This is a genomic window from Novosphingobium sp. IK01 (assembly GCF_033242265.1).
GTDB lineage: Bacteria > Pseudomonadota > Alphaproteobacteria > Sphingomonadales > Sphingomonadaceae > Novosphingobium > Novosphingobium pituita.
This window is the reverse complement of the sequence record NZ_BTFW01000001.1, coordinates 1,355,544-1,411,573: the sequence shown is the minus strand read 5'-3', so window position 1 is coordinate 1,411,573 and position 56,030 is coordinate 1,355,544. Positions and strand designations below refer to the sequence as shown.

The following is a 56,030-nucleotide window of genomic DNA, read 5'->3' as shown; positions in this document are numbered from 1 at the left end:
AGGGGGAAGCGGGGATGGGCATCGAGGGGTGGTGTCGCGGGACAGGAAGGGGCGGTCAAGGCGGATTGGGGCCTTGAACGAGGCATCTCCATGTGGCTGGCCGATCACAGCCGACAGGCATTACACAGACAAATGGCGCGCCCGCTTGACACGGCTCGCATGTGAATACTATTTATCCGATAAATAAGATTTCACAGCGTCCGGGAGGGGCTCAAAATGTATTCCGCAGTTCGATGTGCCGTGCGTGTTTCGTGCGTTTCGAGTGTCTTGGCACTGGCCGCAGGCGCGCAAGGCGCCCTTGCGCAGGGCGTTACGCCGCAAGCCTCGCAGGACGTTGCAGGGCTGCCCGATTCGCAGGTCAGCGAACCGGCGATTATCGTGACCGGCCTGCGCGCTTCGCTGCGCGATGCGATCAATGCCAAGCGCAACACCGCCGTCGTCGCCGAGACGATCAGTTCCAAGGACATCGGCGCGCTGCCCGATGTGACCATTGCCGACGAACTCGCGCGCCTGCCCGGCGTGACCGCCACGCGCGACCGTGGCAATGCCAGCCAGGCCGCCGTGCGCGGTCTGGGGCCGCGCCTCGTGCTCGGCCTCATCAACGGGCGCGAGGTGGCCTCCTCGGAGCCTGATCGCAATGTCCGCTGGGAAATCTACCCGTCCGAAATCGTTTCCGGGGTCACCGTCTACAAGGCCCAGAGCGCCGACTTCATCGCGGGCGGCGTGGCCGCCACGATCGACATCCAGACGATCAAGCCGCTCGAATATCACGGGCCTTCGTTCATCGTGCGCGGCGGCGCGCTCTACAACGACGGCGGGCGCGACATTCCGGGCTATTCGGGTCTGGGCGCCCGTGCCAGCGCGCAATATGTCGGCAAGATCACCGACAATCTCGGCGTGGTGGTGAGCGGCACGTTCCAGCGCCAGAAGAACGGCTTCGAAAGCTTCCAGGGCTGGGGCTACAACACCATCGACACCGGTTCCCCGCCGACCGACGCGCAGGGCAACAGGATCAACACCCCGTGGGGCGCACAGGCCGAAGTCAAGGGCCTGGCCGAGACCCGCTGGAGCACCAGCGGCGCGCTGCAATGGAAGCCGGGCACCAACTGGGACGTGACGCTCGACGGGCTCTATTCCAAGATCAAGATCGACGAGAACCAGGTCCAGCAGTGGTATGGCCGCAGCAATGGCTGGGGCGACTGGAACGGGCAGTTCGGCGCGCCGGGCGACATCTACCAGCCGGGGTCCTATACCCTTGCGGGCCACACCGTGACCGGGGCGAGCCTCAACAACTTTTCCTCGCTCACCAATGTCTTTGGCAAGTATGTCGAGGACAAGACGCTGTTTGTCTCGGGCCTCAACACGAAATATGACGACGGCACCTGGTCGATGAAGGCGGACATCGCCTATTCGAGTGCGCGCCGCAACAATGCCTATGCTTCGGTGGCGAGCGAATTCTATCCTTCGACCACCACGTTCGCGACCGGCGCAGGGGCGGTGCCCTCGATCGCGGTCAGCGGCGCCGATTTCAGCAACACCGCCGCGCAGACCGTGCAGAGCTACTATCCGGGCCTTTACGATGGTCCGCAGCGGCTGGCCGACGATCTCGGGGCGGGCCAGCTCGACGTGCACCGGGTGGTCAATGCCGGGTGGCTCAGCGGGATCGGCGTGGGCCTGCGCTATTCCAACCGCGTCAAGAGCTTCACCGCCGCGACCGGCACGGTTGCCACCAACAATGGCGGCAATGTCCTGCTCAATCAGGCCGACCTGACTGCCTTCAACGTGCATGATTTCACCGTGCCGACGATGGTCTGGGGCAAGTATGACACGATTGCCGCCCAGTCGGTGACGGTCACCCCCGGCCTCAACGATCCCACGCGCGGCTGGCGCGTGCGCGAGGACGACATGGAAGGCTATATCAAGGCCGACCTCTCGGGCCGGGGTTTCTCGGGCAATCTGGGCGTGCGCTTCATCGACGTGGTGACGCACAGCTATTCGGCCGGGTCGAGCGTCCGCTGGGATCCTGCGGCCAATGGCGGCGCGGGCGCCAATGTCACCACCACGTTCCCGGTTCAGGGCACCAACCACTATTTCCGCGCGCTGCCCAGCATCAACCTCAACTTCGAGCTGACCGATACGCTCAAGCTGCGTCTGGCTGCCGCGCGGGTGATCTCGCGTCCGCCGCTCGACGAATTGCGCGCGAGCCAGAACCTGTCGGTCTATCCCCCGCAACTGACCGGCACGGCGGGCAACCCCTATCTCAAGCCGTTCATGGCGACCCAGGGCGACATTTCGGCCGAGTGGTACTTCCACAAGGATTCGATGATCGCGGTTGCCGGCTACTACAAGGACGTGGGCACCAATATCGGCTATGCCCAGACCGAGCGGGTCATCAACGGCGACAGCTACGTGATCACCGGCCCCGCCAACGGCAAGGGCGGCTATATCGCGGGCCTCGAAACCACGGTGCAGACGCCGTTCTACTTCATCCCCGGCCTCGACAAGTTCGGCATCTATGCCAATGCGGCCTTCGTGAAGTCGAACCTCAAGGAGCTTTCGCCCGCGACCAATCCGTTCCCGGCGGTGGGGCTGGCTGATTTCACCGGCGAGGTCGATCTCTGGTATTCCGACCATGGCATCGACGCGCGTCTTGCGCTCAAGCATCACAGTCCGTTCACGGTGATCTATGGCTGGGATGCGTCCAAGCTCACCCGTCTGGAAAGCGAGACGACGCTGGGCGCGAGCGTGGGCTACACGATCAACAAGCGCATCTCGATCCGTCTTCAGGCCAACAACCTGACCAATCAGGTCGCGCGGTTCTACTGGAACAACGATTCCAACCAGATCGCCCGCTATGAAAAGTATGGCCGCAGCTATCTGGCCGACGTGACGTTCAAATATTGAGGAGCCACCCGGTCCGGGAACCTTAAAGGGCGCCGCAGCGATGCGGCGCCCTTCTTTTTTTGGCGGTGATGGGGGCGGCGAGGGCAGTGCAGGGGGCCCGATCCGGTGCCGGACCCGCGATCTTCCGGCCTATTTTGCCCTGGGGGTATAAGCCTTGCCCAGCCAGTCGAAGGCGGGCAGTGCATTGTGGTGGGCCTCGTCGAACAGGGCGGCGTTTTCCCAGCTCGATCCGGTGCCCCAGCGTGTCTCGCACTTCGTCGAGACCCAGTCGGGCGCCCAGTAGACGACCCCGTTGCCGCCATTGTCGACCACGGTCTGCGTCAGGTCTTCGAGGAATTTGAGCTGGCCTTTTGGGCTCACCGGATAGCCGGGCAGCGCACTGTCCGAGCCGAGCAGGTTGGTGCTGTCGTCGGCATGGTCGTCGGTGAAGGCATAGGCGGTTTCCACCACCCAGACTTGCGCGCCATAGCGGCGGTGGGCGGTGTCGATCACCTTGCCCAGCCCGGCAAGATCGTAGCGTGACCACTTCGAATAATAGCTGATCCCGATCACGTCGTAATCGAGCACGCCGGCCGCCGTCGCATCGTCGAACCAGGGGATCACGTTTTCGGGCTGGGCGATGTGCAGCATGACCGAAATCGGCTTGTCATGGGCCTTGCTCGCCTCGCGCACGGCGGAAATCCCGGCGTTGAGGAGCGTTGCATTGCGCGCCCAGTCGATCGGCTGGCCCTTGGCGCCACCCAGCAGCGCCGGGTTGGTCTCGTTGCCGACCTGAACCACTTCGGGAAGCTGGCCTGCGGCGGCCAGCTTGTCGAGCACGCTGCGGGTATAGTCGTGAAGGGCCCTGGCCTGGCCTGCGGTGTCCATCAAGGCCCAGGCGGCGGGCGGGGTCTGCTTCTCGCCATCGACCCAGTCGTCGGCATAGTGAAAGTCGAGCAGCACCTGAAGCCCGGCGGCATGGGCGCGGGTGATCGTGCGCAGCACGTCGTCATAGGTGCTGTAGCGCGTCCAGCTCGGATCGTTCCACAGCCGCACGCGCATCAGGTTTCCGCCATGCTGCTTGAGCACGACGAACGGATCGGCGGGCTTGCCATGGTCGAGGAACTTCGCGCCGCAAGCCTCCATCTCGTTGGTGAACGAGAGGTCGGCACCCAGATAGAGGGGAGGAGCGGCGGCCAGCGCCGGAGCGCTGGCGGAAAGCATCAGGGCGCAAGGCAGCAGCCCGCGGGCAGGGAGGGGGAGGCGCATAGAGGAAGTCCGGTCAGGCGTGGAAGAAAAGGTCGAGGCTGGCGGATGTGAGGCCCGGCGCGCTGGCGGTCAGGCGGCTGGCGCCCGGTGTTCCCGCGCTCTGGACCAGCGCCTGGGCCAGACCGTTGAAGGCGCGGCGCTGCGTGCCCTTGTCCGGCTCGGTCGAGGTCGGATTGCCGTTGCCAAGGCCGATCAGGCGGGCCGGGCCTGCCAGCGCGAAGCTGATCGGCGTATCGGCGGTGGGCACCACGATGCCATGCGCGTCGAGGACTTCGACGCGAACCGGCGCGGTGTCGGCTCCATCGGCGGACAGGCGCTTGCGGTCGGCCACGAGGCGCAGCGCGGCGGGCTTTCCGGCGGTCACGCGGCGGTCCTGCGCGGCAAGCTTGCCCGCGTTGAACCCGCGCGCTTCCAGCGTGCCGGGGGCATAGGGCACCTGCCAGACCAGATGGCCGTTTTCAGCCATGGCCTTGCGCCCGAGCGAGCGGCCATTGAGCAGCAGTTCGACCTCGCCGCAATTGCCATGGACCCAGACTTCGACCGGCTTGCCTTCTCCTCCTTCCCAGTTCCAGTGGGGCAGCAGGTGGACCAGCGGCTCGTTCCGGCGCCACCATGCGCGGTAGTAGAAGTAATTGTCCTTGGGAAAGCCGCACAGATCCATCGCCCCGAAATAGCTCGAAACGCTCGGGAGGGTCGGATAGGGCGTGGGCTCGCCGCGATAGTCGAACCCGGTCCAGATGAAGCCGCCCGCGATCGAGGGATCCCTGGCCACGATGCTCCACCAAGCCTCGGCCGTGCTGGCCCAGCGCGGATATTCGGTATCGTAGGCGCGCACGACGTGGGCGGACGCATCGTTGACGTAGGCCCCGCGGGTATAGACGGTGCTGCCGGTCTCGGTGCCGATGACGGGCTTGCCGGGGTGGCGGGTGTGCCAGTCGGCGATCTTTTCGGAGTGGTAGTTGAAGCCGACCACATCGACGGCATCGCCCGCGTTGACCGGTTCGTTCCAGCCCCGGTCCATGGCCTGCGTGGTCAGGCGGGTGGGGTCGAGTTCTTTGCAACGCGCCACGAGCCGGGTCGAAATGTGCCGCCCGCGCTCGCTGGCCTGATGGCCTTCCTCGTTGCCGACCGACCACAGGATGATCGAGGGATGGTTGCGCGAGGAGCGGATCAGGCGGTCGAGCTCGTCAAAGGCCTCGGGGTTGGTGGTGTTGAGGCGGTTTTCGGCGATCATCATCAGGCCCGTGGCGTCGGCGATGTCGAGCAGGGCCTGCGAGACGGGATTGTGCGCGCTGCGCCAGGCGTTGGCGCCCATCGACTGCGTCTGTGCCACGCGCCAGGCGTGGAGCGCATCGGGAATGGCCGTGCCCACCCCGGCGTGGTCCTGATGGTTGCACACGCCGAGCAACTTGACCGGCTCGCCATTGACGAAAAAGCCGCGATGGCCGTCAAAAGTCAGGGTGCGGATGCCAAAGCGCGTCGCCACGCGGTCGACCACCTGGCCCTCGACCAGCACTTCGGTTTCGAGGGTGTAGAGCACCGGGGTTTTGGGGGACCACAGATGCGGGGCGGTGACCCTCAGGCTTTCGTCCTGGCTGGCCTCGCCCAGCGCGGCGAGCGCAAGGGGGCGCGGCCCGGTTTGGGCTGCGATGCTGCCGTCCGGGGCGATCACGCGATGGCGCACCGCGCCTGTGGCGGCCTGTTCGCCGATATTGGCGAAGCGGGTTTCGATGGCGAGGCTGGCGCCCGTGGCATCGGGCGTGCTGCGCACCCATGTCCCCCATTGCGGAACATGGAGCGGGGCCGCGCTTACCAGATCGACATGGCGATAGATGCCGGCGCCTTCATAGAACCAGCCTTCGCCAAGGCTGGCGTCGACGCGCAGGGCAAGCTGGTTGGGCCCGCCATCGGTGTCGAGGAAGTCGGTGATGTCCACACGGAACGGCGCATAGCCCGAGGCACTGCCCCCCGCTTCGTAGCCGTTGACGAAGACCTTGCAGTTGCGGAACACCCCGTCGAATTCGAGCCAGACCGCGCGGCCCTTGTCGGCCTTGCTGATCCCCGCTTCGGAGATCGGCAGGGCGAGGCGATACCAGCCCACGCTGTTTTCGGGATAGTCGCGGCCAATCGCCCGAAAGCCGTGGGCTGCGGCGGAATCTTCCTCATCCTTGGGCACGGGCCCGATGGGGGCGGCATAGGGCAGTTCGACCGCCCAGTCGTGTGGCACGCGCACCGGCGTCCAGTCGCGGTCGTCGAACGTGGCGAGCGTGGCGGGCGATCCGTCGAGGCCGGGCTTGGCATATGTCCGCTGCCACTGGCCATAGTCGAAGTCCTTGGCCATGTCGGCGGCGTGGCCAAGGTGAAAGCGCCAGCCTTCGGCAAGGCGCACGCGGCGGCGGGGCGAGGCGCCTGCATCCGGGCCCGCGTTCTTCCCTTCTTTCCCGCCGCCGCGCGCGGCCGTGGCCGCCAGCGCCGGATGGGTGGCCGCGAGGCCCGCCGTGGTCAGGCCCATGGCCAGCGCGGCGCGGCGGTTCGCCGTCCACGGGGCGCCCTGCCGGATCGGATCATGTGACATTTCAAGCTCCTCTGCCGGAGCCAGCTTGGGCCCCTTTACATTTATCATATATATATGGTTAGAGAGGTCAAGCAGAGGGGGCGGGGCGTGAAGAACCGGAACGGGAAGGACCGGAGCAGGCAGGACCGGAGCAGGCTGGGTCGGAACGGCCATCAAGGGTGCTCAGCCCAGCGCTTCCTCGTTGCGGCGGATGGCTTCGAGGGCTTCCTCGATGATCACGCGCATGCGGGTCTGGGCGGTCTGCCCGTCGCGTGCGAGGATCGCGTTCATCACCGATTCGTGCGCGCCCAGATCGGCGCTGCGTCCGCTGATGCGGTTGGTGTAGCGGATCGAGGTCTTGAGCGCGGTGGAGACCACATCGCGGAACTGGCCGAAGAACGGATTGCCCGAAGCCTTGAGGATGGCGACATGAAACGCGACATCGGCCTCCAGTACGTCGTCGTGCCCGGCATCGGCGGCTTCCATCCGGGCGAACCCGGCGCGGATCGTGGCCATGCCCTCTTCGGTTGCCTCGCGCGCGGCCAGTGCGGCGGCAGCCGGTTCGATCGCCACGCGCAACTGCCCGAAATGGGTGAGCAGGTCGATCGAGAAGCGCCGTTCGAACATCCAGCGCAGCACGTCGGGATCGAACAGGTTCCACTGGCTGTCGGGCTGGATGATCGTGCCCTGGCGCGGGCGGGCGCTGACCAAGCCCTTGGCGGTCAGCATCTTGACCGCCTCGCGCGTGACCGAGCGGCTGACCCCGTGCGCTTCGGACAGTTCGGCCTCGGTCGGAAAACGCTGCTCGTCGTAGGCGCCGCCCACGATCAGCAACCCGAGCCGGTCGAGCAGGCCGTATGTCAGGTTGCGCCCCAGGGCATCGCGCGCTTCGAGGGGCTGGGTGGTCATGGTCGGTCCTTTGCGCGAGTGAAGTGTTTTAATAATATAAATAGACATCGGAGGGGCGTGGCAAGTCGAAACATGCTCCGGTTTGGGCCCTGGCACGGGCAGATGCTTTCTGCCGCGTCGCGTGGCCCTGTTTTCTTCAAGGTGGTGATCTGAACATGGACGACCGTTTCATTGCCGTGGATTGGGGCACGACCAATCGCCGCTGCTATCTGCTCGATGGCGCGGGCACCGTCATCGAGACCTTCCGCGACGACCGCGGGGTACTGGCTGTCGGCCAGCAGGGCGGGGGACCAGAGGCCTTTGCCGCCGAAGTGGCCGCGATCCGCGCGCGGCTGGGCGATTGGCCGCTGGTGGCCGCCGGGATGGTCGGCTCGCAGCGGGGCTGGGCGCTGGTGCCCTATCTGTCCTGCCCGGCCAGCGGCGGGCAGGTGGCGGGCGCGCTCCATGCCATCGATGCGCGCACATGGATCGTGCCGGGTCTGTCCGATCCGCGCGGCGATGTGATGCGCGGCGAGGAAGTCCAGCTTCTGGGCGCGGTCGCGGCGGGCCTCGCGCCGCCGGACGCGCTGCTGTGCCAGCCGGGCACCCATTGCAAGTGGGCCCGGATGGAGGGCGGCGCGGTCGCCAGCTTCTTTACCAGCATGACCGGCGAGATGTTCGCGCTCCTGCGCGGACACAGCCTTCTGGCCGAATTTTTGAACGGGCCGGTGGCCGATGGCCCGGCTTTTCGTGCCGGGGTCGATGCCAGTGCCGACGGGGCCTTGCTCAAGGCGCTGTTCGGCGTGCGGGCAAGTGCGCTGCTGGGCCTGCGCGCGGTCGGGGACAGCGCCGCCTATGCCTCGGGCCTGCTGATCGGCAGCGATGTGCGCGGGGCCGGGGTGGGCGCGGGCCGCGAGGTCCATCTGCTGGCCGACCCCGTTTTGGGCGCGCTTTACACGGCGGCCATCGCCCAATGCGGTGGTCGTTCTCATCTCATTGATAGTCATGCCGCTTTTGTGGCAGGCATTGTCCAGATACGGACTCAGATATGGAGCCTTGCTCGTGACTGCTGACCTCCCCCCTCTTCATCATCCCGCCGTCGACCGCCTGTCGCGGGCCATGCATCATTGCCCGCTGGTGGCGATCCTTCGCGGGGTGACGCCCGACGAGATCGAGGGTGTCGCCGACGTGCTGGTCCAGACCGGGTTCTCGATGATCGAGGTTCCGCTCAATTCGCCCGATCCGCTGGTCTCCATCGGCAAGATCGCCCGCCGGTATGGCGATACGGTGCTGGTGGGGGCTGGCACGGTGCTGAGCGTCGCCGAGGTCGAGGCGGTGCGCGACGCAGGCGGCGGGCTGATCGTCTCGCCCAATGTCAATCCGGCGGTCATTGCCCACACGGCGCAGCTCGGGCTGGTCTCGCTGCCCGGCTATGCCACTCCGACCGAGGCGTTTGCCGCCCTTGAGGCCGGGGCCCATGGCCTCAAGCTGTTCCCGGCCGAAGCGGCGAGCCCCGCCGTGCTCAAGGGCCAGCTTGCGGTGATCCCCCGCAACATTCCGGTGTTCGCCGTGGGCGGGGTGACGCCGCAAACCCTGGGCGACTGGATGGCCGCCGGGGCGGCGGGGGCCGGGCTCGGCTCGGCGCTCTACAAGGCGGGGGCGAGCGTGCAGGACGTGGAATATGCGGCCAGGGACTTCATGTCCGAAGTCCACCGCCTGCTCGACTGATCGAAAAGGGCGCACCTTCCCGTCTGCGGGCGGGAAGGTGCTTCGCGGCGGCGCTTTCGCCAGATGCAAAAGGATCGCCAGACGCAAAAAAGGGCAGCGAAGGCTGCCCTTTTGAATACCCCATGGGTATTGGTACCATTGGTCGGGACGAGAGGATTCGAACCTCCGACCCCCACACCCCCAGTGTGATGCGCTACCAGGCTGCGCTACGTCCCGACCGGTGAGGGGCGCTCTAGGCGGGTCGTCTGGCGATGGCAAGCCCCCCGTTGCGCATCTTTTTCCGTTTCCGGGCATTTGCCTGTGGATTGTATGGTCGAAAACTGGCCCAAGAAGGCCGTTTTCCGGGCTCTGATTGCCTTGTCCGGCCCAAACTGCTAGCAGCCCGGCCCAATTGCAACAATCGGTGGCTGGCCCGGCGAATGCCGGGTCTGGGGCTTGCAAAGGCCGGCCACTGCTCCCACGAACGGTCCTGTCATGATCAGCCTTCTTTCCGCTGCCGCCGCCAGTGCGGCCTCGCCGCCCGCCTACCTCCAGTTCCTGCCGCTGGTGGCCATGGCCGTTATTTTCTATTTCCTGATCCTGCGCCCGCAGATGAAGCGCCAGAAGGAACACCAGCAGCGCCTGTCCGGCCTCCAGAAGGGCGATCAGGTGGTGACCGCCGGTGGCATCGTGGCCAAGATCGTGCGCCTCGACGATCACTATGTCGATCTCGAACTGGCGCCGGGCGTGCGCGTGAAGGCCGTTCGCTCGACGCTGGGCGATGTCGTGCCGCAGGGTTCGGCAGCCGCCAACGACTGATCGTTCCGGCTCGTTCCGGCCAGTTTCCCTATCAAGCCTCTCCCGTAATCGGAAAGCCCGATCATGCTCGATTTCCCGCGCTGGAAGGTGCTGACGTTGTGGGCGGTGACGATCCTCGTCTCGCTCGCCTCGCTCCCTTCGCTGTTCTCGGTTTCAGGCCTTGCCTGGCCTTCCGCGCTGCCTTCGCCCAAAATCAACCTGGGGCTCGACCTTGCCGGTGGCAGCCACATCCAGCTTGAGGCCGATCCCTCGCAAGTGCGCCAGCAGCGGCTGGACGGCATGGACGAATCGGTTCGCAACAAGCTGCGGCAGGCCGATGCCTCGATCCGCATCAGCGACATTTCCAACCGCGATGGCAGCCTGACCTTCCTGGTCAACGATGCCTCCAAGGTCGATGCCGTGCGCGAGGCGATCCTGCCGCTCACCTCGGGCGCGGGGCTGACCGGCCAGCGCGACTGGAACATCGAGGTCGTCGACGGCAACCGCTTCGTGCTGACCCCGACTCAGGAAGGCATCGACCAGGCGGTGAGCCAGGCGATGGATACCGCCGTCGAGGTCGTGCGCAAGCGCATCGACGGGCTGGGCACCAAGGAGCCGACCATCCTGCGTCAGGGCGCCACCCGCATCGTCGTGCAGGTGCCCGGTCTTCAGGACCCGCAGGCGCTCAAGGCGCTGCTCGGCCAGACCGCCAAGCTCGAATTCAAGATGGTCGACGACACGGCCCTGCCGTCAGACCTTGCCCGTGGCGTGGCGCCGGTGGGCAGCCAGGTCCTGCCCTATGCCGAAGCGGCAGCGGGCGCGCCGATCGCGGTCAAGCGTCTGGGCGGCATTCGCGGCGACGAACTGACCAACGCCCAGGCCACCAACGATCCCCAGACCAACGAACCGGTCGTCAACATCGCCTTCAACACCGAGGGCGGCGCCAAGTTCGCCAAGCTGACCACCCAGAACGTGGGCAAGCGCTTTGCCATCATCCTCGATGGCAAGGTCATCTCGGCCCCGGTCATCAACACCCCGATCATCGGGGGCAGCGCGGTCATCTCGGGCCACTTCACCACCGACAGTGCCAGCCAGCTGGCGATCTCGCTGCGTTCGGGCGCGCTGCCGGTCGACCTCAAGGTCGTCGAGGAACGCACCGTCGGGCCCGACCTTGGCGCCGATTCGATCCGCAAGGGCGTGATCGCGATGGTCGTGGGCACGCTCGCGCTCGTGGTCTTCATCGTTGCCACCTATGGCCGCTTCGGGCTCTATGCCTGCGCGGCGCTGGTGGTGAACATGCTGATGATCCTGGGCGTGATGGCCACGATGGGGGCGACGCTGACGCTGCCGGGCATCGCCGGCTTCGTGCTCACCATCGGTGCGGCGGTCGATGCCAACGTGCTGATCAACGAGCGCATCCGCGAGGAGCGCCATCGCGGGCGCCGCGTGGTGGCTGCGGTTGAAAACGGCTACAAGGAAGCCAGCCGCGCCATCTTCGACGCCAACGTCACCAACGTGATCGCCGCCGTGCTGATGGCCGCGTTCGGCAGTGGCCCGGTCAAGGGCTTTGCCGTCGTGCTGATGATCGGCATCGTCACCTCGGTCTATACCGCCGTCTGGCTGACCCGCATGTGGGTGGCCCAGTGGCTGCGCCGCGCGCGCCCGGCCGACCTGAGCCTGTAAGGGAGCGCGGACACATGAAACTCTTGAAGCTCGTTCCCGACAACACCAACATCCACTTCCTCAAGTGGCGGTTGCCGTTCTACCTGTTCAGCCTCGCGCTGATGGCCGCCTCGCTGACGCTGGTGTTCACGCGCGGGCTCAATCTGGGCGTCGATTTCGTCGGTGGCCAGATGATCCGCGTGACCTTCGAGCGCAGCGCCGAGGCCCCCGTGGCCGACTTGCGCGACGAAGTGGCCAAGCTGGGCTATGGCGAACCGATCATCCAGCGCTATGGCAAGCCCAACGAGATCTCGATCCGCATGAAGCTGCCCGAAGGGGCCGAGCATGATGCGGCCCAGTCGGACAAGATGGCCCGGACGATCACCGCCGACATCAAGTCGCACCATGCCGATGCGCGCATCGACGGGGTGGACTCGGTCTCGGGCAAGGTCTCCAAGGAGCTGGGCTGGGATGCGTTCAAGGCGCTGGGGCTGGCGGCGCTGGCCGTGGCGGCCTACATCTGGATCCGCTTCGAATGGCAGTTCGGCATCGGCGCGCTGTTCAGCCTCGTCCACGACGTCACGCTCACGCTGGGGATGTTCGCGCTCACCCAGATGGAGTTCGACCTCAACATCGTGGCAGCCCTGCTCACGCTGATCGGTTATTCGCTCAACGACACCATCGTCGTCTACGACCGCATCCGCGAGAACCTGAAGAAGTTCCGCAAGATGCCGCTGCCCGAACTGCTCGACCTGTCGGTCAACGAGACGCTCGCACGCACGATCGTGACCTCGCTCTCGATGCTGATCACGCTCGTCGCGCTGCTGATCTTCGGGCCCGAGGTGATCTTCGGCTTTACCGCCGCGATCACGCTGGGCATCTTCGTGGGGACTTACAGCTCGATTTACATGGCCGCGCCCATCCTGATCTGGCTCAAGGTCAACCCCAAGAGCTTCGTTCCTTCGGAAAGCGCGCTCGACAAGCAGGAGCGTCTGGCCCGCGAAGGCGCCTGACCCCCTTCGCGTCGTTCGTGACATGAAAAACGCCCCGCCGGACCAGTCCGGCGGGGCGTTTTTCCGTTTGTGAGCCCGATGGCGGGGGCTCACGTCCCTTTCGCGGTCTCGACGACCTTGCGATAGAGGCCCGCCATGGCCGCGGCATTGGCTTCCCAGCTGAACCGTGCGGCGCAGGCCGCCACGGCGTCGGGTGCGCTGGGCTGGGCGATCAGCGCGGCCAGCGCGCGGGCGATCGCGGCCGGTTCGCGCGCGGCCAGGAGCCCGGCGGTCGAACTGGTGACCACCTCGCGCGCGCCGCCGATGTCGGGGATCACCAGCGGGGTGCCGCAGGCGAGCGCCTCGATCCAGACATTGGCCAGCCCCTCGCGCTCGGAAGGCAGCACCATGGCGCTGGCCCCGGCCATCAGCACGGGCACGAAATCGTGCCCCAGCGCGCCAAGGAAATGGACGCGATGGGCGACATCGAGCTCGCGGGCGAGCGCCCGGAGCGTGGCCTCGTCGGGTCCGGTTCCGGCCAGCGCGAGGCGCACACGCTCCATTCCCGGTTCGGCCAGCGCGCGGATGGCGAGGGCCTGTCCCTTGATGCCGATCAGCGCGCCCACGCAGGCCACCAGCGGCCCTTCGCCCGGAAGCTGGAAGCGTTCGGCCAGAATGGCGCGCGCGGCTGCGCGCGGGCGCGGATGGAAGCGCCCGTGGTCAAGGCCGGTATAATGGACGGTGATGCGTTCGCCCGGCAGGCCCAGATCGGCCATGTCGTCGGCCAGCGCCTGCGATACGGCGAGCAGGGCTCCGGCCTCGCGCGCGGCGTGCTGCATTTGGGAAAGGGCGGCAGGGCGCTGGCCCCAGTAGTGAATGTCCGATCCGCGTGCCTTGATCGCCAGCGGCAGGCCCAGCGCCCGTGCGATCCGTGCGGCGGCGGGGCCATCGGGATAGAAGAACTGCGCGTCGACGATGTCGAAGGGGGTTTCTGCGTGGAGCCGGCGGGCCAGCGGCAGGACGCTTTGTGCGATCAGCGCAGGGTTGAACCGCCCGGACAGGCCCGGCAGCAGCGTGAAGCGGGGATGGTACACCGGCACCCCGCTGCGTGTTTCCATCGGGGGAATGGCGTGAAGCGGGGCATAGCCTGCGGGCAGCAGGCGCCGGGGCAGCGGGGGCAGGCCGATCGGGTTGATCACCGTCACGTCCCAATCCGGGCGCGCGGCCAGAGCTTCCATCTGGCGGGCCACGAAACGCCCGAAACCCGGCCGTACCGAGGCCGGATAGAGCGTGGACAGGCTGAGCAGGCGCAATGTCTTGTCCGGGGTCATGACCGGGGGATAGCGCCTGCGGGGGCCCAAGGCGAGAGCGCGAAGACCGGTTCGTGCCTGATCCTGAGCCCGATGATCAGCCCGATGTTCAGAGCGTGCGGATCAGGACTTCGGCCACGGCCACCCAGGCCGGACGGTCGATCACCAACTGGCGCTGGCCGGGGCCGGGCGGCAGCAGCGCGAGGCGCCCCTCGCGGTGGTCGATCATGCGGCCAAAGGCAAAGCGGCCACCGGGGCGCGGGGCCAGCACATCGCGATTGAGGGCGCGGCCGATTTCCTCGCCATCGAAGCGTCGCAGCCAGATCTGGTCGCCCGCGCGCCAGTCTCCGGCGCTGGCCTCGACACTGAGCGCGACAAGGCCTTCGTGGCCATAGAGCGCGTCGGGCAGGGGGGCCGGAACCGGGGTGGCGATCGGCTCGGTTCCCGCCGGGGTGAGCCGGGCAATGACTTCGGCCTGGGTATCGTCGGCGGCGCGAACCAGCAGTTCGGGGTCGATGGCCAGGGCCGCGCCGATCCGGTTCATCCACTTGAGCGAGAGCGAGCGCGTGCCGGTTTCGAGGCGCCCAATGGTCTGTGCCGTTGTCGGCGGCTGGCAGCGCGCAGCAACGTCGGCCAGCGTCAGCCCTTTCTGTCGGCGGATTTCCCGAATGCGATTGATCATGTGATGAAGCCTGTCTGGCGCGCTGCTATTATTTATCGAATATAGGTGCGATATATCCAGAATGGCAAGCTTTCTTGATCAATTCTGGGCGTAACTTGAATTTCCTTCTTTTTCTGCTGGCAAGATTGATTGTGATGCCATTATGTGACGAAATCGGCTTTCTGCATTGTGCGGCGCGGGAGAGCATGGCAGTCCGTCGCATCTGAAACGAACGGGGCGTTCGTTCAAGGGACCGGAAAAGGGAGCAAGTCTTTGGCAATACATGGCTTGGGGCAGGGTTTGGAGCGTCGCGATTTCCTCGGGTTGGCGGGCGGCGCAATGGCTGCGGCATGGCTTTCGGGCCTGCCCGGACAGGCCTTTGCCCAAGTAGGCGCGCAGGCCGGGGCGCAGGCGGGCGGAGACGCGGCTTTCGGGGCGCTGCTCGACCGCATTTTCTTTGCCAGTCTCCTCATTGAACCGCAGCGGGCAACGACGCTCGGGCTTGATACCGGTGCGCGGGCGGTGCTGCGCAGTCGCCTCGATGGTGAAGGACGCGGCGCGAATGAAGCCTCTCTGGCGTTCTATCGCGATGCCCAGGCGGCCGTTTCGGCCGTCGATCCGGCGGGCCTGAATGCACAGAACCGGCGTAACCGCGCGATTGTACTGCATCGGTTCGGCGAAGAACTGGCGGGTGCGCGCTTCGATATTGACGATCCGCAGATGCCGTTCGTGATCGATCAGCAGCGCGGCGCCTATTTCACGATCCCCGATTTCCTCGACAACCAGCACCCGATCCTCGTGGCCGAGGATGCCGAGGCCTATCTGGCCCGTCTGGCGGCCTTCGCCATCGTGCTCGACGACCAGACCGCCGAAGGCGCGCGTCAGGCCGGGATGGGGCGCATTCCCCCCGCCTGGGCGATCACGCTGGCGCTGGGCCAGATGGCCAAGCTGCGCAATGTCGCGCCTGAGCACAACGGACTGGTCACCTCGCTGGTCCGCCGCACCACCGAAAAGGGGCTGGCCGAAAAGGGGCTGGCGGGCGACTGGCAGCGCCGCGCGGTCTCTATCGTGCACGACAAGGTCTATCCCGCGCTCGATCGCCAGATGGCGCTCTATCGCCGGTTGCGCGCCAAATCGCCGGCCGGTGACGGGATCTGGCGCCTCAAGCAGGGCGATGCGATCTATGCCGCTGCGCTGGGCGCCGCCACCACGACGACTCTGACACCCGAGGCCATCCACAAGATCGGCCTCGAACAGGTCGCCCAGATCAGCGCTGAACTCGACACTGTGCTCAAGGCTGCCGGGCACACCACCGGCAGCATCGGCGCGCGTCTTTCCGCGCTCAATCACGCGCCCGAGCAGCTTTACCCCGATACGGCGGAGGGCCGCGCGCAACTGATCGCGGGGCTCAACCAGAGCGTGGCCCACATGCGCACGCAATTGCCGCGCGCCTTTGCCGATATTCCCAACGATCCGCTGACCATCCGGGCCGTCCCTGCCGAAATTCAGGACGGCGCGCCCAATGGCTATTACAATTCGGCCTCGCTCGACGGTTCACGCCCGGCGATCTACTGGATCAACCTCAAGTCTGTGGGCGACTGGCCGAAATATTCGCTGCCCTCGCTGACCTACCACGAGGGCATTCCCGGCCATCATCTTCAGGGTGGGTACGCGCAAGGGGGTGGAGAGCTGCCATGGATTCTGCGCGACTACTTCATCTCGGCCTATGGCGAGGGCTGGGCGCTCTATGCCGAACAACTGGGCGATGAACTGGGCGGCTATCAGGGCATCGAACGGGCGGGCTATCTTCAGTCGTTCCTGTTCCGCGCGGTGCGTCTGGTGGTCGATACCGGCATCCACCACTATCGCTGGAGCCGCGAGAAGGCGACGGCCTACATGGTCGAGAAGACCGGCTTCACCCCGGCGCGCAGCCAGCGCGAGATCGAGCGCTATTGCACGATGATCGGTCAGGCATGCAGCTACAAGATGGGCCATACGGCCTGGGTTGCCAATCGCCGGAAGGCCGAAAAGGCTCTGGGCGACAAATTCGACCTCGCGTGGTTCCACGGCGTGCTCAAGGAAGGCGCCATGCCGCTGTCCCTGCTGGAAGCGCGGATCGACGAGCGCATTGCCGAGCGACTGAAGGCATAAGGACAAAGAAAAGGGGAAATGCGGGGGCCATCGTCCCTGCATTTCCTCTTTCTTCCTGTTTCAGGCCGGCTTCACGAAGCTGTCGAGCACGCGCTTCTCGCCCGCCGTTTCGAAGGCGATTTCCAGCTTGTTGCCTTCCTGGGCCTGAACCACGCCATAGCCGAACTTGTCGTGGAACACGCGCGCGCCGATGGCGATGTCGGCGCGGGGCTTGCTGGCGAAGCTGGCTGCGCTGCGGGTGTTTTCGGCCATGCGGCGCGGCTTGGCGTCATAGGCCTGCTGGGCAGCGCGTTGCCAGCCAGGGCCCCGGCTCTGCGCCTTGGCCGGGTGGTTGCGGGCGACATCGGCAAACGGGTCGCTCGCTTCCGACCAGCTGGCCCGCCACATCGAGGCTCCGCCCGAGAGCGTGGTTTCGCTCTCGACATGGTCCTGCGGCAGTTCCTCGACGAAGCGCGAGGGGATCGCGCTCGTCCACTGGCCATAGATGCGGCGGTTGGCGGCATGCAGGATCGTGCAGCGGCGGCGCGCGCGGGTGATCGCCACATAGGCGAGGCGGCGCTCTTCTTCGAGGCTGGCGAGGCCCCCTTCGTCGAGCGCGCGCTGCGAGGGGAACACCCCTTCTTCCCAGCCGGGCAGAAAGACCTGATCGAATTCGAGGCCCTTGGCCGCGTGGATGGTCATGATCGTGACCTTTTCCTCGCTTGAGGCGGCCTCGTTGTCCATCACCAGACTGACATGTTCGAGGAAATCGCCCAGCGTCTCGTACTCTTCCATCGCGCGGACGAGTTCGGAGAGGTTTTCGAGGCGGGCATTGGCCTCGGCGCTCTTTTCGGCCTGAAGCGCGCCGGTGTAGCCGCTCTCGTCGAGGATCGTGCGGGCCAGTTCAGACGGGGTGAGCGTGGCGATCTGGTCGCGCCAGCGCAGGAAATCGCGCACCAGTGCCAGAATCGTGTTGCGCGCGCGGGCGGGCAGTTCGTCGGTATCGGCGATGTCGTAGGCCGCGCGCAGCAGGGGCACCTGATGGGCGCGGGCAAAGCGGTGGAGCTTTTCGAGCGTCTTGTCGCCAAGGCCGCGCTTGGGGGTGTTGTAGATCCGCTCGAAGGCGAGATCATCCGAAGGCTGCGAGACGAGGCGCAGATAGGCCAGCGCATCGCGGATTTCGGCGCGCTCGTAGAAGCGGAAACCGCCGACGATGCGATAGGCCAGGCCGATCTGGATGAAGCGGTCTTCGAACTCGCGCGTCTGGAACTGTGCGCGCACGAGGATTGCCACGCGGTCGAGCGGGCAGCCCTCGCGTTCGAGGCGCTCGATCTCCTCGCCCACGCGGCGCGCTTCCTCGGGGCCATCCCAGACGCCGATCACGCGGACTTTGTCGCCGCCATCGCGCTCGGTCCACAAGTGCTTGCCCAGACGCTGGGCGTTCTCCTCGATCAGGCCCGAGGCCGCGCCCAGAATGTGCGGGGTGGAGCGATAGTTCTGTTCGAGGCGGATCACCGCCGCGCCGGGGAAATCCTTTTCAAAGCGCAGGATATTGGCGACTTCGGCGCCGCGCCACGAATAGATCGACTGGTCGTCGTCGCCCACCACGCAGATGTTCTTGTGGACTTGCGCGAGCAGGCGCAGCCACAGGTACTGGACCGCGTTGGTGTCCTGATATTCGTCGACCATGATGTAGCGGAAGCGGTCCTGCCAGCTTTCCAGCACGTCGCGATGCTGGCGGAAGATCGTCAGCATGTGGAGCAGGAGATCGCCGAAATCGCAGGCGTTGATCGTGCGCAGGCGGTCCTGATAGAGGCCGTACATCTTCGCGCCGCGCCCGTTGGCATAGGCCTCGTTCTCGCCCGCATCGAGATCGGCGGGCGTCAGGCCCCGGTTCTTCCAGCGGTCGATCAGCCCGGCCAGTTGCTTGGCGGGCCAGCGCTTGTCGTCGATGCCTTCGGCCTGGATCAGCTGCTTGAGCAGGCGCATCTGGTCGTCGGTGTCGAGGATGGAAAAGCTGCTGGTGAGGCCGACGAGTTCGGCATGGCGGCGCAGCATCTTGGCGGCAATCGCGTGGAACGTGCCGAGCCAGGGCATCCCTTCGACCGAAGGGCCGATCAGGGCGCCCACGCGCTCGCGCATCTCGCGCGCGGCCTTGTTGGTGAAGGTCACGCACAGGATCTGCGAGGGCCAGGCGAGGCGCTGGCGCAGCAGATTGGCGAGCCGCGCGGTGAGCGCGGCGGTCTTGCCGGTGCCCGCGCCTGCCAGCATCAGCACGGGCCCTTGCGTGGTGAGCACGGCCTCGCGCTGGGGCGGGTTGAGCGCGGCAAGCCATTGCGGTTCGCCCTGCTGGGCGCCCTGATGCGCGGGGGCCGCTGCGGGCGTGGAACGGGCGGCGTCGGAAGAGGGGGGGAAGCTGGTCACGCCGGAACAGGTAGGGAACCGTGCGGGCGGGCGCAAGGCGCAATCGGCGGGGCGGAAAGGCTCGGGGCCCTGGCGGAGAACAGTCTCAAACGCATTTTATTGTGCGGTGCATCCTAATGAAATCAACGGCTCATCGCAGTTGCAGGGCACTTTTCACGCCCTGCCCCGCGATGGCGACGTCTGGTCGATCAGCGGGAAACCTTTGGCGTCCGCGATGCGTAAGGGCCCGCATCGGGTCAGGACAACAGGAGGAGATCCCATGAAGACGTTTATGTCCATCGGCGCGTTTGCGCTCGCCACGGCCGCCCTTCCGGTCGCCGCCCAGGCCCAGACCGCCGCGCCTGCGGCCCCTGCTGCTTCTGCGGCAACTCCGGCTCAGGCTCCGGCTGGGCCTTTCACGATGACCACGGCACAAAAGGCGCAGTATGATCGCTGGGCGAGTGACCTGAAGACCAAGTACGATGCCTGGCCGTCGGGCCAGCAGGAATATTTCTGGTCGCTCGGTCCCGACGAACAGCAGGGCTGGTGGGCCCTGAGCGACGTGCAGCGCGGGCAGGTTCTGGCGATGACCCCGGACCAGCGCGCGCAAGTCTGGCCTTCGATCGTGGCACAGGTCAAGGGTCGCGCCACGGCTTCGGCCAGCAGTGCGCGAGCAAAGGCTGGCGGCACGTCCTGATTGCCACGCGCCGTGTGATCCTTGAAAAGGGCGCTGGTTCGGCCAGCGCCCTTTTTTCGGGATGGGTGGGCAGGGGGCGTGCATGTTCCTGTCGTCAAATCTGCTTGCAGGTGCGGAAAGTTGCGCATTTTTGGCACGGGTCGCTTGGTTCGTGTCCTGTTGGTCTTGACAAGGCAGCGGGGGCCGGGAAGGCCCCGTCGATGCATTCGAACCGTGTTTCCCCTTATCGCCAGCATGCCCGTATCCTGACCGCCAGCCTCGTGGGCACGGCGGTGGAGTTCTACGATTTCTATATCTACGCCACCGCGGCCGCGCTGGTGATCGGGCCCCTGTTCTTCCCGGCGCAGTCGCCTTCGGCGCAAGTGCTGCTCTCGTTCATGACCTTCGGCCTTGCTTTCGTGGCGCGGCCCGTGGGGGCGGTGGCTTTCGGCCATTTTGGCGACAGAGTCGGGCGCAAGTCGACGCTGGTGGCCTCGCTGATGCTGATGGGCGGATCGACGGTGCTGATCGCGTTCCTGCCGACTTATGCGATGGCCGGGCCGGTGGCGCCGTTCCTGCTGTGCCTGCTCCGGTTCGGGCAGGGCTTTGGCCTTGGCGGCGAATGGGGCGGGGCCTCGCTGCTGGCGGTCGAGAACGCGCCCAAGGGCTGGGAAGCGCGCTTTGGTTCCGCGCCGCAACTGGGGGCGCCGCTCGGGTTCCTGTGTGCCAACGGGCTGTTCCTGATCCTGGGGGTGACTTTGCCCGAGGCGGCCTTTGCGAGCTGGGGCTGGCGCGTGCCGTTTCTGGCGAGCGCGCTGCTGGTCGGGCTTGGCCTGTGGGTGCGGCTCAAGATCGGGGAAACCGCCGCTTTCGAGCAGGCAAAGAACGACGCCCCGCCGCCCAAGGTGCCGGTCGGGCGGCTGATGGCCGATCATCCCGGCGCGGTTCTGGCCGGGATTGCCGGGGTGATCGCCTGCTTTGCGATCTTCTATCTGGCGACGACCTTTGCGCTTTCGTTTGCCACGACGAAACTGGGCTATGCCAAGCAGACGTTCCTTGGCGTGCAGCTCGTGGCCAATTTCTTCCTCGCAGGCGGTATCGCCCTGGCGGGCTGGTGGGCCGACAAGCGCGGGGCGGCCTCTGTCTTGCGCGTGGGCGCGGCGGGGACGGCGCTGGTCGGGCTGGTGTTCGGGCTGGGTCTGGGTTCGGGCCATCTGCCGGTGGTTTTTGCCACGCTGGCGCTCACGCTGTTCGTGATGGGGCTGGTCTATGGGCCGCTCGGGGCCTGGTTGCCCACGCTCTATGCCGTGCCGGTGCGCTATACCGGGATTTCGATTGCCTTCAATGTCGGGGGGATCATCGGCGGGGCTCTGGCGCCCTTTGCCGCGCAGGCGCTGGCGATGGCGGGCGGCACGGCGATGGTCGGGCTGTTCCTGACCGTGGCGGGGGCGATCACGCTGGCAGGCGTGGTGTTTGCGCCCCGGTGCGAGGCCTGAGGAGGAGACCCCGCGCAAGGCGGGGCCTCTTTCGACAGGTCAGGCCTTCAGGCGCATCAGCGTGAGGCAGGCCTTGCCGACCTTGCGTTCGCTCTCGATTTCGCAGGTTTTCACCTGAGGCACTTCGTCGAGGCCCGTTTCCAGGCTGATCCACGTGCCTTCGCCGATCCAGCCGAGCCGCACCAGCTTGTCGACCGCCACCGCGCCCGCGCCCGTCCCGTAGGGCGGATCGAGCATGATGAGGTCGAGCGGCTCCTTGACCGGGCCGAGCGAGAGCACCGAGGAGGCGCGCACATCGGTGTTCCCTTGCACGCGCAGGGCGGCAAGGTTGGCGCGGATCGCGCGGATTGCCGCCGGGTCCTGCTCGACGAACAGGCAATGGCCGGCCCCGCGCGAGAGCGCTTCGAGGCCGAGCGCGCCCGACCCTGCGAACAGGTCGGCGACCTTGAGATCCTCGAACGAGCCGAGGCGGCTGGTCAGCATCGAGAACAGCGTCTCGCGCGTGCGGTCGGCGGTGGGGCGGGTGGTTTCGCCAGCAGGGGCGACGAGCTTGCGCCCGCGCCACTGGCCCGAAATGATGCGCATGGGGATCAGCCCTCGGTTGTCGGCTTTTTGGGTGCGGGCAGGCTGGCGAGCGACTTGCGGAAGCGCTCGACCAGAACCTGCGGCACTTCCTCGGCCCCGCCGCGTGGCAGGTCGGCCAGCTCGAACGGGCCATAGGCCGTGCGCAGCAGGCGCGAGACCTGAAGCCCCAGATGTTCGAGCACGCGCCGGACTTCGCGGTTCTTGCCTTCAGTCAGCGTCATTTCGATCCACTGGTTGCGCCCGGTGCGGCGCTCCATGTTGGCGTCGATATTGCCATAGCGCACGCCGTCGATCTCGATCCCTTCGATCAGGTCTTCGAGCTGGCCTTGCGAGATGTCGCCAAAGGTGCGCGCGCGATAGGTGCGCGGGATGCCGGTGGCGGGCAGTTCGAGTGCGCGCTTCAACTCGCCATCGTTGGTGAGCAGCAACAGGCCCTCGGTGTTGAGGTCGAGACGGCCCACGGGCATCACGCGCGGCGTATCGCCGGGCAGGGCATTGCGCAGGGCGTTGTAGATCGTCGGGCGACCGGCGGGATCGCGCTCGGCGGTGATCAGGCCGGCGGGCTTGTGGAAGCGGAAGATGCGCGTGGGCGCGGCCGCCGCGATCAGCTTGCCATCGACGCTCACGCCCCTGAGGTTCTTCAGGATCGTGGCGGGGGTCTCGATCAGCACGCCGTCGAGGCGCACGCGGCCCTCGGCGATCAGGCGCTCGACCTCGCGGCGCGAGGCGACCCCGGCGCGGGCGAGCAGCTTGGCGATGCGTTCGCCTTCGCGTTCACCGGCATCGGCGCTGTCGTCGCGCGGCTGGGCCGGAACCTTGGGCGCGCTCTTGCCGAAGGGTTTGGCATAGGGCTTGGCCACCGGGCGGCTGAGGGCCTGAACCGAGGCGGACCCGCTCGGGCGGCCATCGGCGCGCAGGGGGCCACGGCGCGGGCGTTCGTCCGGCGCGGTGTTTTCCGTGCGCGGACCGGGCTTGCCGCGTCCTTCATAGGGCTTCCCGGCGAAAGGCTTTTTGGCAAAGGGCTTGCCATCGCGCTCATCGCGGGCCGGGCGTTCGGTGCGGGGGCCGCGCTCGTCGCGACGGTCGGCGAAGCGGTCACCACGGGGTGCGCGTTCGTCGCGGCGGTCGGCGAAGCGGTCACCACGGGGTGCGCGTTCATCACGGCGGTCGGCGAAGCGGTCACCACGGGGCGCGCGTTCATCGCGGCGGTCGGCGAAGCGGTCACCACGGGGCGCGCGTTCATCGCGGCGGTCGGCGAAACGGTCGCCACGGGGCGCGCGTTCGTCGCGACGGTCGGCAAAGCGGTCGCCACGGGGCGCACGGTCATCGCGGGCCGGGCGTTCGCCATCGGCAGTGCGCGAGGCCGGACGGGGGCTCAACTTGCCCTTGATGGGCGCGCCCTTGCGCTCCTCGGCAGTGCGGGGCGCGGATTTGTCATCGGGGCGGCGGGGGCTTGTGGCCCTGTTTGATCTGGCTTTGTCGGATGCGGCGGGCCGTCCCGGGCGGCCGCTCCTGCCTTTTGGGGGAAGTGTCATCGCTGGCCCATACCCGATTGCCGCTGCTGCGTCAAAGAACGGCCTAGGCATGGGGGCAAAGGGTTTCTAGGGTATTCGATCAATCTTGAGGAGAAACCCCACCATGGCATCGACCCCGGCGCCCCGTCCCAAGGGCTGGCGCCTGTTCAAGCTGGCGCTGCAAACGCGCAAGTCGGCCACGATGCTCGGTTTCGGCTTTTCCTCGGGGCTGCCCTATGCCCTGCTGATCGGCACGCTCAACGCCTGGCTGGGCGAAGTGAAGATCGATCTGGCGACGATCGGCGTGCTGTCGTGGATCGGGCTGTCCTATTCGTTCAAGTTCCTGTGGTCGCCGCTGGTGGACCGGCTGGCGCTGCCGGGGCTGGAAGGGCTCGGGCGGCGCAAGAGCTGGATCGTGCTGTGTCAGGTCGCGCTGGTGCTGGCCTTTGCGGGGCTGGCGGCGACCGATCCGGTGCGGTCCATCGGCACGTTTGCGCTGTTCGCGTTCCTGGGCGCGTTGGCTTCGGCCACGCAGGACGTGGCGATTGATGCCTGGCGCATCGACGTGGCCGACGAGGAGGCGAGCGTCGAGCTGCTCTCCTCGATCTACCAGTTCGGTTATCGCATCGCGTCGATCGTCGGGGGCGCGCTGGCGCTGGTTCTGGCCGGGCGGATGAGCTGGCCGATGGTCTATGTGCTGATGGCCGCGCTGATCGGGCTGGTCGTGCTGGTCACGCTGCGCGCGCCCGATACCCCGCGCCCCGAACAGGGCGCGCTCCATGCCACGCTGGGCGCGCCGGGCGAACTGGCCCCGGCCACGCGCGGGGCGGCGCTGGCGGTTGTCGGGGCGAGCTGGGCCTGGGCCATCGGCACGATCCTGACGTTCATGGCCCGCATGCTCAGCCCGCTCGGGCCGGGGGAAAAACATCCGTCGGTGGCCGTCTTCACGCGCGAGACCGGGCCGTTCATCGTGCTGGCGACAGTGGCCGTGCCCTTGTTGGTGGCCGCGCTCGCCAATCTGGCGCGGCGCAGGCAGGTGGGCGTGCTGACACAGGAAGACAGCGCCCATGGCCCGCTGCGCAGCGCGATGAACCATTTGTACGTGGCCCTCGTCGCCCCGCTGGCCGAACTCGTCGCGCGGCTGGGCTGGGGGGTGCTGGTGGTGATCGGGATGATCCTCACCTATCCCCTGTGCTACAATATCTGGGGCAGCTTCGCCTTTCCGTTCTATCTGGAATTCCTGCACTATTCCAAGGACGAGGTGGCTTTTGCCTCGAAGCTGTTCGGGATCGTGATGACGATTGCGGGGATCGGGCTGGGCGGCTTTCTGTTCGTGCGGATCGGGCGCATGCCGACCATTCTGGTGGGCGCGCTGCTGCCGATTCTGGGCAATTTCGTCTATGCCGATCTTGCCGACGGGGCGCCGCTGATCGACGCCTTCGGGCATGGGGTGGGGCTCCATGCGCTGTTCGGGCTGTTCGGGTTTGACGACCGGATGATCCGGCTGCTCGTGGCGATCAGTTTCGAGAATGTCTCGACCGGGATCGCCGGGGCGGCGTTCGTGGCCTATATGTCGGGGATCGTCAGCCGCAGTTACACCGCCGTGCAATATGCGCTGCTCTCGTCGCTCACGTTCCTGATCGGGTCGCTCGGGCGGGGCATCGCGGGCGAGGCGTTCGACCTCTATGGCTATGCCACGGTGTTCCGCTGGACGGCGGCGGCCGGGCTGGTGGCGGTGCTGTTCGTGGCGCTCGAATGGGTGCGCGTGGCGCGGCAGGGCAAGCCCGCCGCGCCTGAAGGGGCTTAGTGTCTGATCCGAAACTATCGTTTCGGATCGCTCGGCACCGGCCCTCTCCCCCACCGGACCTCCCATAGGGTACTATCGTTGGGAGGTCGGGTGGGGGAGCGGGCCGGTGCCGAACCGAAATTCGCCTCTTCGGCGAATTTCGAATCAGACTCTTAGTCGGGGACTTCGCCGTTGCGGCGCAGGACGTCGCCCGCGAGGTAGAGCGAGCCGACGATCAGCACGTCGCCTTGTGTCGGAAGCGCGGCCAGCGCCTGGTCCACATCGGCAAAGCTGCGCACGGGCAGGGCGCTGTGGGCGGCGAGGTCTTCCGGGCGGTGGGCATCGTGGCCCGGCGCGGGGACGACCGAGATCGACAGCGCATGGGTTCCCAGCGGCCCGAGGATGGCGCTCGGGTCCTTGTTGGCGAGCATGCCGATGATCACATGGACCGGCGGCTGGGCGGCCAGATGACGGGCGATGGCAAGGCCCGCATCGGGATTGTGCCCACCGTCGAGCCAGACGGTGCGGCCCGGAACCCGCGCGGTCAGCGGGCCTTCTCCCAGCCGTTGCAGGCGGGCGGGCCAGCGCGCGGCGCGGATGCCAGCGGCCATGGCCTCTGGCGTGATGGCCACCGCGCTCTGGTGGCGCAGCATGGCGACGGCCAGTGCTGCATTTTCGGCCTGATGGGTTCCGGCCAGCGTGGGCAGGGGGAGCATCAGCGTGCCGCGCGCGTCGTGGTAGTGGATCGCGTCATCAATGCGCGCGTCCCAGGCCTGGCCGCGCGCGAAAAGCGGGGCCTCGTGGGCCTGCGCGGTCGCGCGGACGGTCTCCATGGCGAGGGTGGGGTAGGACAGTGTGACCAGCGGGCAGCCCGGCTTGGCGATGCTGGCTTTTTCAAAGGCGATCCGCGCGAGGGGCTCTTGCGGAAGGGCCGGATCGGGCGAGAGCAGGAACGCCTCGTGATCGAGGCCCAGCGTGGCGAGGCCCGAACAGGCACTGGCGGCCAGGATGTTGGTCGCGTCGAGCCGCCCGCCAAGGCCGGTTTCGATCACGCAGACATCGGCGGGCACCCGCGCAAAGGCGAGGAACAGCGCGGCGGTGGTGACCTCGAAGAAGCTGGGCTCCAGATCGGGGCCCAGATCCGGGTTCGAGGCGGCATCGAGCGCTTCCTTCAGCAGGTCGGCGAGCAGGTCATCGCTGATCAGTTCCCCGGCGAGGCGGATGCGTTCGTTGTAGCGGACCAGATGCGGCTTGGTCGCAGTGTGGACCTTCAGCCCCTGCGCTTCGAGCATGAAGCGCAAGTAGGTGCAGGTCGAACCCTTGCCGTTGGTGCCCGCGACATGGAACACCGGGGGCAGCCTGTCCTGCGGATTGCCCAGACGGCGGCACAGCTCGCGCACGGTGTCGAGCCCGAGCCGCCCTTGCGGGAGCGAGAGCGCGCCGAGGCGGTCGAGCTGGGCCTGCACGGCGGGATCTTCGGAAATCGCGAAGTCCTTCATGCGGGGTCACTCCTGCCGCCGCCCGCGCAGGGGCGGCGGTTCTGGTCTGGTCGGTTCTGAAAAGGCTCAGGCGGCCTTGGCGGCCATCAGGTAGTCGATCACTTCGGCCAGATTGGCGCGAAGCTGGTGACGATGGACGACCATGTCGATCATGCCGTGGGCGTGGAGATATTCGGCGCGCTGGAACCCTTCGGGGAGCTGCTCGCGAATGGTCTCCTGAATCACGCGCTGCCCGGCAAAGCCGATGAGCGCGCCCGGTTCGGAAATCTGCACGTCGCCCAGCATGGCATAGCTGGCCGTCACCCCGCCCGTGGTCGGGTCGGTGATGATCACGATATAGGGCAGGCCCGCGGCGTGAAGGCGGCTGATCGCCACGGTCGTGCGCGGCATCTGCATCAGCGAGAGGATGCCTTCCTGCATGCGCGCGCCGCCAGCGGCGGTCACGATCACGTAAGGGCACTTCTCGCGGATCGCGCGCTCGGTCCCGGCGACGAAGGCATTGCCCACGGCCATGCCCATCGAGCCGCCCATGAACGAAAAGTCCTGCACGCCCACGACCGCCTTCTTGCCCTCGACCCGGCCTACGGCCGTGGTCAGCGCATCGGGGTGCGGATTGGCCGCGCGGGCGGCCTTGAGGCGGTCCACGTACTTCTTGGTGTCGCGGAACTTGAGCGGGTCTTCCTTGACCTTGGGCGCGGGCAGCAGGGTGAAGCCCGGATCCATCAGCTGGGCAAGGCGCGCGTCGGCACCGATGCGGCCATGGTGGTCGCAGCGCGGGCAGACCGACTGGTTGTCCTCATAGTCCTTGGTGAACAGCATCTCGCTGCACGAAGGGCACTTGATCCACAGGTTGTCGGGGGTGTCGCGCTTGGGGGTAAACGGAAGTGCGTTGCGAACGCGGTTGATCCAGCTCATGCCAGTTCCTTTCGGGCGGCGTGGACGGCGGCGCTCAGGGCGGCGGTAAGTTCGCGCACCGGGCCGGCGGCATCGGCGCCATGGAGTGCCACGAGATCGACCAGGGCCGAGCCGACGACAACCCCGTCGGCCACGGCGGCAATGCCGCCCGCCTGCTCGGGGGTGCGCACGCCGAAGCCCACGGCCACGGGGATCGTGGCGGTTTGCTTGATGCGGGCGACCGCGTCCTCGATCGAGGCGAGCGCGGCCGACTGCTTGCCGGTGATCCCGGCGACGGAAACGTAATAGAGGAATCCGCCCGAGCCTTCGAGCACGGTCGGAAGACGCGCGGCATCGGTGGTGGGGGTGGCGAGGCGGATCGGCGCGATGCCATGCGCGCGCAGCGCCGGGCCCAGCTCGGGGTCTTCCTCGCTCGGGATGTCGACGCAGATCACGCCATCGATGCCCGCATCGGCGCAGGCATCGGCAAACCATTGCGAGCCGCGCGTGATCATCGGGTTGGCATAGCCCATCAGCACCAGCGGCACGGCGGGGTGCCGTTCGCGGAAGCCCTTGGCGATGGCCAGGATGTCGGCGGTCTTGGTGCCGGCACCCAGCGCGCGCAAGTTGGCGTTCTGGATCGCCGGGCCATCGGCCATCGGATCGGTGAAGGGCATGCCCAGTTCGATCACGTCGGCGCCGCCTTCGACAAGCGCGTCGAGGATGGCCGGCGTGGCTTCGGGCGTCGGATCGCCGCCGGTCACGAAGCAGACGAGGGCGGCGTGGCCCTTGGCGAAGGCGGCCTGAAGGCGGTTGGCGGGCTGGCTGCTCACAGCTTCACTCCCAGATGCTCGGCAACGGCAAAGATGTCCTTGTCGCCGCGGCCACACAGATTGGCGAGGATGATCTGGTCCTTGCCCATCGTGGGCGCGACCTTGCGCACGGCGGCGATGGCGTGGGCGGGTTCGAGCGCGGGGATGATCCCTTCGGTCCGGCACAGGAGCTGGAAGCCTTCGAGCGCTTCGGTATCGGTGACCGAGGTATAGTCGACGCGGCCCACGTCGCGCAGCCAGGCGTGTTCGGGGCCGATGCCGGGATAGTCGAGCCCTGCGCTGATCGAGTGGCCTTCGAGAATCTGGCCGTCCTCGTCCTGAAGCAGGTAGGTCTTGTTGCCGTGGAGCACGCCGGGGCGGCCCCCGGCGAGGCTGGCGGCATGGTCCTTGTCGAGCCCGTGGCCCGCCGCCTCGACGCCCAGCATCTTCACCGAGCTGTCATCGAGGAACGGGTGGAACAGGCCGATGGCGTTCGAGCCACCGCCGATCGCGGCCACCAGCAGGTCGGGCAGGCGGCCCGTGCGCGAGAGCATCTGAGCGCGCGCCTCGCGGCCGATCACGCTCTGGAAATCGCGGACCAGCTCGGGATAGGGGTGCGGGCCAGCGGCCGTGCCGATGATGTAGAAGGTGTCGTGGACATTGGCGACCCAGTCGCGCAGCGCCTCGTTCATCGCGTCCTTGAGCGTGCCCGCGCCCGCCGTGACCGGCACCACTTGTGCGCCCAGCAGCTTCATGCGGAACACGTTGGGGGCCTGACGCGCCACGTCGGTCGCGCCCATGTAGACGACGCAGGGCAGGCCAAAGCGCGCGCAGACGGTGGCCGTCGCCACGCCATGCTGGCCCGCGCCGGTTTCGGCGATGATGCGGGTCTTGCCCATGCGCATGGCCAGAAGGATCTGGCCGATGCAGTTGTTGATCTTGTGCGCGCCGGTGTGGTTGAGCTCGTCGCGCTTGAACCAGACTTGGGCGCCGCCCAACTCTTCCGTCAGCCGCGGCGCGAAATAAAGCGGGCTGGGGCGGCCGACATAGTGTTCGAGCAGGTCGTCGAACTCGGCCTGGAAGCTCGGGTCGGCCTTGGCACGGTTATATTCCGTTTCGAGGTCGAGGATCAGCGGCATCAGCGTTTCGGCGACATAGCGACCACCGAACTGGCCAAAGTGGCCGCGTTCGTCGGGCTGGTTGCGGAAGCTGTTCTGGAGCGGGCTTTGGGCGGTCATGGCTCAGCCGCTTGGCAGAGGGCGCGGCGCTTGTCCAGATTCGAGCGGGTTCGAGGCCTGCCGCCCGGTGTGTCTTTCAGGGCATGACATGGGGGTGCAGGCGGGATTTTTTGCGACAAAAAGTGTCTCTGCGGGCCGGGAGGGCGGGGGGAAGTCCGGCAACTGCCCTGTTTGTCTGAAGTTGCAATTTATGCAATCGCAATGTCATGGATGAGTGCAGGCTGTTCATCCTGGCGACAGGAATGGGGTCTATAGGCGCGGCAGCAACGTCAAGAAGGGTAGTCCCATAATTGGGCCTGCCCTTTTTGCATTTAAAAGGGCCATTCTATACTTGGCCTGTATTATAGCGTAACAGTCGGCAAACCTTTCTGGTTCGTCAGGAACTGTGGCAGATTTGCCATATCAATGTCTTTTAAGACAAAAAAGTTACAATCATGTCTTGCCGGTTACAGAGCGCGGGCCTACCTGCCGCCTCGACCGCTGCACTACGACAGCGGCCGAATGCAAGGAGGTTACTTATGCGTCTCGCTCTTCTCGCCGCGGCCGGCGTGCTGGCTGCTGCCGCTCCCGCCATGGCCAACGAGGCCCGCCTGGAAATCCACTCGGGCGTGATCTGGAACCACGACAGCAACGACGCCACCATCGGTGCGGCTGCCGGTTACGATTACGACCTGAACAAGCTGGCTTTCGTCGGCGCCGAAGTGTCGGCCGACAAGATCCTGGCTGGCGTCTACAACCGCGTCGACTTCGGCTTCACGGGCCGCGCCGGTGTGAAGATCAACAACAGCAAGCTCTATGGCCTGGCCGGCTACAGCACCACCCCCTGCCGCGGCTGCGGCGGCGGCTGGCAGTTCGGCGGCGGCGTTCAGCAGAACCTGTTCAAGAACTTCTACGGCAAGATCGAATATCGCCACTACATCGGCGACGAAACGCTCAAGGCTGACGGTCTGACCGCTGGCTTCGGCGTGAAGTTCTGATCGATCGCCTAAAAGCGGTGTAATCAGAAAAACGGGCGGCTCCCGCAAAGAGCCGCCCGTTTTTTATTGTCATCACGAAATACGATAAAGCTGGTGCCGAACGATCCCAAACGACAGTTCCGGATCAGACACTCAGGCGTCGCGGGCGGCCCGGCAAAAGGCGCGGATCAGGCTTTCGTCCTTGGCGCCCGGCGCGCTTTCCACGCCCGAGGACACGTCGACAAGCCCGGTGCCCGTCGCCCGCACGGCCTCGCCCACATTGGCAGGCGAAAGCCCGCCTGCCAGCCCCCACGGCGTCGGCCCGCGTCGCGCGGCGAGCAAGGACCAGTCGAACACGAGGCCCAGCCCGCCGGGCAGCGCCGCGCCCTTGGGGGCCTTGGCATCGAACAGCAGCAGGTCGGCGGCGCCATCATAGCGGGCGGCGGCGGCCACGTCGGCAGCCGAGGCGATCGACAGCGCCTTCCACACCGGAACCCCGAATCGCGCCTTGACTTGCGCGACCCGCTCAGGGCTTTCCTTGCCATGGAGTTGCACGACATCGAGCCGTGCTGCGGCCAGCGCCTCGCCGATCATGGCGTCGTCGGCATCGACGAACAGCCCGACCAGCTTCGTGCGCCCGGCGGCGCGCTCCCCCAGCATCGCCGCATCGCGCAAGGCGAGATGGCGCGGCGAGGGGGGGAAGAACACCAGGCCGGCATAGTCGGCACGCTGTTCGAGCACGGCGTCGAGCGCCTTGGGGCTGTTGATCCCGCAGATCTTGATGGCAGGGGCTGGCATGACCGGCCCGCTTGTGGCGGCAAGCTTACTGCGGCGCAAGCTCGAAGGTCATCGACACGCTCATGGTGAGGTCGAGTTCACCGGCTGCGACCGGGCTGGGCGCGGCCATGGCCATCATCTTCTCGGCGCGCGCATAGAGCACTTGCGGGCGGGGGTTGTAGCCGCCGCTTTCGCTGATGGTCAGCACGCGCACGACCTTGAGCCCGGTGGCGCGGGCATAGAGGTCGGCGCGGGCGCGGGCCTTGGCCACGGCATCGAGTCGCGCCTCGTCCATCGCCGCATCGGGCTTGTCGAGCTGGAACGAGGGGCCGCTCACTTCATTGGCCCCCGCCTTGACGAGGGTGTCGATCACCGCGCCATAGCGGGCGATGTCGCGCTGTTTGACCTCGACCTGGTTGGTCGCGCGATAGCCGGTGATGACGGGATCGTCTTGCGTCGAGCCATCGGGCAGGCGGCGCGGCTGGCCATAGACCGGGCTGACCGAGAGTGAACTGGTCTGCATGTCGCGCGGGGCAATGCCCGAGGCCTTGAGCGCGGCCATCGTGGCGTTCATGGCGCGGGCATTGGCGGCCAGCGCCTCGCTCGCGGTCTTGCCTTCGCTGGTGACGCCCGCGGTGAACACGGCCAGATCAGGCACGCGGGTGGAGCGGCCTTGCGCCTCGATGGTCAGGACGGTGGCGCCCGGCGCGACGACGGGCGAAGTCTGGACGCTTTGGGCTTGCGCGGGAAGCGCCCCGAGCGCGAGGGGCAGGGCGCAGAGCGAGGCGGCGAAAATCAGGCGCTTCATGGGTGACGGTCTCCCTTTGTTACGCCGCAGGCCTGGACGAGCCGGGCTTGCCGGACGCTGAACCGTTACAGGGGTAACTGTTCAGCTCCGATTCGTTTCCGTGCCCGTGTGCTTGTCCGCGCGTCTGTCGGTTCAGGCCAGCTGGCGTTCGAGCACGACCATCGCGAAAGGAACCGGCTGGGGGCCGGGAAACGGGCGCGTTTCGCCGGTGCGGACATAGCCGCGCCGCTCGTACCACGCGACCAGTTCGGCGCGGCGGTCGATCACCGTCATCTCGATGGCCCGCAGACCCAGTTCGTCGCGCGCCACGCGGGCGGCTTCGTCGAGCAGCAGGCGGCCGATGCCGCCGCCCTGTCCATCGGGATCGACGCAGAGCATGCCCAGATAGGCCTTGCCGGTCGGCTGGGGAATCAGGGTGACCGTGCCCACGGGCAGGCCCGTTGCATCGAGGGCCAGCAGCAGGCGCTTGTCGGGCGCGGTGATCGTCGCGGCAAGGTCCGCGTCGGACGTGCGCTCGTCGTCGAGCAGGTCGGCTTCGTGGGTCCAGCCCTTGCGGGCGCTGTCGCCGCGATAGGCCCGCTCGACCAGCACGCGCAGGGCGGGCAGGTCGCTCAGGATAGCGCGGCGCAGCGTGAGCGCAGGGGCTGGCGCGCTCACAGCGTGGCTTCGATGGCGCGGGCGGCAGCCACCGGGTCTTCGGCGCGGCTGATCGGGCGGCCGATCACCAGCACCGAGGCGCCCGCATCGCGCGCCGCGCGCGGGGTGACCGTGCGCTTCTGGTCGCCGACGAGCGCGCCCTTGCCTTCGGCGGGACGCAGGCCGGGAACGACGAAATAGCCGTTCTTCCAGCGGCGGTGGATGTCGCCCACTTCGTGGCCCGAGCACACGATCCCGTCGAGCCCGGCTTCCTGCGCCAGATCCGCGAGGCGCAGCGCCTGGTCGTGGGGCGTGCCCGAAACGCCGGTGCGGGCCAGGTCATTGCCATCGAGGCTGGTCAGCACGGTGACCGCAACGACCTTGCAGGCCTCGCCCGCAGCGGCCTTGGCGTCTTCCATCATCGCGCGCCCGCCGCCCGCATGGATCGTGACGATCGAGGGCTGGAGCACGTGGATCGACTGCATGGCGGCGGCGACCGTGTTGGGAATGTCGTGCAGCTTGAGGTCGAGGAAGATCGGCAGGCCGATCTTGGCCACTTCGTGCACGCCATGGTGACCATGGGCGCAAAAGAATTCCAGACCCAGCTTGAGCCCGCCGACATGATCCTTGACCTTCTGCCCCAGGGCGATGGCGGCATCGAGGCGGGGCAGGTCGAGGGCGAGATAGATCGGGTTGCTCACGGGCGGTATTCCGGTTGGGCCGCATCAGGGGCGGCAGGTGGGGGTGCATAGGCGCCGGCCTGGCTGGCCAGGCTCGATTCCAGATTGGCGATGCGGCGCTTGAGGCGCCAGCGGCGCAGGCGTCCGGCCAGCCAGGGCGGCAGGAAGCCCGCGAGGAAAAAGACCAGTGCGGTAAAGCCGACCGGCCAGTCGAAGTGAAGGTATCCGGCGCCAAAGGGCCAGAAGTTCACCCGCGCGGTCTCGGCGTTCATGACGATGAAGGCGGCAAAACCGGCCGCCAGCGCCAGCCACGAAAGAATGCGGATCTGCTTCATGCGCGGCGCTTCACCCCCTTGATCAGCTTGCGGCGTGCCTGCCTTCGGACTGGCCCACGTTCTGGTTCCGTCGTGGCCGGCCCCCATCGGGGACCGGCGGCGGACATTAGGCAGGTTGGAGGCGAAGCGCCAGCGTCGCGATTATTCGCCAAAGACGCGGGCGAAGATCGTGTCGACGGCCTTGAAGTGATAGTCGAGGTTGAACTTGTCCTCGATCTGCTGGGGGGTGAGCGCCTTGGTCACGTCCGGGTCGGCCTTGAGCAGTTCGAGCAGCGAGAGCTGGCCGTCCGATTCCCACACCTTCATCGCGTTGCGCTGGACGAGGCGATAGGCCTCGTCGCGGGTCACGCCCGCTTGCGTCAGGGCGAGCAGCACGCGCTGCGAGTGGACCAGGCCGCCCATGCGGTCGAGGTTCTTCTGCATGCGCTCGGGGTAGACGACCAGCTTGTCGACCACCGAGGTCAGCCGCGCCAGCGCGAAGTCGAGGGTGATCGTGGCATCGGGCCCGATGAAGCGTTCGACCGACGAGTGCGAGATGTCGCGTTCGTGCCAGAGCGCCACGTTTTCGAGCGCCGGGGTCACCGCCGAGCGGACCATGCGGGCAAGGCCGGTGAGGTTTTCGGTCAGCACCGGGTTGCGCTTGTGCGGCATGGCCGACGAGCCCTTCTGGCCCGGCGAGAAGTATTCCTCGGCTTCGAGCACTTCGGTGCGCTGGAGGTGGCGGACCTCGATGGCGAGGCGCTCGATCGAGCTGGCGATCACGCCCAGCGTCGCGAAGAACATCGCGTGGCGGTCGCGCGGGATCACCTGCGTCGAGACGGGTTCGACCGCAAGGCCGAGCTGGTCGGCGACGTATTCCTCGACGGTGGGGTCGATATTGGCAAACGTGCCCACCGCGCCCGAGATCGCGCAGGTCGCGATTTCAGCGCGCGCGGCCACGAGGCGCGCGCGGCAGCGGGTGAATTCGGCGAAGGCCTCGGCCAGCTTCTTGCCGAACGTGGTCGGCTCGGCATGGATGCCGTGGCTGCGGCCGATGGTGGGGGTATACTTGTGCTCCATCGCGCGGCGCTTGATCGCGGCGAGCAGCGCGTCGATGTCGGCCAGCAGGATGTCCGAGGCACGCGCGAGCTGGACGGCCAGCGTCGTGTCGAGCACGTCCGAGCTGGTCATGCCCTGGTGCATGAAGCGCGCTTCGGGGCCGACCTGCTGGGCTACCCAGTCGAGGAAGGCGATCACGTCGTGCTTGGTGACGGCTTCGATGGCGTCGATCGCGGCCACGTCGATGGTCGGGTTGGTCGCCCACCAGTCCCACAGCGCCTTGGCGCCGCTGGCGGGCACGACGCCCAGATCACCCAGCTTCTGCGTGGCGTGGGCCTCGATCTCGAACCAGATGCGGTAGCGCGCTTCGGGTTCCCAGATCGCGGTCATCGCGGGGCGGGCATAACGGGGGACCATGGTTCGACTCCGAATAATGGGCAGCTGGACAGCACAAACCGGACGGGGAAGACCCGACAGGGTGCCTGAGAGCACGTTCATGCGTGCCGCTAGGGGCGCACGGCGCTTATGGCAAGGGGGGCGCGGCGGCAAGGGCTCGTTCTGGGGCCCGTTCTGGGGCCCGTTCTGGCGCTGCCTATGGCCCGCCCGCCACGCCACCCCCCCGGTCTGGCGCGCGGACGGGCCGCCCCGGCAAGTGCCTTTCGGCGTGCCGGGGCAAGCTGGAACGCTCCGGTCAGAGCGAGAGCGTAAAGGCCACCGAGGCGACATGGTCGCTGCTGTCGAGGCGGCCGGGGCGGATGCCATACTGGTTGAGGTAGCCGGCCTCGACCGTCAGGCGTTTGGTCAGCGGGGCATTGATGCCGATGAAGTTGCGCATGCGCTCTTCGCCGCCCACGGCCTGATAGCTGGTCTTGTTGAAATCGATGAAGCTTTCATGGCTCGCGACGATGGACACTTTGCCCCTGCCGGTGTCGGCCACGGGCAGGGTCGCCTTGATGAACGGGCGCAGGCGCCAACCGGTTCCCTGCACGCCCTGATCGCGCCAGCGCTGCTCCATGCGCAGGCGCCCGCTCAGCCTGACCGGGCCCAGCCGGGCAAAATTGTCGAAGCTCACCTGCTCGCGAATGCGGTGTTCGCGCACGCGGAAGTCGCCGTGCAGGTAGTTGGGGTCGAACGTGTAGCCCAGCCAGACCGTGATGGTCTTGTTGAGCTTGTAGCCGACCATGAAATTGTTCTCGATTTCATAGAAGCCGCGCGCGTTTCCGGTGCGCAGGATCGTCTCGTTCGAGGCGCGCCAGTGATCGTCGATTTTGGCATTCACGGTGAACCCGCCCCAGGCCTGGGTATCGGTATCGGCATGGGCAGCCACGGGCCCCAGCAGGCAGGCAGGCGTGCAGGCCAGTGCGAGGGCGGCGCCACGCTTGAGGACGGTTCCGGAAAACGAGGGAAACGAAGGCATGGGGCGGTCTTGTCCGGTGAATGTCTGGTCGAGGCCGCCCGCCTATGACCGTTTGATGACACATTCATGACATTCAATTGACGCAAAATAGACGGATGTTGCATATCATCTATTTGAAATAACATCATTAAACTGAAGATTGTTGCGATCTTGCACGGCCTGTCCCGTTCCTGCCGATGACAAATATGACATGTCTCCACGCCGCACAGGCCGATGGGGCAGGCTGCTGTGGCAGGCCGATGGGGAAGGCGCGTCATGCCGGCCACCCCAGCTGCCCGTGTCGATGGCGGGCAGCCCTTTCGATTCGCGCAGAGACTCTGGAACGCGCCGGGCAGGCAACCGGTCGGGAAACGAGTGCCCGAAAGGAACACAAAAGACCGTCCCGAATATTGAGAACGCCATGCGGAACGTGATCCGGCATCCCCCGCCGCGCAAGCGGGCAAAGCTCGCTGCGGACCAGATCGAAGTGGGCCAATCAGACAGCGCCCTGCCACGGGATGTGAGGCCTCGCGATGTGAGGCCCCGCCCTGTGAAGTCCGGCAATGTGAAGTCCCGCGATGCGGAGCCCCATACTGCGAAAACGGGCGCCTGGGTGGGCGGGTCGAACGCGGGATGCGTCCGACGGATAGCAGATGCCACGACTTCCCCAGCCAGTGGCACCCCTCCGGAGCTATGGCCAATCCGCCTGCTGTCAGCCTGCTTCGTCTGAAATCCGCAGGTTTGAACGTGAACGCTTTGCTGCCAGTGTCTCTTGCTGCCAGTGTTTCTTGCTGTCAGCGTTTCTTGCTGCCTGTATATCTTGACTGTCTGTTCGGCCTCGCGAAGGGAGGCCGTGAGCAATATCAGTCACTTCTGTCGCTTCCCTTATTCCCCCTGCTAAGTGAAGGCCTGTAGGGAGAGGGCCAGATCATGGCTGCGAAGTCATCCCGCATTGCCTTGGAAATCGAGGGAAGGGGCCGGGCTGCAATCGTGAAACAGATCGTTACGTTACGGCAAAAAGGCCATGAAACAGAGGCTTTTGGTGTCCGCATGGTTCGTCGGTTTCGGAGGATTTGACCGCCGCTGCAAGGCTGCCCCAAAAGACAACGGCGGCGCCGGGAAGCCGGCGCCGCCGTTGCGGATATGGGGAATGCGAAGGGGGTTATCCCGTCGTCACGGTATCGGACGCATCGCTGTCAAAACGGATGAGCTTGGCTGGCTGGCCCCCGGTTGCGGCCAGACGCCGCGCGCGCAGCCCGGCTTCCTCGCGGGCGATGTAATCGCGCGTCAGGGGCAGAGTGTCGCGGTTGCGGACCAGCTGGAACTGGAAATTCACCATGTCCGCATGTTCGAAGGCCGTGGCCGCGCCCGCAAGGTAGAACAGCCACATGCGATAGAAGCGCGCGTCGTAGAAAGCCTCGATCTTGTCCTTCTGGGCGACGCAGCGTTCGTACCAGGCGCGAATCGTGGGGGCATAGTGGCGGCGCAGCACTTCCACGTCGCTCACCATCAGGCGGTTGGGCTCGATGGCGGCAACCGTTTCGCTCATCGCCGGGATATAGCCGCCCGGAAAGATGTACTTGCGGGTGAAATCGTCGGTGACCGAGGGCGGGCCGACGCGACCGATGGTGTGCATCAGCATCACCCCGTCCTCGGCCAGCATGTTGTGGCACTGGCGGAAATAGGCGTCGAAATTGGGCACGCCGACATGTTCGAACATGCCCACCGAGACGATGCGGTCGAACGTGTCGGTCACGTCGCGATAGTCGGTCAGGCTGAAGGTCACATGGCGGTCGACCCCCTCGCGCGCGGCCCAGGCCTTGGCATAGGCGAGCTGCTCCTTCGAGAGGGTGATCCCGTGGATGTTCGCGCCGGTCAGCTTGTGAAGCTGGATGGCAAGCCCGCCCCAGCCACAGCCGATGTCGAGCACGCGCAGGCCCGGACGCAGCATGAGCTTGGCCGCGATATGCTCGACCTTGGCGTGCTGCGCTTCCTCCAGCGTGGTGATCCCTTCGCCCCAATAGGCGCATGAATACTGGCGCAGGGGATCGAGGAAGAGATCGTAGAGGCGGTCGTCGAGATCGTAGTGATGGGCGACATTGCGGCGCGAGGCATGGCGCGCGTTGATCTGGTCACGCTTGCCCGCGATGTTGAGGATCAGCTTGCGCAAGGGGCCGGGCTTGTCGATGTCGCCGGCCTTTTCCCAGGGATTGTTGCGCCGCACGAAGCTGACGAAATCCATGATGTCGCCGCCCTCGATGCGGACGCGATCATCCATGAACGCCTCGCCCATGCCCAGGCTGGGATTGCGGGCGAGGAAGCCGGGAACGCGGCTGTCCATCATGCGCAAGGTGAGGTCGGGCCAGTCCGGCGTGGGCGTGCCATAGCGCCGGGTGCGGCCATTGGCCTCAATCAAGGTCAATGTTCCGTGTCGGATCAGGCGCTTGAGTACCGGATCCAGGATCAGCATGGACATCGTTAAAAAGCTCCGATGACCCCCCCGAGGATCGGGCCCACTATGCACAAGCGCGGCCCGCCTGCAAGCGGACCGCGCCAGGGTTTGCACACAGTTTGCAGCCGGGCCTGACGGTTCAGGCCCCTGCTGCACCCATGCTGCGCAATATCAGCGGCAGCGGGCGTTGCCGCGGTCGATCTCGCGACCGAGCAGGCCGCCGCCCACCGCGCCCAGCACCGTGCCCATGGTGCGGTCGCCACGGGTGTCGATCGCGCGGCCCACCAGCGCGCCACCGGCAGCCCCGATGATCAGGCCGGTCGTGCCGTTGCTGCGGCGGCAGTAGTAACGGCCATCGCGACCGCGCCACACATGGTCGTCGCGGCTGATCCGGCGCGGGTTGCGATAGTAGCCGCGGTCGTCATAGTCCCCGCGGTCATAGCCGCGATCATGACCATAGCCATGGCCACGGCCATGGCCATGCCACGGATCGGCCATGGCGGTGGTGGCGGAAACGGCGGTGGCAGCCATCACGGCGGCCAGAACAAGCTTCTTCATATGCAATCTCCCTGAAGGGGTGACGTGACGTGTCGGATGAACACGGCTTTGAGACGAGGGATCCACAACGGGCGATGAACGCTTCGTTGTAGTGCCTGTTCCGCGCCGAGGTGACTTTCTCTCGCGATGAAGGGTTTGAATCCACGCGAAGGGGCGCGTGATCTTGCAGCGCGCAGGGCCGCGCGGCGCCCGAAGGATCGCGCGCCGGTGTTGCGGGAAAGGGCAGGGATGAGGCGGGGTGAAAGGGGGCAGCGCGCCCCCTTCACCTTGTTGCGCTCAGTCGAGCGCGGCCTGCTTTTCGGCGGCCAGCCGGTCGAGCTCGGCGCGGCTGCGCTTTTCGGCGGCAGTCTTGAGCTGGCCACAGGCCGCGTCGATGTCGCGCCCGCGCGGGGTGCGCACCGGGGCCGAGATGCCCGCCTCGAACACGATCTGGGCAAACCGCTTGATCCGCTCGGGCGTCGAGCATTCGTAGGGCGCGCCCTCCCACGGGTTGAACGGGATCAGGTTGACCTTGGCGGGCAGCTTGTACTGCTTGATCAGGCGGACCAGTTCGTGCGCGTCCTCGTCGCGGTCGTTGCGGTCCTTGAGCATCACATATTCGAACGTGATGCGCCGCGCATTGCTGGCGCCCGGATAGTCGGCGCAGGCCTGAAGCAGCTCTTCAAGGCCGAACTTGCGGTTGATCGGCACGATCTCGTCGCGCACGTCCTTGGTCACCGCGTGGAGCGAGACGGCCAGATTGACGCCGATTTCCTCGCCACAGCGCGCCATCAGCGGCACGACCCCGGCGGTCGAAAGCGTGATGCGGCGCTTGGAGAGGGCAAGGCCTTCGCCGTCCATCACCAGCTTGAGCGCATCGCGCACATTGTCGAAATTGTAGAGCGGCTCGCCCATGCCCATCATCACGATGTTGGTGAGCAGGCGTCCGTCCGAGGTGTAGCTGCCTTCTTCCTCATCGATTTCAAGGCCAGCCATCGAGCCCTTGGGCCATTCGCCCAGCGCATCGCGCGCGAGCATGACCTGACCGACGATCTCGCCCGGCGTCAGGTTGCGCACGAGGCGCATCGTGCCGGTGTGGCAGAACCGGCAGTTAAGCGTGCAGCCCACCTGGCTCGACACGCACAGCGTGCCGCGATCCGCGTCGGGAATGAAGACCATTTCGAAATCGTGCCCGTCGGCGGTGCGCAGCAGCCACTTGCGCGTGCCATCGGTCGAGACTTGCGCCTCGACCACGTCGGGGCGGCCCACGACGAAGCGTTCGGCCAGCCACGGACGCATGGTCTTGGCAATATCGGTCATGCCTTCGAATTCGGTCACGCCGCGATGGTAGAGCCAGTGGAACACCTGCTTGGCGCGCAGCTTGGCAGCCTTGGTGTCGAGCCCGGCTTCCTGGAACAGCGTGGCGATCTGCGGGCGGGGCAGGCCGATCAGGTCGATCCGGCCATCCTCGCGCGCGGTTACCTGGCGCGGAACGGTTACGGGATCGACATGGCCGGGAATGGGCATGCCAACGGGCAGCGACCCGACAGGAAGAGTCTGGTCGGCAGAAGGCGCAATGGGGGCGTGCGGATCGGGGGCGTTCATGGCGCCGCTCTATACGCTTTTATGCGCGAATCGCCAGTGGGGGCCGATGGGCCCTCCCGCAAGGCCTTTTGGGCGGCCTTTTGTTCAGCGCCGCAGCCAGCCGGTGATCGACAGCCTCGGGGCCCCGGCAAAAGGCGCGACCAGCGAGACCGAATGCCGCTGGGGCACCTTGAACAAGTGCAAGGCATTGAAACGCGGGGAAAGCCCGAAAGTCACGTCGTCCGGGCCGGGCACGCCCCCGGTGATCGGCGCATCGTGGAACAGCAGCAGGCCGCCCCATTCGGTGCGCCAGTGCGGGGTGAGGTTGAGGACATAGGCGGCCACGCGGTCCTTGCCCGCCACGTCGTCGTCGTGGCCGGTCAGGAAGTGGCCGGGCAGGTAGCGCGTGGCCTGTCCGTCGACCATGCGGATGGCTGGTTCGCCGGTGAGCGTGCGGAACAGGTCGAGCCAGGGCCGCGTGTTGAAGGCCGCGACGAGGCGGTCGACCGGCAGCGCGCGGGCCGTGCGCGTGGCCGGATCGTCGGACACGCGCAGCGCGTCGTAGATATACTGGAAACCGTCGCGGGCCTGGGCGTGGACGGCCTGGGTCAGCGCGGCGCTGCGTTCGGTTCCCAGCGAGGCGAGGGCCTGGGCATCGAGATCCCAGACTTTGTCGGCCTGGTTGAGTACGCGCACGAACGGCGCGTCGCCGGTCAGCCAGCCGTGGAGCGCTTCGGCTTCCGCCATGGGCAGCACGCCGGGTGCGCGCACATGGCCTGTCCGGGCAAAATCGGCGGCGGCCCGGGCTGTGGCGTCGGGGCCAAGCGCGGGACGGGCAAAGGAGAGAGTGTCCATGGGGCCTGTCATATCGGGCCGGGGATGGGCCCGGAAGCCTGTGTCAAAAATGTCACAAAAACTTTGTTGTGCGAGGTTCAGGAAACAAAATTGCGTTTTGCATCGTTCGGTGAGGGTCTGTCGGGTCGCACAAAAGACGCCAGATTGGAACATGCAGTCATCCGGCATGGCGATCTTCCGGCGGAACCGAAACAGTGAAACGGAGTTGAACCTCATGAAGACCATCCTTGCCGGCGTGGCCGCTATCTCGACCCTCGCTCTGGCCGCTCCCGCCTTCGCTCAGGGCGCCGATGTGGCTCCTGATGCGCCGAATCGCACGTTCTCCGGTCCGCGTGTCGCCGCGACGCTGGGCTACGACATCAGCCGCTCGGGCAGTTCGGTCGACAACGACAATGCGCCGCGTGGCCAGAAGCAGTCGATCGACGGCATGGTTTACGGTGGTGAAATCGGTTACGATATGCCGGTTGGAACCAATCTGGTTGTTGGTATCGACGGTGAAGTGACCGGCAGCACGGCGCGCTGGCGCCAGGGGCCGGAGGTCAACACCTTCAACCTTGGCCGGGTCAGCGCAGGGCGTGATTTCTACGTCGGCGGCAAGATCGGCTATGCCGTTTCGCCCAAGGTGATGTTCTACGCCAAGGGTGGCTACACCAACGCCAGCTACAAGCTTCAGGGCACCGACGGCCAGACCTCGGAAGACTACCGCATCACCGCCAGCGGCTACCGCGTGGGCGGCGGCATCGAATATGCGTTCAGCCCCAAGACCTTCGGGCGCATCGAATACCGCTATTCGAACTATGGCCGCGCGAACTTCAACTTCGATGGCAATACCAGCCAGCGTTTCAACATCGACACCGACCGCCATCAGGTCGTGGCCAGCTACGGCCTGCGCTTCTGATCGCACGCATGGGCCGGGAAAGGGCCGGGGGGGAAACCTCCGGCCCTTTTCATGGCTGGCCTGCGCAACCCAGTGTCGCGGCATCGAGCGCGGAAGCCGCGCCGGGCAGGGCATAGCCATCGCGGAAGGTGCGCCCGTCGCGGCTTTTGCCGCTGACGGCAAGCGACGGGGCGGCGCGCATCTTGGCGATGATGGCCGCGTCCATCCGCCGGTCCTGTGCCCAGGCGCTGGCCTCGCTGGCCAGAAGCTCGAACTTTTCGCCATCGAGGCTCAGCACGACCTTGCTGCCCGGCGCGATCCGTCGCGACAGCCGCCAGTGGACTTCGCCGTGCACATTGCGCGCGGGCCAGGTGCCCACGGTCATGAACGGCACGAGTTCGCGGCTTTGCGTGCCGCCCGCGGCCATGGCGATGGCATAGCAGCGCGGCACCGCCGGATCGCGAAATGCGGCCCAGTCCTCCCACACGCCCAGCGCATCGCGCGCCTGCGCTGCCGATGCCCCGGCAACCAGCAGCAGGACGCCGGCAATCAGCCTTCCGAAAGGTCGAGCCATGCGATCACGTCGTTGTCGGTCGCGAGGAACAGACCGGCTTGAATCTCTTCGCTTTGCTGCGCAGCAATAATCATCGCCTCGGACAGCGGGCCATAGAACAGCGTCTCGGCAAAGCCGCCTTCGGGTCCGTCGCCCAGATGGTAGAGGCGCACGGTCGCGCTTTCATAGGTCGTGCGCATCGGGCTCTCTTTCAGGAGATTGGCCTTCGAGGCGGTGCCCTTCGACATGGCGTTCGGCCTTGTCGCGTGCGGCGGTCTGCGCGGCTTTTTCGGCCTTGGTGCGTCCATGCAGCGCGCGGTTGGTGGCGGCCTGCACTTCGGCTTCGCGCCGGGCGCGGGCCTTGCGGGCCATGCGCAAGTTGATCACCTGTGCCATCAGGCGTGCTCCACCCCGCGTGCCGATCCGAAGAACACGCGCTCGATCCCGTTCTCGATCAGCGCGATCGACCCTTGTTTGAGGCTGGGGGCGATGGGCGCGCCATGGTCGGGGTGGGGGGGCAGGCCCGCCATGATCCCGCGCAGCACGCGGCTCGAAATCCCGTGCATGACGACGATATGATCGCCGCCGTCCTGCCCGTGGGCTGCGATCCAGCGGTTGAGCCGCGCGGCGATGGCCGGATAGTCCTCGCCATCGGGGGCCGGGCGCAGCAAGTGGTCGGCCAGCGTGATCGGCCCGTGTTCGGCTTCCACATCATCATAGCCGCGCCCGATCCACGAGCCCATGTGGATCTCGAACAGGTCGGGCGTGCGGTTGGCGGCAAACCAGTCGATCCCCAGTTCCTCGGCGATCAGCGAGGCGGTTTGCAGCGCGCGGCCCGTGTCGGAAATGTGCAGGCGCACGGGGGGCGCGGCGCCCAGCTCCGCACGCAAGGCCTGCCCCATCGCGACCGCCTGTTCGCAACCCTGCCGGGTGAGCGGGGTGTGCATGGCATTCGATTGCAGGCGGCGGGCGGCGTTGAACACCGTTTCGCCGTGGCGCAGGATGAAGAAACGGCCCGGAGCCGCGCGCGCGCTCATGCGGGCACCGGATATGTGATCGTCATGATTTCCCATTCCTTTTGTCCGCCGGGCAGATGGACCACGCGCAAATCGCCGATGCGCGCACCGCGCAGGGCGCGCGCGATGGGCGCGCTCCAGCCGATCAGGCCGTTCGAGGCGTCCTGTTCGTCGTCGCCCACGAGGGTCAGCGTGCGGCGGGTGTCATCCTCGTCGGCGATTTCGACCGTGGCCCCGAACAGCACGCGGCTCTGGTCTTCCTGCCGGGCCGGATCGACCACGCGGGCGGCCTTCATCCGGCGGGCGAGGAAGGCCAGTTCGCGGTCGATCTCGCGCATGCGCTTGCGGCCATAGAGATAGTCGCCGTTTTCCGAACGGTCGCCATTGCCCGCCGCCCAACTCACGATTTCGACGATGGCCGGGCGCTCGGTGCCCAGCAGATGATCATAGCGGGCGCGCAGGGCGGCCAGTCCTGCCGGGGTGATCGGGTTGCCATCGGGTTTCATGCGCGCTGCCTTAGCGGGGGCGGCGGGGGGTGGGGAAGGGGAATTGCATCCTTTTGGCGGGGTCTTTCCCCTCCACCACCCGCTGCGCGGGCGGTCCCCCTCCCCGCGAGCGGGGAGGACCGGGTCGCTGATCCTCCCCGCTCGCGGGGAGGTGGCAGCCCGGAGGGCTGACGGAGGGGGGAGGCGTTTCTTACCCCGGCAGTGGCTTGCCCAGGATGTGGCTCATCGGGTTGGGGCCGTGCCAGCTCGCCTTGTCGGGGTTCATCGCCTCGTAGACGACGGCGTTTTCGAGCACGCGCTGGACATAGTTGCGCGTCTCGGACAGCGGGATGCGTTCGATCCAGTCGACCCATTCGACCGCCCCGGTGCGCGGATCGCCATTGGCGCGCAGCCACTTGTTCACGTTGCCCGGCCCAGCATTGTAGGCGGCCACGGCGAGCGGCGTGGAGCCGCCATAAATGTCCATCAACCGCCCGAAGAAGGCGCTGCCGACCATCAGGTTGTAGCCCGCATCATCGGTCAGCGCCGAGGTGGAATAGGACAGGCCCAGCTTCGTTGCCTGTTCGTTGGCGGTGGCGGGCATGAGCTGCATCAGCCCGCGCGCGCCGACATGGCTCATCGCGTTCTGGGCGAACTGGCTTTCCTGACGGGCGATGGCGTGGATCATCGTCCACGATTGCTCGGTACCGGGCGGGACCGGGATCAGCGGGAAGGCGATGTGCTGGAAATCGAGGAAGCCGCGCGCTTCGGCGGCCTGTCCGACGATCACCCCCAGATCGCGGCGGCCCAGTTCGCGCGCCAGTTCGGCGACGAGCATGTGCTGGCCTTCGGTCTGCTGCTGCTCGGCGATTTCCTTGAAGAAGCGGACGGTCGTGCGCCATTCGCCGTTGCGGGCCACTTCGCGCACGGCCTGGGTGAGCGGGGCGGCGTTGAACTGCGCGCGTTCCGCCGGGGTGGGCATGGCGTTCGAATCATACGCGAAATTGGGAACCGGCTGGCCCAGCCGTTCGAGTGCGAGCAGGCCGTAGAACTGATCGGCATAGCGCGCGGCCATCGCGAAATAGCGTTGCGCATCGCCGGTCAGCCCGGCCTGCGCAGCGGCGCGCCCGGCCCAGTAGAAGCCCTTCGCGCGGGTGCCGGGCGTGCGCGCGGCCTGGCCATAGCGCAGGAACAGGGGCGCCGCGCCCGCCCCGTCGCCCAGCGACCACAGCGATTGCGTGCCGCCGAGCCAGACCAGCGAGGTGTAATCGTCGCGCAAGTCGTAGCCGAGCTGGCTGATGTCTTCATTGGCGTCGAAGGCGTCGTCGACGCTGCGGGCGATGGCCACCGCGCTGCGCACGTCGCCATTGGCCAGCGCCCCGCGGGCATTGACCAGCAGTTCGTCGACCCATTTGTCGCGCAGGAGCGGGCGGGCCATCAGCGGGGGACGGTTGGCCAGCAATTGCTGGGCGAGCGTGCCCTGACCCTGTTTGCGCAACTCGCGCGCACGGGCATAGAGGAAGCCCGGATCGGCATTGAGCAGCGCGGATTGCACGCCCGCAGCGGCGGCATAGGGATCGAAGCCCTGAAGCGCCATGAGCCGCGCGCCGTCGATCCCGCGCCGCAGCGGCGTGACCGTGGCAAAGGCGCGGTTGGCCTGGGGCAGGGCGCCGGCCCAGAGCAGGGCGTTCATCCGCGCGTCGGCGTCGTCGGGCGTGAACGTCGCGCCCCAGATGGACTGGATCGTCGCCTCGTCGGTATCGGCCATCGGCCCGCCGCGCCAGGCCATGCGGGCCATGGCATCGGCATCGGGACGGCCCAGTGTACGCAGGGCGAGGGCATAGCGCGCCCGCGCCGGATTGGTGAGCGGGGGCAGGCGGTCGAAATAGGAGACGAGCGCGCGCGGATCCGCCGGGCCCGTTCCCGAATCGGCATCGCGGCCCAGCGCGTCTTCGGCGTAGCGGCGCAACTTGTCCTGATCGGGAAAGCCCGGATAGGTCAGCAGGAACCCGGCGTAATCGGAAAAAGTGAAGCGATTCGAGCTGGTCAGCAATTGCCAGCGGCTGATCGCGAAGGCCATTGGCCCCTGCTGCCCGGCGATCAGTTGCGCGCGCGCGCGGTCCCAGGCGCTGCCATCGCTGTCGGGCCCGGCGTCGCTGGCGCGGCTGGCGACCGACAGCGCCAGAACGGCGGCCATCGCGCAGGCCCCATTGCGCGCGCCCCGGCGCATGGCATGGCGCAGGGCGAACACGCGCAGCGAGGGCGAAAGCGGGCGTCGGGGCATGTCCATGCTGGACATTGTGTGTCTCGCCTCCTTATCAGGCGCTGAATGTGATCGGGCACCCGTCTGCTTGCCGACAGATGGCGAATTCCCCTCTTGGCGAGCGTGCCGACAGGGTGCAAGGGCACATCAGCGAGGTTGACGGCGCATTGTGCGCCAAGACGAGGGATATTGTCCATGTTTTCCGGCTCCATTCCGGCTTTGGTGACACCGTTTCGCGATGGAGCCTTTGACGAGAAAGCATTTCGCCGTCTGGTCGACTGGCAGATCGAGAACGGGTCTTCGGCGCTGGTGCCTTGCGGCACGACCGGCGAGAACTCGACGCTCTCGAACGCCGAGCATCACCGCGTGATCGAGGTCTGCGTCGAGCAGGCTGCGGGCCGCGTGCCGGTCATCGCCGGGTGCGGCAGCAACGACACCATGAACGCGCACCTGCACATGACCTTCTCGAAGAAGTGCGGTGCGCAGGCGGCGCTTTGCGTGGCGCCCTACTACAACCGGCCGAGCCAGGCAGGGCTGATCGCTCATTTCAGCTATCTGGCCGAAAACAACGATTTGCCGATCATTCTTTACAACGTTCCGGGCCGCACGGTGACCGACATCCTGCCCGAGACGGTCTGCGAACTGGCCAAGCGTTTCCCCGAGCGGATCGTGGGCATCAAGGACGCCAGCGGCGACCTTTCGCGCGTGACCGATCATCGCATGGGCATCGGCAAGCATTTCTGCCAGCTTTCGGGCGACGATGAACTGGCGCTGCCGGCCAATGCGGCGGGCGCCGTGGGGTGCATTTCGGTGACGGCCAATGTCGCCCCCAAGCTCTGCGCCGAGTTCCAGGCGGCTTGCGCGGCCAACGATCTGGCGCTGGCACGCGAACTGAACGACAAGCTCTATCCGCTTCATTACGCGATGTTCGAGGATGCTTCGCCCGGCCCGGTCAAGTATGCGCTCTCGCGCGTGCACGACTGGATGAACGAGGACATGCGCCTGCCGCTGGTGCCGTGCAGCGATGCCGCGCGCAAGGCGGTCGATGCGGCGCTGGAACATGCCGGACTGATCTGAATTGATCTGATCTGATCCGGGCTTGGGCCGGACCTTCTGCGCGCGCCTGTCCTGATGTCAGAGCAGGCCTTGCGCGCGCAGGGAGGTATGCCCCTCGCGCCCGATGATCACATGATCGTGGACGCTCACGCCCAGCAGGCGCGCGGCTTCGATGATCTTGTGGGTGATCTGGATGTCGGCCCGGCTGGGCTGGGGGCTTCCCGAGGGATGGTTGTGCACGAGGATCAGCGCCGCCGCGCCGATGGCGAGGGCCTTGGCGATGATCTCGCGGGTGTAGATCGCGCTTTCATCGAGGGTGCCATCGCTCACGATCTGGTCGAGCAGCAGGCGGTTCTGGGTGTTGAGATAGAGCACCCGCACGCGCTCGTGGTTGAGGTGGGCCATGTCGATCGTCAGATAGTCGATCAGGGCCTGCCAGCTCGACAGCACGGGCATTTGCTGGATTTGCGCGCGGGCGAGCCTGCGCGCGGCGACCCCGGCGATGCGCAGGGCGGCGGCGGCGGCCTCCTTGATGCCGGGCACCGACTGGAGTGCGCGCGGATCGGCGTTGAACACGCCCGGCAGCGAGCCGAATCGCTGGAGCAGCATCCGCGCGAGCGGTTTGACATCCATGCGCGGGATCACGGTCATCAGCAGGGCCTCGATCACCTCGTGATCGGCCAGCGCATCGTCGCTGCCGCTCAGCAACCGTTTGCGCAACCGGGCGCGATGGCCGCTGGGATCGTGTGCGGCCTCGCGCACGCGGTCGGGCGCGGGGGCAGGCGCGGGCACGAATCGTTCAGGAAAGAGTTCGCGGTCTTGCGGCATGACCTTGTCGACACTCATGTTGCCGTGTTTTGCATTGCCCAAGCCGGGGGCTTGCGCAAGAAGGGGGCGAATGGCGGATTCTACCGATATGGCATTACCCGATAATCCCGAACCGGCCCGAAGCGGGCGGTTGGGGCGGCGCGTGCGCCTGGCCGCGCTGGTCGCAGGCGGGGCCGTGCTGGCGGCCGGGGGCGGGCTGTGGCTGGCGCGCGAGCGGATCGCCGACGGGCTGATCGCGCGCGAACTGGCGAGCCTCGGGCTTCCCGCGACCTATCGGATCGTCTCGATCGGGCCGCGCAGCGAGGTGCTCGGGAACATCGTCGTGGGCGATCCGCGTCATCCCGATCTGGTGATCGAACAGGCGCAGGTCGATCTGGGCTGGGGCTGGAGCGGGGCCGGATTTGGCCCGCGCATCGGGCAAGTCCGGCTCGTGCGCCCGCGCCTTTATGGCCAGATGCGCGACGGGCGCCTGAGCCTGGGGGCGCTCGACCGGCTGCTCTATGGCGGCACGCCCAGCAAGGAACCGTTCCGGCTGCCCGACTGGCGGCTTTCGCTGGTCGATGCGCGCGGGTTGGTCGACAGTCCGCAAGGGCGGCTGGCGTTCAAGGCCGAGGGCGAGGGGGCCTTGCGCGGCGGTTTTGCCGGGACACTGGCGCTGGTAGCGCCGCGTCTGGCGCTCGGGGCCTGCCAGACCGGGCGGGCGACGGCCTATGGCCGGGTGACCATCGCGGACGAGCAGCCCCGTTTCGAGGGGCCGGTACGGGTTGCGGAGCTGGCCTGTCCGGGCAGCGATCTGCGCGTGGGCGGGGCCGATTTCCAGCTCGATGCACTGGGCGACCGGGATCTGGCCGGGGTGACCCTGAAAGGCCACTTGCGCACGAGCGCGCTGGCAGCCGCAGGTGCGGGCGCGCAGTCGCTCGGGCTCGATACGGCGCTGGCCTGGCGGTCGGGCGTGCTCAGCGGGCGGGTTTCGGCGACGGCGGGTGGTTTGCGCAGCGGGCAGGGCGGGATCGGGCTGCTCGGCCTCGATGGGCTGGTCAAGGTTCGCCAGATGCCCGGCGGCGGCGCCGACAGCGAGTTTCGCGGGACGGTCGATGCGCGCGGGCTGCGCCGGGGGGCTGCCTTCGACACGGCGCTGGCTTCGGCGGAAAAGGCCGTTGGCGGGACATTGGCGGCCCCGATGGTCGCCCAGATCCGTCGCCGCCTCGGGGAGGAGGAGCGCGGCAGCCGGTTTGCTGCCGATCTGACCGTTCGCCATGGCCATGATGGCGCCTGGTCGGTCGTGGTGCCGCAAGGGGCCTTGCGCGGGGGTAGCGGGCAGGCCCTGCTGGCGCTGGGCAAAGTGCAGGTGTCGGGCAAAACCGGGCAAGGCCGCGACAGCACGCCGCACTTTGTCGGCAATTTCATCACCGGCGGGCAGGGGCTGCCCCATGTGACGGGCATGATGGAGCGTGATGGCCGCAATGGCGGGGGCGCCCAGTTCCATCTGGCCATGGCCGACTATGCCGTGGCCGGGCAAAGGCTGGCCGTGCCCGAACTGGTCGTGGTTCAGGCGGCCGATGGCACGCTCGGCTTTTCGGGAACGAGCCGGATGACCGGGGCGATTCCGGGCGGGCGCGTGGCCAATCTGGTTCTGCCCGTCAGCGGCACCTATGGCGCGCACGGGGCGCTGGCCTTGTGGCACGGCTGCATCACGCCACGTTTCGACAGTCTGGCGCTGGGCGAGATGACGCTCGACGCGCGCGCCGTGCGGCTTTGCCCGGCTTCGGGGCAGCCGATGGTCAGGGCCGGGACACTGCCTTTCGCCGTGGCGATGGGGACGCCGGGCGTCGCGCTGTCAGGCCGCATGGGCGGCACGCCGATGCGGCTGGAAACGGGCGCGGTCGGGCTGGCATGGCCCGGCACGCTGACCGCGCGCGGCGTCAATCTGGCGCTGGGCGCGCAGGGCAGCGCGATGCGGCTGGTTCTGGCCGATCTCACCGCGCATCTGGGCAGGAACGTGGCAGCGGGGCCGGGAACCGGGCTGGCCGGCACGTTCGAGGGTGTCGAGGCGCGCATGGGCGCGGTGCCGATGGACCTGACCGGGGCAGGCGGGACATGGCGCTTTGCCGGGGGGCGGCTCGATCTGGCCGATACCCGGTTTGACCTGACCGACAGGGCCAACCCGGCCCGCTTCGAGAAGCTCCATGCGCAAGGGGCCACGCTGGCGCTGGCCGACGGGCGAATCAGTGCCGATGCGCTGCTGCGCAATCCGGCTTCGGGCCGGGCCATCGTGCGTGCGCAAGTGGTTCACGACCTGTCGCATGCACAGGGCCATGCCGATCTCAAGGTTGATGGGCTGACCTTCGACAAGGACTTCCAGCCTGCGCAGCTCACCAGCCTGGCGAAAGGGGTGATCGCCAATGCGCAAGGCACGGTGATCGGGACCGGGCGGATCGACTGGCGCGGCGACCATGTTACAAGCTCGGGCAAGTTTGGCTCGCAAGGGCTTGATTTTGCGGCTGCCTTTGGTCCGGTCAAGGGGCTGTCGGGTAGCCTTGTGTTCACCGACCTGCTCGCCATGGAGACCGCGCCGCACCAGAAGCTCAAGGTCGCCTCGATCAATCCGGGCGTGGAAGTGACCGACGGCACCGTCGATTTGCGCCTGCGACCCGACACGGTGGTCGAGGTCAACGATGCGCGCTGGCCGTTCATGGGCGGTACGCTCCACCTCGAACCGACCGTCCTGCGCTTTGCGAAGGTCGAGAACCGCAATTTCACGCTGGTGATCGACGGGCTCGATGCCGCGCAGTTCATCTCGCGCATGGAGATGGCCAACCTGACCGCGACCGGCGTGTTCGACGGGCGTCTGCCGGTGATCTTCGACGCGACCGGGGGGCACATCGTGGGGGGCACGCTCACCTCGCGCGGGGGTGGCAACGTGTCCTATGTCGGGGCGCTGACCTACAAGGACCTTTCGGCGATGGCCAACTATGCGTTTCGCGCGCTCCGGTCGCTTGACTACCGGAGCATGACGATCGCCATGCGTGGCGATATCGCGGGCGATTTCGTTACCCAGGTCCAGTTTGCCGGGGTCAGCCAGGGCAAGGGCGCCTCGCGCAATTTCCTGACCCGTCAGGTGGCGAACCTGCCGATCCAGTTCAACCTCAACGTGCGCGCGCCGTTCTACAGCCTGCTGGGGACCTACAAGTCGATGTACGACCCCTCGGTGGTCAAGGACCCGCGCACGATCGGCCTGCTCGATGCCAGGGGCCGCAGCCGCGTGCCCCAGCCCGGCACCCATCCGGTGCGCGCCGCCGCGTCGGTTGCGCCGGTCGCCCCCGCCATTCAGCCTTCAGCAAGTGGATCCGTGCGATGAATGCTTCAACAACCTGCGCCGGCTTGACCGCGTATCGCCGTGCTGCAACGGTCCGCGCCATGACTTCACGTAAAAGAGGCGACGACAGGGTGCGTTACGGGATGAACGAGGGATGGGGAGCAGCCAGAACCGGCGGGCTCGTGCTTCTGGCGGCAGGCGTGCTGGCGCTGGGCGGCTGCATCTCGGTCAAGGCGCCCGACAAGCCGATCGTCATCGAGTTGAACATCAACATCAAGCAGGAAGTCGTCTATCGCCTGGCCGGAGACGCCAGCCAGACGATCGACAAGAACAAGGACATCTTCTGAGATGGCACGCATGACCATGAAGCTTCGCCCCTCTCGTCCTTTTGCCGGTCGTTCCTTGGCAGGCCGTCTTGCCGCTGCGGCCCTCGTGCTGCCGCTGGTCGCCGCGCCGCTGGCCGCGTTTGCCCAGCGCGACCCGGTCTATGCCGCCGCGCGCGAGGCCGGGCAGGTGGGCGAGAAGATGGATGGCTACCTCGGCTATGTCACGCCCCCGAGCGCCGCGCTCAAGGCCGTGGTCGAGGATATCAACCTCAAGCGCCGTGCGCTCTATTCCGACAAGGCCCAGGCCCAGAAGGCGACGGTCGAGGAATATGCGTTCACTTCGGGCTGCCTGCTGATCGCCCAGACGCGTCCGGGCGAGAAGTATCAGGCGCCTGATGGCAGCTGGCAGACCCGCACGGCGGCGGCTCCCCAGCGCGATTCGCGTTGCCTTTGAAAAACGGCTGATTTTCGGGCCCTTGGAGGGGGGGTGTCGCAGGATTGGTGCAAACGTATGCGCGCAAGCGCGGCAAGTTTGCGCCGCAGCGGTTGACTTGCGAAAACCCCCCGCCTAAGGGGCAGGCGCCCTCGGCGGGATGCCGTTGCGCATGACAGGCCCTGCGGGCAGGATTGGCCGGTTTTCAACCAGCCCTTCCGGCGCGGAAGAAGAAGGTTTGCCATGAGCGATAAACAGACCGACGTGGAGCCCATCGGTGGGGATGCACGCCTTTCCAGTCTCGATGCACGGCTCGATGCCGCGCGTCAGCGGGAAAAGGGGCGCAATCCCACGTCGGAACGCGAAAAATCCGATGCGAACTATCGCGTGGGAAACCGGGTTCTGGCGGAACTGATCGGCGGGCTCGCGGGCGGCGCGTTCTTTGGCTGGGTCATCGACCAGTTTGCCGGAACGCGACCATGGGGGCTTCTGGTGATGCTGTTTGTGGGGATAGGCGTGGCCTTCCGCAATATCATCAGAATTTCGAACGGGCGTTCCTGACCGGGTCTTGCACACGGTGGGTGTTCCGGCCGGATGAAAGGCCGGGGCGTGGGGCGCCTTGATGTTTTTGCGCGTAACGGGGACAAGCACTGTGGCCGAAGGAAAGGTCGATCCGGTACACCAGTTTACGATCGAGCCGTTGTTCGGCACCGATCATTGGTCGATTGCCGGGCATAACATTGCTTTCACGAATTCCGCGCTGTGGATGGTGATCACCACCCTGGTGCTGCTCGTGTTTGTCGGTGGCGGCGCCAAGAAGGCGGTCGTTCCGGGGCGCTGGCAGATGGCTGTCGAGGGGCTGACCGGCTTCGTCGACAATCTGCTCAAGTCGAACATCGGGGATGCGGGGCGCAAGTACCTGCCTTATGTCTTCTCGCTGTTCACGTTCATCCTGTTTGCCAACATCCTGGGGCTGCTGCCGCTGGCTCTGGTGGGCATTCATCCCTTCACCGCCACCAGCCACTTCACGGTGACCGGTGTGCTGGCGATCATGAGCTTTGCGATCGTGCTGATCGTGGGCTTTGCCAAGCATGGTCTGCACTTCTTCTCGCTGTTCGTGCCCCATGGCACGCCGGCGCTCATGGTGCCGATCATCTTCCCGATCGAGCTGATCTCGTTCATGGTGCGTCCGTTCTCGCTCGGCCTGCGTCTCTTCGTCGCGATGATGGCCGGCCACGTGCTCCTCGAAGTGCTCTCGGGCTTCGTGATTTCGGGCACCAACGCGGGCGTTGGCACCTTCTTTCTGGCGGGCGTTCCCAGCTTCGTGCTGATGATCGGCATCTGCGCTCTGGAACTGCTGGTTGCCGGCATCCAGGCCTATGTCTTTGCCCTGCTGACCTGCGTCTATCTCAACGACGCAGAAAACCTTCACTGACCGTCACCACCACCCGATACCGTCCTTACGGTTTACGACAAAGAGGGAGTTTTTATCATGGACGCACAGAGCGCGAAGCTTCTCGGCGCTGGTCTCGCTGCCATCGGCGCCGGTCTGGCCTCGCTGGGCGTGGGCAACGTTTTCGCCAAGTTCCTGGAAGGCGCGCTGCGCAATCCGGGTGCGGCTGATGGCCAGCAGGGCCGCCTGTTCATCGGCTTCGCCGCCGCCGAACTTCTGGGCCTGCTCTCGTTCGTCGTCGCGATGATCCTGATCTTCGTGGCCTGATCGGCCTCGACGTTTCACGGAACACCGAGATTGATGTCGGTCGGGGATAAGCCCCGACCGACGTGAACGAAATCGGTTTGAGCGAACTCGGCCCGCAAAAGGGCCCGAACCATCGGTCAGGCCGAACCCAAAACAGGAAGCGCGGACCAACGCGATGCCCCAGATAGCCCAGCTCGCCGCCACGTATGCCAGCCAGATCTTCTGGCTGCTGGTGTGCTTTGGCGTGGTCTTCTTCGTCATCGGCCGGGGCATGCTCCCGGGCGTGGTGTCGACGATCGACCAGCGCAACAAGCGGATCGCCGATGATCTCGGTGCGGCAGAAGCCGCCCGGACCGCCGCCGACGCCGAAGAACAGGCTTGGCGCATTGCCGAAGGCAAGCAGCGCGCCCAGGCCCACAATCTGATCGCTGCCGCCAAGGCCCAGGCTGCCCACGAATCGGAAGCTGCCCTGGCCGCTGCCGGTGCCGCGATCGAGGAAAACACCGCCGCTGCCGAGCTGCGCATCGGGATCGCCCGCGCTGCTGCGCTCGGCGAAGTCGAAGGCGTGGCTGTCGAAGCTGCGCAAGACATCGCCAGCCGTCTGGCCGGTCTTTCGGTTCCGACCGAAGACGTCCGCGGCGTGGTGCAGGGAGTTCTGGCCCATGGCTAACGTGAGCGAGACGACCGCTTCGGTCGAACAGCCTGTTGCAGGCCATGAAGCGGCCGAACCCACCATCCACGGCATCGGGGCCGGCGCGATTGTCGCTGCTTCCATGCTCGTCTTCCTGCTGATCCTGGTGTGGAAGAAGGTTCCCGGTGCGGTCACCAAGGGTCTTGATGGCCAGATTTCGGCGATCCGCCGTGAACTGGACGATGCCAAGGCGCTGCGCGCCGAAGCCGAGGCCCTGCGTGCCGAATATGCCAAGCGTATCGCCAACGCGGAAAAGGACGCGGTCGCCATGCTCGACCATGCCCGCGCCGAATCCGCGGCGATCATCGCCAAGGCTCAGGCCGACACGCGTGACATGATCGCCCGTCGCGAAAAGATGGCGGCCGACAAGATCGCCGCTGCCGAACGTGCGGCTGTCGACGAACTGCGCGTCAAGGCGGCCCAGGCGGCCACCCTGGCCGCCGGGCAGCTGATTGCCGCCCGTCATGGCGCCGATGCGGATCGCGCGCTGGTCGATGGGGCGATTGCCGGTCTGACCCACTAAGGTCAGTCTCCGGGCAGATGCCTTCGGGCAGACGCATTGAAAAAGGCCCTTCCGGGAGACCGGAAGGGCCTTTTTCTGTTTGGGCTCCGGGCTCCGGGCTCAGGCAGGGCGGCCCAGCGCGACCCGGACTTTGGCCTGCCAGCCTCTGGCGGC

At 66.8% G+C, this 56,030-nt stretch carries 52 protein-coding genes and 1 tRNA gene (1 of these 53 only partly in view); 21 read left to right on the top strand and 32 right to left on the bottom strand.

What is annotated here, in order from left to right:
* Positions 1-267 precede the first annotated feature (267 nt).
* Positions 268-2,904 (top strand): TonB-dependent receptor, encoded by a 2,637-nt coding sequence (locus tag SBI20_RS06575; protein ID WP_317974305.1) that lies wholly within the window; start codon positions 268-270, stop codon positions 2,902-2,904.
* A 129-nt stretch (positions 2,905-3,033) separates the two neighbouring features.
* Here the strand turns inward: SBI20_RS06575 and SBI20_RS06570 are convergent, their stop codons facing one another.
* The 3 genes from SBI20_RS06570 to SBI20_RS06560 all read right to left on the bottom strand — a co-directional run bounded on the left by SBI20_RS06570 (position 3,034) and on the right by SBI20_RS06560 (position 7,615).
* A complete protein-coding gene (locus tag SBI20_RS06570; protein WP_317974304.1) occupies positions 3,034-4,152 on the bottom strand; it encodes a glycoside hydrolase family 53 protein in 1,119 nt (372 codons plus the stop codon).
* A 13-nt stretch (positions 4,153-4,165) separates the two neighbouring features.
* The gene (galA, locus tag SBI20_RS06565; protein ID WP_317974303.1) at positions 4,166-6,727 is read right to left on the bottom strand and encodes a beta-galactosidase GalA; all 2,562 of its coding nucleotides are present in this window, start codon (positions 6,725-6,727) and stop codon (positions 4,166-4,168) included.
* Positions 6,728-6,889: 162 nt separating this feature from the next.
* Positions 6,890-7,615, bottom strand: a complete 726-nt coding sequence (locus tag SBI20_RS06560; RefSeq protein ID WP_317974302.1) for a FadR/GntR family transcriptional regulator — start codon at positions 7,613-7,615, stop codon at positions 6,890-6,892.
* A gap of 155 nt (positions 7,616-7,770) precedes the next feature.
* Here SBI20_RS06560 and SBI20_RS06555 point away from each other — a divergent pair, with 155 nt between their 5' ends.
* Together SBI20_RS06555 and SBI20_RS06550 are read left to right on the top strand one after the other, a co-directional pair.
* On the top strand, positions 7,771-8,667 hold the full coding sequence (locus tag SBI20_RS06555; RefSeq protein ID WP_317974301.1) for a 2-dehydro-3-deoxygalactonokinase: 897 nt from the start codon (positions 7,771-7,773) through the stop codon (positions 8,665-8,667).
* A 46-nt stretch (positions 8,668-8,713) separates the two neighbouring features.
* Positions 8,714-9,322, top strand: coding sequence for a 2-dehydro-3-deoxy-6-phosphogalactonate aldolase (locus SBI20_RS06550; protein ID WP_317976054.1), 609 nt, complete (start codon positions 8,714-8,716; stop codon positions 9,320-9,322).
* Between the two features lie 139 nt (positions 9,323-9,461).
* On the opposite strand, the gene SBI20_RS06545 is transcribed toward SBI20_RS06550, so the two are convergent.
* Positions 9,462-9,538 (bottom strand) — tRNA-Pro (locus tag SBI20_RS06545).
* Positions 9,539-9,796: 258 nt separating this feature from the next.
* Between SBI20_RS06545 and yajC the strand changes: the two genes are divergently transcribed.
* The 3 genes from yajC to secF all read left to right on the top strand — a co-directional run bounded on the left by yajC (position 9,797) and on the right by secF (position 12,774).
* On the top strand, positions 9,797-10,120 hold the full coding sequence (yajC, locus tag SBI20_RS06540) for a preprotein translocase subunit YajC (protein WP_317974300.1): 324 nt from the start codon (positions 9,797-9,799) through the stop codon (positions 10,118-10,120).
* A gap of 63 nt (positions 10,121-10,183) precedes the next feature.
* Positions 10,184-11,782, top strand: coding sequence for a protein translocase subunit SecD (gene secD, locus SBI20_RS06535; protein WP_317974299.1), 1,599 nt, complete (start codon positions 10,184-10,186; stop codon positions 11,780-11,782).
* Between the two features lie 14 nt (positions 11,783-11,796).
* On the top strand, positions 11,797-12,774 hold the full coding sequence (gene secF / locus SBI20_RS06530; protein WP_317974298.1) for a protein translocase subunit SecF: 978 nt from the start codon (positions 11,797-11,799) through the stop codon (positions 12,772-12,774).
* A gap of 89 nt (positions 12,775-12,863) precedes the next feature.
* Here secF and SBI20_RS06525 read toward each other — a convergent pair whose 3' ends face one another.
* Positions 12,864-14,084 carry a glycosyltransferase gene (locus tag SBI20_RS06525; protein ID WP_317974297.1) on the bottom strand — a complete coding sequence of 407 codons (1,221 nt, stop codon included), beginning with the start codon at positions 14,082-14,084 and terminating at the stop codon, positions 12,864-12,866.
* 88 nt (positions 14,085-14,172) lie between these two features.
* The gene (locus SBI20_RS06520; RefSeq protein WP_317974296.1) at positions 14,173-14,745 is read right to left on the bottom strand and encodes a helix-turn-helix domain-containing protein; all 573 of its coding nucleotides are present in this window, start codon (positions 14,743-14,745) and stop codon (positions 14,173-14,175) included.
* Positions 14,746-15,063: 318 nt separating this feature from the next.
* Here SBI20_RS06520 and SBI20_RS06515 point away from each other — a divergent pair, with 318 nt between their 5' ends.
* A complete protein-coding gene (locus tag SBI20_RS06515; protein WP_317974295.1) occupies positions 15,064-16,875 on the top strand; it encodes a DUF885 domain-containing protein in 1,812 nt (603 codons plus the stop codon).
* Between the two features lie 60 nt (positions 16,876-16,935).
* On the opposite strand, the gene SBI20_RS06510 is transcribed toward SBI20_RS06515, so the two are convergent.
* Positions 16,936-19,278 carry an ATP-dependent helicase gene (locus SBI20_RS06510; RefSeq protein ID WP_317974294.1) on the bottom strand — a complete coding sequence of 781 codons (2,343 nt, stop codon included), beginning with the start codon at positions 19,276-19,278 and terminating at the stop codon, positions 16,936-16,938.
* A gap of 259 nt (positions 19,279-19,537) precedes the next feature.
* On the opposite strand from SBI20_RS06510, the gene SBI20_RS06505 reads away from it, so the two are divergent.
* Together SBI20_RS06505 and SBI20_RS06500 are read left to right on the top strand one after the other, a co-directional pair.
* Positions 19,538-19,954 carry a hypothetical protein gene (locus SBI20_RS06505; RefSeq protein ID WP_317974293.1) on the top strand — a complete coding sequence of 139 codons (417 nt, stop codon included), beginning with the start codon at positions 19,538-19,540 and terminating at the stop codon, positions 19,952-19,954.
* Positions 19,955-20,154: 200 nt separating this feature from the next.
* A complete protein-coding gene (locus SBI20_RS06500) occupies positions 20,155-21,429 on the top strand; it encodes an MFS transporter (RefSeq protein WP_317974292.1) in 1,275 nt (424 codons plus the stop codon).
* 39 nt (positions 21,430-21,468) lie between these two features.
* Here SBI20_RS06500 and rsmD read toward each other — a convergent pair whose 3' ends face one another.
* Positions 21,469-22,014: a 16S rRNA (guanine(966)-N(2))-methyltransferase RsmD gene (gene rsmD, locus SBI20_RS06495; RefSeq protein ID WP_317974291.1), complete on the bottom strand. Its 546-nt coding sequence runs from the start codon at positions 22,012-22,014 to the stop codon at positions 21,469-21,471.
* Between the two features lie 5 nt (positions 22,015-22,019).
* A complete protein-coding gene (locus SBI20_RS06490) occupies positions 22,020-23,393 on the bottom strand; it encodes a pseudouridine synthase (RefSeq protein ID WP_317974290.1) in 1,374 nt (457 codons plus the stop codon).
* A 259-nt stretch (positions 23,394-23,652) separates the two neighbouring features.
* Between SBI20_RS06490 and SBI20_RS06485 the strand changes: the two genes are divergently transcribed.
* Complete coding sequence (locus SBI20_RS06485; RefSeq protein WP_317974289.1) at positions 23,653-25,335, top strand: AmpG family muropeptide MFS transporter; 1,683 nt, start codon at positions 23,653-23,655, stop codon at positions 25,333-25,335.
* Positions 25,336-25,487: 152 nt separating this feature from the next.
* Here the strand turns inward: SBI20_RS06485 and SBI20_RS06480 are convergent, their stop codons facing one another.
* From SBI20_RS06480 to trpB, 4 genes are all read right to left on the bottom strand, one after another.
* Positions 25,488-26,813: a bifunctional folylpolyglutamate synthase/dihydrofolate synthase gene (locus SBI20_RS06480; protein WP_317974288.1), complete on the bottom strand. Its 1,326-nt coding sequence runs from the start codon at positions 26,811-26,813 to the stop codon at positions 25,488-25,490.
* A 66-nt stretch (positions 26,814-26,879) separates the two neighbouring features.
* Complete coding sequence (accD, locus tag SBI20_RS06475; protein ID WP_317974287.1) at positions 26,880-27,728, bottom strand: acetyl-CoA carboxylase, carboxyltransferase subunit beta; 849 nt, start codon at positions 27,726-27,728, stop codon at positions 26,880-26,882.
* Positions 27,725-28,540 (bottom strand): tryptophan synthase subunit alpha, encoded by an 816-nt coding sequence (trpA, locus tag SBI20_RS06470; protein WP_317974286.1) that lies wholly within the window; start codon positions 28,538-28,540, stop codon positions 27,725-27,727. Before trpA ends, accD begins: the two co-directional genes overlap by 4 nt.
* Positions 28,537-29,757, bottom strand: a complete 1,221-nt coding sequence (trpB, locus tag SBI20_RS06465; RefSeq protein WP_317974285.1) for a tryptophan synthase subunit beta — start codon at positions 29,755-29,757, stop codon at positions 28,537-28,539. Before trpB ends, trpA begins: the two co-directional genes overlap by 4 nt.
* Positions 29,758-30,275: 518 nt before the next feature.
* On the opposite strand from trpB, the gene SBI20_RS06460 reads away from it, so the two are divergent.
* Entirely contained in the window at positions 30,276-30,734 is a 459-nt protein-coding gene (locus tag SBI20_RS06460; RefSeq protein ID WP_317974284.1) for an outer membrane beta-barrel protein, read from the top strand.
* Positions 30,735-30,866: 132 nt separating this feature from the next.
* Here SBI20_RS06460 and SBI20_RS06455 read toward each other — a convergent pair whose 3' ends face one another.
* The 11 genes from SBI20_RS06455 to SBI20_RS06405 all read right to left on the bottom strand — a co-directional run bounded on the left by SBI20_RS06455 (position 30,867) and on the right by SBI20_RS06405 (position 41,811).
* Positions 30,867-31,511 (bottom strand): phosphoribosylanthranilate isomerase, encoded by a 645-nt coding sequence (locus tag SBI20_RS06455; protein WP_317974283.1) that lies wholly within the window; start codon positions 31,509-31,511, stop codon positions 30,867-30,869.
* Between the two features lie 25 nt (positions 31,512-31,536).
* Positions 31,537-32,298 carry an SIMPL domain-containing protein gene (locus SBI20_RS06450; RefSeq protein ID WP_317974282.1) on the bottom strand — a complete coding sequence of 254 codons (762 nt, stop codon included), beginning with the start codon at positions 32,296-32,298 and terminating at the stop codon, positions 31,537-31,539.
* 132 nt (positions 32,299-32,430) lie between these two features.
* Positions 32,431-32,955, bottom strand: a complete 525-nt coding sequence (locus tag SBI20_RS06445) for a GNAT family N-acetyltransferase (protein WP_317974281.1) — start codon at positions 32,953-32,955, stop codon at positions 32,431-32,433.
* Positions 32,952-33,635 carry an orotidine-5'-phosphate decarboxylase gene (gene pyrF, locus SBI20_RS06440; RefSeq protein ID WP_317974280.1) on the bottom strand — a complete coding sequence of 228 codons (684 nt, stop codon included), beginning with the start codon at positions 33,633-33,635 and terminating at the stop codon, positions 32,952-32,954. Before pyrF ends, SBI20_RS06445 begins: the two co-directional genes overlap by 4 nt.
* Complete coding sequence (locus tag SBI20_RS06435) at positions 33,632-33,949, bottom strand: lipopolysaccharide assembly protein LapA domain-containing protein (protein ID WP_317974279.1); 318 nt, start codon at positions 33,947-33,949, stop codon at positions 33,632-33,634. The genes pyrF and SBI20_RS06435 overlap by 4 nt, the downstream gene beginning before the upstream one ends.
* Before the next feature lie 141 nt (positions 33,950-34,090).
* Positions 34,091-35,404 (bottom strand): adenylosuccinate lyase, encoded by a 1,314-nt coding sequence (purB, locus tag SBI20_RS06430; RefSeq protein WP_317974278.1) that lies wholly within the window; start codon positions 35,402-35,404, stop codon positions 34,091-34,093.
* Positions 35,405-35,678: 274 nt separating this feature from the next.
* Positions 35,679-36,404, bottom strand: a complete 726-nt coding sequence (locus tag SBI20_RS06425) for a DUF2490 domain-containing protein (protein ID WP_317974277.1) — start codon at positions 36,402-36,404, stop codon at positions 35,679-35,681.
* Positions 36,405-37,545: 1,141 nt separating this feature from the next.
* Positions 37,546-38,853, bottom strand: coding sequence for an SAM-dependent methyltransferase (locus SBI20_RS06420; protein WP_317976053.1), 1,308 nt, complete (start codon positions 38,851-38,853; stop codon positions 37,546-37,548).
* Positions 38,854-39,006: 153 nt separating this feature from the next.
* Positions 39,007-39,393, bottom strand: a complete 387-nt coding sequence (locus SBI20_RS06415) for a glycine zipper 2TM domain-containing protein (RefSeq protein ID WP_317974276.1) — start codon at positions 39,391-39,393, stop codon at positions 39,007-39,009.
* Between the two features lie 276 nt (positions 39,394-39,669).
* Positions 39,670-40,899: a dual-specificity RNA methyltransferase RlmN gene (gene rlmN / locus SBI20_RS06410; protein WP_317976052.1), complete on the bottom strand. Its 1,230-nt coding sequence runs from the start codon at positions 40,897-40,899 to the stop codon at positions 39,670-39,672.
* Between the two features lie 162 nt (positions 40,900-41,061).
* The gene (locus SBI20_RS06405) at positions 41,062-41,811 is read right to left on the bottom strand and encodes a 2OG-Fe(II) oxygenase (protein WP_317974275.1); all 750 of its coding nucleotides are present in this window, start codon (positions 41,809-41,811) and stop codon (positions 41,062-41,064) included.
* 214 nt (positions 41,812-42,025) lie between these two features.
* Here SBI20_RS06405 and SBI20_RS06400 point away from each other — a divergent pair, with 214 nt between their 5' ends.
* Positions 42,026-42,709, top strand: a complete 684-nt coding sequence (locus SBI20_RS06400) for an outer membrane protein (protein WP_317974274.1) — start codon at positions 42,026-42,028, stop codon at positions 42,707-42,709.
* Between the two features lie 49 nt (positions 42,710-42,758).
* On the opposite strand, the gene SBI20_RS06395 is transcribed toward SBI20_RS06400, so the two are convergent.
* The 6 genes from SBI20_RS06395 to SBI20_RS06370 form a co-directional block, all read right to left on the bottom strand.
* Positions 42,759-43,262, bottom strand: coding sequence for a hypothetical protein (locus SBI20_RS06395; protein ID WP_317974273.1), 504 nt, complete (start codon positions 43,260-43,262; stop codon positions 42,759-42,761).
* Positions 43,238-43,441, bottom strand: coding sequence for a hypothetical protein (locus tag SBI20_RS06390; protein ID WP_317974272.1), 204 nt, complete (start codon positions 43,439-43,441; stop codon positions 43,238-43,240). The genes SBI20_RS06395 and SBI20_RS06390 overlap by 25 nt, the downstream gene beginning before the upstream one ends.
* Positions 43,425-43,637, bottom strand: a complete 213-nt coding sequence (locus tag SBI20_RS06385; RefSeq protein WP_317974271.1) for a DUF4169 family protein — start codon at positions 43,635-43,637, stop codon at positions 43,425-43,427. Before SBI20_RS06385 ends, SBI20_RS06390 begins: the two co-directional genes overlap by 17 nt.
* Entirely contained in the window at positions 43,637-44,278 is a 642-nt protein-coding gene (locus SBI20_RS06380; protein ID WP_317974270.1) for a histidine phosphatase family protein, read from the bottom strand. The genes SBI20_RS06385 and SBI20_RS06380 overlap by 1 nt, the downstream gene beginning before the upstream one ends.
* Positions 44,275-44,763 (bottom strand): transcription elongation factor GreB, encoded by a 489-nt coding sequence (gene greB / locus SBI20_RS06375; protein WP_317974269.1) that lies wholly within the window; start codon positions 44,761-44,763, stop codon positions 44,275-44,277. The genes SBI20_RS06380 and greB overlap by 4 nt, the downstream gene beginning before the upstream one ends.
* Positions 44,764-44,953: 190 nt before the next feature.
* The gene (locus SBI20_RS06370; protein WP_317974268.1) at positions 44,954-47,041 is read right to left on the bottom strand and encodes a lytic transglycosylase domain-containing protein; all 2,088 of its coding nucleotides are present in this window, start codon (positions 47,039-47,041) and stop codon (positions 44,954-44,956) included.
* A 159-nt stretch (positions 47,042-47,200) separates the two neighbouring features.
* On the opposite strand from SBI20_RS06370, the gene dapA reads away from it, so the two are divergent.
* On the top strand, positions 47,201-48,082 hold the full coding sequence (gene dapA / locus SBI20_RS06365) for a 4-hydroxy-tetrahydrodipicolinate synthase (RefSeq protein WP_317974267.1): 882 nt from the start codon (positions 47,201-47,203) through the stop codon (positions 48,080-48,082).
* Between the two features lie 57 nt (positions 48,083-48,139).
* Here dapA and radC read toward each other — a convergent pair whose 3' ends face one another.
* Entirely contained in the window at positions 48,140-48,889 is a 750-nt protein-coding gene (gene radC / locus SBI20_RS06360) for a RadC family protein (protein ID WP_411911545.1), read from the bottom strand.
* A gap of 88 nt (positions 48,890-48,977) precedes the next feature.
* Between radC and SBI20_RS06355 the strand changes: the two genes are divergently transcribed.
* The 8 genes from SBI20_RS06355 (at position 48,978) to SBI20_RS06320 (ending at position 55,877) form a co-directional block, all read left to right on the top strand.
* Positions 48,978-52,247 carry a YdbH domain-containing protein gene (locus SBI20_RS06355; RefSeq protein WP_317974265.1) on the top strand — a complete coding sequence of 1,090 codons (3,270 nt, stop codon included), beginning with the start codon at positions 48,978-48,980 and terminating at the stop codon, positions 52,245-52,247.
* A gap of 101 nt (positions 52,248-52,348) precedes the next feature.
* Positions 52,349-52,552, top strand: a complete 204-nt coding sequence (locus SBI20_RS06350) for a YnbE family lipoprotein (protein WP_317974264.1) — start codon at positions 52,349-52,351, stop codon at positions 52,550-52,552.
* A 10-nt stretch (positions 52,553-52,562) separates the two neighbouring features.
* Positions 52,563-52,985 (top strand): YdbL family probable chaperone protein, encoded by a 423-nt coding sequence (locus SBI20_RS06345; protein WP_317976051.1) that lies wholly within the window; start codon positions 52,563-52,565, stop codon positions 52,983-52,985.
* A 222-nt stretch (positions 52,986-53,207) separates the two neighbouring features.
* On the top strand, positions 53,208-53,525 hold the full coding sequence (locus tag SBI20_RS06340) for an AtpZ/AtpI family protein (RefSeq protein WP_317974263.1): 318 nt from the start codon (positions 53,208-53,210) through the stop codon (positions 53,523-53,525).
* A gap of 91 nt (positions 53,526-53,616) precedes the next feature.
* Positions 53,617-54,399: a F0F1 ATP synthase subunit A gene (locus SBI20_RS06335; protein WP_317974262.1), complete on the top strand. Its 783-nt coding sequence runs from the start codon at positions 53,617-53,619 to the stop codon at positions 54,397-54,399.
* Between the two features lie 57 nt (positions 54,400-54,456).
* A complete protein-coding gene (locus tag SBI20_RS06330; RefSeq protein WP_022677864.1) occupies positions 54,457-54,684 on the top strand; it encodes a F0F1 ATP synthase subunit C in 228 nt (75 codons plus the stop codon).
* Between the two features lie 154 nt (positions 54,685-54,838).
* Positions 54,839-55,333: a F0F1 ATP synthase subunit B family protein gene (locus tag SBI20_RS06325; RefSeq protein ID WP_317974261.1), complete on the top strand. Its 495-nt coding sequence runs from the start codon at positions 54,839-54,841 to the stop codon at positions 55,331-55,333.
* Positions 55,326-55,877, top strand: a complete 552-nt coding sequence (locus tag SBI20_RS06320; RefSeq protein WP_317974260.1) for a F0F1 ATP synthase subunit B family protein — start codon at positions 55,326-55,328, stop codon at positions 55,875-55,877. Before SBI20_RS06325 ends, SBI20_RS06320 begins: the two co-directional genes overlap by 8 nt.
* Before the next feature lie 99 nt (positions 55,878-55,976).
* On the opposite strand, the gene SBI20_RS06315 is transcribed toward SBI20_RS06320, so the two are convergent.
* Positions 55,977-56,030 carry the 3' end of a sterol desaturase family protein gene (locus SBI20_RS06315; RefSeq protein ID WP_317974259.1) on the bottom strand. 780 nt of this gene lie beyond the right edge of the window, so only the last 54 of its 834 coding nucleotides appear in the window; its start codon lies beyond the right edge, outside the window; its stop codon occupies positions 55,977-55,979.

Bases quoted from the DNA above. Each gene is read 5' to 3' on its own strand.
- SBI20_RS06570 (WP_317974304.1), bottom strand. From the start codon at position 4,152: ATGCGCCTCCCCCTCCCTGCCCGCGGGCTGCTGCCTTGCGCCCTGATG.
- galA (WP_317974303.1), bottom strand. From the start codon at position 6,727: ATGTCACATGATCCGATCCGGCAGGGCGCCCCGTGGACGGCGAACCGC.
- SBI20_RS06560 (WP_317974302.1), bottom strand. From the start codon at position 7,615: ATGACCACCCAGCCCCTCGAAGCGCGCGATGCCCTGGGGCGCAACCTG.
- SBI20_RS06555 (WP_317974301.1), top strand. From the start codon at position 7,771: ATGGACGACCGTTTCATTGCCGTGGATTGGGGCACGACCAATCGCCGC.
- SBI20_RS06550 (WP_317976054.1), top strand. From the start codon at position 8,714: ATGCATCATTGCCCGCTGGTGGCGATCCTTCGCGGGGTGACGCCCGAC.
- yajC (WP_317974300.1), top strand. From the start codon at position 9,797: ATGATCAGCCTTCTTTCCGCTGCCGCCGCCAGTGCGGCCTCGCCGCCC.
- secD (WP_317974299.1), top strand. From the start codon at position 10,184: ATGCTCGATTTCCCGCGCTGGAAGGTGCTGACGTTGTGGGCGGTGACG.
- secF (WP_317974298.1), top strand. From the start codon at position 11,797: ATGAAACTCTTGAAGCTCGTTCCCGACAACACCAACATCCACTTCCTC.
- SBI20_RS06525 (WP_317974297.1), bottom strand. From the start codon at position 14,084: ATGACCCCGGACAAGACATTGCGCCTGCTCAGCCTGTCCACGCTCTAT.
- SBI20_RS06520 (WP_317974296.1), bottom strand. From the start codon at position 14,745: ATGATCAATCGCATTCGGGAAATCCGCCGACAGAAAGGGCTGACGCTG.
- SBI20_RS06515 (WP_317974295.1), top strand. From the start codon at position 15,064: ATGGCTGCGGCATGGCTTTCGGGCCTGCCCGGACAGGCCTTTGCCCAA.
- SBI20_RS06505 (WP_317974293.1), top strand. From the start codon at position 19,538: ATGAAGACGTTTATGTCCATCGGCGCGTTTGCGCTCGCCACGGCCGCC.
- SBI20_RS06500 (WP_317974292.1), top strand. From the start codon at position 20,155: ATGCATTCGAACCGTGTTTCCCCTTATCGCCAGCATGCCCGTATCCTG.
- rsmD (WP_317974291.1), bottom strand. From the start codon at position 22,014: ATGCGCATCATTTCGGGCCAGTGGCGCGGGCGCAAGCTCGTCGCCCCT.
- SBI20_RS06485 (WP_317974289.1), top strand. From the start codon at position 23,653: ATGGCATCGACCCCGGCGCCCCGTCCCAAGGGCTGGCGCCTGTTCAAG.
- SBI20_RS06480 (WP_317974288.1), bottom strand. From the start codon at position 26,813: ATGAAGGACTTCGCGATTTCCGAAGATCCCGCCGTGCAGGCCCAGCTC.
- accD (WP_317974287.1), bottom strand. From the start codon at position 27,728: ATGAGCTGGATCAACCGCGTTCGCAACGCACTTCCGTTTACCCCCAAG.
- trpB (WP_317974285.1), bottom strand. From the start codon at position 29,757: ATGACCGCCCAAAGCCCGCTCCAGAACAGCTTCCGCAACCAGCCCGAC.
- SBI20_RS06460 (WP_317974284.1), top strand. From the start codon at position 30,276: ATGCGTCTCGCTCTTCTCGCCGCGGCCGGCGTGCTGGCTGCTGCCGCT.
- SBI20_RS06455 (WP_317974283.1), bottom strand. From the start codon at position 31,511: ATGCCAGCCCCTGCCATCAAGATCTGCGGGATCAACAGCCCCAAGGCG.
- SBI20_RS06450 (WP_317974282.1), bottom strand. From the start codon at position 32,298: ATGAAGCGCCTGATTTTCGCCGCCTCGCTCTGCGCCCTGCCCCTCGCG.
- SBI20_RS06435 (WP_317974279.1), bottom strand. From the start codon at position 33,949: ATGAAGCAGATCCGCATTCTTTCGTGGCTGGCGCTGGCGGCCGGTTTT.
- purB (WP_317974278.1), bottom strand. From the start codon at position 35,404: ATGGTCCCCCGTTATGCCCGCCCCGCGATGACCGCGATCTGGGAACCC.
- SBI20_RS06425 (WP_317974277.1), bottom strand. From the start codon at position 36,404: ATGCCTTCGTTTCCCTCGTTTTCCGGAACCGTCCTCAAGCGTGGCGCC.
- SBI20_RS06420 (WP_317976053.1), bottom strand. From the start codon at position 38,853: ATGCTGATCCTGGATCCGGTACTCAAGCGCCTGATCCGACACGGAACA.
- SBI20_RS06415 (WP_317974276.1), bottom strand. From the start codon at position 39,393: ATGAAGAAGCTTGTTCTGGCCGCCGTGATGGCTGCCACCGCCGTTTCC.
- rlmN (WP_317976052.1), bottom strand. From the start codon at position 40,899: ATGCCCATTCCCGGCCATGTCGATCCCGTAACCGTTCCGCGCCAGGTA.
- SBI20_RS06405 (WP_317974275.1), bottom strand. From the start codon at position 41,811: ATGGACACTCTCTCCTTTGCCCGTCCCGCGCTTGGCCCCGACGCCACA.
- SBI20_RS06400 (WP_317974274.1), top strand. From the start codon at position 42,026: ATGAAGACCATCCTTGCCGGCGTGGCCGCTATCTCGACCCTCGCTCTG.
- SBI20_RS06395 (WP_317974273.1), bottom strand. From the start codon at position 43,262: ATGGCTCGACCTTTCGGAAGGCTGATTGCCGGCGTCCTGCTGCTGGTT.
- SBI20_RS06390 (WP_317974272.1), bottom strand. From the start codon at position 43,441: ATGCGCACGACCTATGAAAGCGCGACCGTGCGCCTCTACCATCTGGGC.
- SBI20_RS06385 (WP_317974271.1), bottom strand. From the start codon at position 43,637: ATGGCACAGGTGATCAACTTGCGCATGGCCCGCAAGGCCCGCGCCCGG.
- SBI20_RS06380 (WP_317974270.1), bottom strand. From the start codon at position 44,278: ATGAGCGCGCGCGCGGCTCCGGGCCGTTTCTTCATCCTGCGCCACGGC.
- greB (WP_317974269.1), bottom strand. From the start codon at position 44,763: ATGAAACCCGATGGCAACCCGATCACCCCGGCAGGACTGGCCGCCCTG.
- SBI20_RS06370 (WP_317974268.1), bottom strand. From the start codon at position 47,041: ATGTCCAGCATGGACATGCCCCGACGCCCGCTTTCGCCCTCGCTGCGC.
- dapA (WP_317974267.1), top strand. From the start codon at position 47,201: ATGTTTTCCGGCTCCATTCCGGCTTTGGTGACACCGTTTCGCGATGGA.
- radC (WP_411911545.1), bottom strand. From the start codon at position 48,889: ATGCCGCAAGACCGCGAACTCTTTCCTGAACGATTCGTGCCCGCGCCT.
- SBI20_RS06355 (WP_317974265.1), top strand. From the start codon at position 48,978: ATGGCATTACCCGATAATCCCGAACCGGCCCGAAGCGGGCGGTTGGGG.
- SBI20_RS06350 (WP_317974264.1), top strand. From the start codon at position 52,349: ATGAACGAGGGATGGGGAGCAGCCAGAACCGGCGGGCTCGTGCTTCTG.
- SBI20_RS06345 (WP_317976051.1), top strand. From the start codon at position 52,563: ATGACCATGAAGCTTCGCCCCTCTCGTCCTTTTGCCGGTCGTTCCTTG.
- SBI20_RS06340 (WP_317974263.1), top strand. From the start codon at position 53,208: ATGAGCGATAAACAGACCGACGTGGAGCCCATCGGTGGGGATGCACGC.
- SBI20_RS06330 (WP_022677864.1), top strand. From the start codon at position 54,457: ATGGACGCACAGAGCGCGAAGCTTCTCGGCGCTGGTCTCGCTGCCATC.
- SBI20_RS06325 (WP_317974261.1), top strand. From the start codon at position 54,839: ATGCCCCAGATAGCCCAGCTCGCCGCCACGTATGCCAGCCAGATCTTC.
- SBI20_RS06320 (WP_317974260.1), top strand. From the start codon at position 55,326: ATGGCTAACGTGAGCGAGACGACCGCTTCGGTCGAACAGCCTGTTGCA.